Raw genomic sequence first — 56,810 nt, 5'->3', positions numbered from 1 at the left:
CGTCCGGCATGCTCGGTAAAACTGCCCCAGCCGCAGCCAACATCAAGGACGCGATCTCCCGGCTCAAGTCGGCAAGACTGGATGGCAAAATCCAGCTTGCGACGTTGGGCCGTTTCCAGAGGCTCATCATCGCACTCGAACACCGCCTGCGAATAACAGCGGCTCGGGTCGAGAAATTTGAGGTAAAAGTCATTGTCGAATTCATAGTGAGCGGCAATCGCCTGCCGGTTGGTCGTCACCCGGCCGATGAGCCATGGCGCGATGCGGCGCCAGAGATAATGCAGAGGATGGCTGTCGTTCAATGTGCCACGGAGGCTGACGAATGGCAGCATGTTTCCCACTACATCGAGGCTGCCAGTCATATAAGCCTCGCAAATGCTCAGTTCATCAAACCGGCTGAGGGCGATCAAGCCTCGACGATCGTTAACCACGATATCCACTGTCGGCTCGCCTTCTCCGAAGCGATAAACGCGACCTTCCCATAATCGAATCCCAAAGGGAATCTTGACCTGATCGGCTAGATGCTTCTGAATCCGCTGCAGTATCGGTTCGTAGAACTTTGCCAGAGCAGGTTGTGTATTGGTATTCATCAATTGCGTCACCTCCATAAAAGGATGTGTTCAATTCCGAAGTTCTACGATTTCATAACGCCATTGTTTTTACGTCTTTGGCATGGCCGCGGGAATTGAGTGCACAAGATGAATGTTCATTGTGACCGCCTTCAACGTCTGTTCGCTTCCGTACATAAAGGGCTGACACGTGGCCCCGCCGATCTTCCGGATGGTCTGGTTTTGGCCAAACTTCTGGTCAAGCCATTGGTTGCTAAATGTGCGCTGTCGAACATAATGAAATCGTCAGCCTTTATCGCATCCGGTCTGTGATTGATAGCCCATTCAACGCACGGTTGAAGTCGCATTGATAATCGGGAGAAACACATGCCAACGCTTGATTCGCCGCGCCAAAGCCACCTTCTCGCCGCCCTGCCGGCAGACGAATACGCGCGCTTGTTGCCATACCTGGAAGCGGTTCCGATGCCGCTCGGCCATGTGCTTTACGAATCCGGCGTTCAAATGCGCCACGTCTATTTTCCAACCACGGCCATCGTATCGTTGCTCTACGTCATGGAAGACGGTGCATCGACCGAGATTGCGATTGTCGGCAACGAAGGAATCGTCGGCGTATCGCTGTTCATGGGCGGTGAAACCACCCCCAGCCGGGCCGTTGTACAAAGCGCCGGGGAGGCTTACCGGTTACCTGGGCAGATGTTGAAAAATGAGTTCTATCGCGCCGGTCCGATGCAGCATCTGCTGCTGCGCTACACCCAGTCGCTGCTGACGCAAATGGCCCAGACGGCGGTATGCAACCGCCACCATTCACTGGATCAACAGTTCTGCCGCTGGCTGTTGCTGAGCCTCGACCGCTTGCCCACCAACGAACTGGTCATGACGCAGGAACTGATCGCCAATATGCTCGGCGTGCGCCGCGAAGGAGTCACGGAGGCGGCTGGTAACGTGCAGAAGGCCGGCTTGATCGAGTACCACCGTGGCCGCATCACCGTACTCGACCGGCCGGGCCTGGAAGCGCGGGTCTGCGAATGCTACGCGGTCGTCAAGAAAGAGTCAGAGCGTCTGCTGCCAGACAAAATCGCTTCGTAACCCGCATTTTCGCGGGGGGGGGGATCCTTCCGCCGATACTTGATCGTGTTATGTGCGCTAGCGCCCATACATTCTCCGGTCTTCACTCCACAATGACGAAAATTCTGTCGGGGAAACCGTTTGCCCCGAGTCCGCATCCGACATCGGGATTGCATCGCAATTTATCCATGTGCCGCTTGCCCTGTTCGTCAAAGTCAGGAGAATCGACGTGGAGCACACCCACCCTGCACCTGCCAAGAACCGTCTACTTGCCGCTCTTCCACACAAAGACCACCTGCGATTCATGGCAGGTTGCGAACCGGTCGACTTGCTGTTTGCCGAAGTTCTGAACAAGCCCGGCGAACGTATTCGTCACGTTTACTTTCCCACGGAAAGCTTCATTTCCTTGGTTGCATCGATCGATGGCCGCCCCGGCCTGGAAGTGGGGTTGGTCGGTAACGAAGGAATGCTCGGGATTTCTCTGGTACTCGGAGTGGATGTATCACCGCTGCACGCCATCGTGCAGGGAAAGGGCACCGCCTTGCGCATGGATGTGGCGCCTTTTTGCCGTGAACTCGAACTTAGTCCGGCGCTTCAAAAACTGCTGAAACGCTATCTCTATGTATTGATGGGGCAACTCGCGCAAACGGCTGTCTGCACACGTTTCCATGTCGTGGAGACTCGACCAGCCCGCTGGCTGCTGATGACACAGGATCGGGCGCAGTCGGATGAGTTTCATGTGACGCACGAATACCTGGCCTGCATGCTTGGCGTGCGCCGTGTCGGAGTCACCAAGGCCGCCTCTTCGCTACAAAATCGAAAATTGATCAGCTATCGGCGTGGCGAGGTGAAAATCCTCGACCGCAACGGTTTGGAGCGCGCCTCCTGCGGATGCTACAAAACCGATGTGGCTACCTACGATGGGACGATGAAGTAATTACGCTCGTCCTCTTTTGTCATGATTTCGCCGAGGCTGGATCAGGCATGCCCGGTATTGGGTCCCAACGCAAAGCATCAACAACCAGCTTGAACGCGGGTGACGATTGGCGACGGCTCGGATAGTAAAGGTGGTATCCCGGAAACTGCGGGCACCACTCCCCAAGCACTGACACAAGGCTACCTTCGGCTACGTGCGGCTCGACCATATCCATTGGAAGATAGGCCAGCCCACATCCCGCCAGGGCGGCCCGACGTATCGACGTGCCGGTATTGAACAACCACTGACCTTGTGCGCGCACCTTCAGTACATGGCCGTCTCGCTCGAATTCCCAAGGAAGCAGACTGTCGTATGTCGGCAGGCGCAGTCCGATGCAATCGTGCGTCGCGAGGTCCTGCGGCGTTTCAGGTATTCGCCGCTTCGAGAAATAGGCCGGCGATCCGACAACGGCCATGCGCAACTCCGGCGCGATTCGAACCGCGATCATGTCCTTCTCGACCTGGTCGCCCAAGCGCACGCCCGCATCGAACCGCTGCGCCACGATATCGGTCAAGCCGTAATTCAGGTTGATTTCGACCTTGATGTCCGGGTATTCGGCTAGAAGTTTGGATAGCTTTGGCCAGAGAATGCTGTCAGCCGCGTGCTCGGCCGTCGTGATGCGGATCGTGCCGGCAGGCTTCTCCTTGAGTTCGCTCAGGGCGGCCAGTTCCGCCTCAATCTCCTCAAATCGCGGAGCCAGGGTTTTGAGCAGGCGTTCTCCGGCTTCGGTGGGAGAAACGCTGCGAGTTGTTCGAGTCAGCAACCGAAGGCCGAGCCGCGCCTCCAATCCGCGAATGGTGTAGCTAAGCGCTGATTGGGACACGCCCAGTTGGGCCGCCGCACGGGTAAAACTTCCCTCGCGCGCCACCATGACAAAAGCCAGAAGATCATTGAAGTTTGGGTGAGGCATTGATGAACTCAGCTTATAGGTTCATGCGGATTCTACTATCTAATCGTGGTCGAGCCCCGCTGGTAAATTCCTGTTTGCCTCTGAAATCAAGCCAATGCCGAGTTGGCAGAACCGAAACCGCGCCAGGAAATACCCACTCCGGCGATTTGAAAGACATAGCCAATGAAACGAGATTCTGACAACACGCCCAGCAATTGCACATTGATCCCCGATCCGGAGAAGCCGCAAGACGAGCGCCGAAGAAAGCTACTCAAGGCCACCGCTGCCGGCCTTGTCGCAGGCGTTGCCAGCCCGATCGTTTCCTCCGCTTTTGCTGCGGAAAACACGAAGCGAAAAATTCTGATCGCCTATTACTCACGAACCGGCAACACCCGTGAATTGGCCAATCAGATCCAGCAGCGTGTTGGCGGCGAAATGTTCGAACTCCGCACTGTCCATTCCTATCCCAAGGAATACCGGGCAACCACCGATCAGGCCAAGCGCGAACTGGAGGCCAATTTCCGCCCTCAACTGACCGCCGAAGTCCAGAACATGGGGGCCTACGACACGGTTTTCGTCGGCTACCCGAACTGGTGGGGCACGTTCCCGATGGCCTTTTTCAGCTTCTTCGAGAAATACGATTTTGCCGGCAAGACGCTGATCCCGTTCTGCACGCACGAAGGCAGCCACCTCGGGCGCAGCGTGACGGACATGAAATCGCTTTGTCCGAAGGCACGTATTCTGGATGGCATCGCCCTGCGGGGCGGCAACAACAGTACCGTCAGATCGGATTCCTCCCGGCGCGAAGTGGACGAGTGGTTACGCAAACTCGGAATGACGGTCTAGGAGGTAGCAAGGCATGAAACGCAAGATGGCAAAGATGGTGTTGCTGGGCAGTGCCGCCTGCGCACTGCTGGCCGGTCCGATGACGGGATCAGCGGCCGCTGCGACGCAGATTACGATGACAGTAGGCAACACAGTCATCGCGGCCACGCTGGACGACAGCGCAACCACGCGAGACTTCATCAAGTCGCTGCCCGTCACCATGAAAATGACCCGCTGGGGCCACCGGGAATACTACGGGAAGGTGGCCAACCGCCTTTCCGAGGACGCGCCGAAACGAAACCGCTTCGCGAACGGCGACGTGGCTTACTGGGCGCCGGGCGGATCGTTCGCAGTGTTCTTCAACGATACCGGCAATACCTCGCTTTCCGACCTGATCGTGATGGGAAAGGTCACCTCCGATCTGAAGGCGTTCGATGCGCTGGATGAGTCGGTCGACATGCGGATTGAGGTTGCCAAATAAGGGCTGCCCTCCCCCACTCTCACGGACAAGGCTGAATCGTGCTGAAGAAACTCGCCATCGATCTGATCATGACGGTCTTGATCCTGCTCGCGTTTGCCTACCAATTGACCGGCAACACGGTGCATGAACTGATCGGCTTCGTCGTGCTCGGTTTTTTCCTCGTTCACAACCTTGCGCTCAACGGCCGGTGGTATGCCACCTTGTTGAATGGCAAGTACAACGGGCGCCGGATTGTCAGTATCGCCGTCAATCTGCTCGTTCTGGCGACGACGTTGACACTTGTCGTCAGCGGGTTGGTGAATTCGCGCCTGATCGGCGGGCTGCTGGGTGTCGAGGGCGATTTCCTGCCACGGGAGATTCACACCACGTCGGCCTACTGGTTTCTGGTCTTGATGTCGATCCATCTGGGCATGCACTGGCGGTTGATCATGGCCGAAATGCGCAAGAGGGGCGGCATTTCGGCGAGCAGCCGCTGGCGTACGATGCTTTCGCGCTGCGCGGCCGCGCTGATCGCTGCCTACGGCGTCCATGCGTCGCTCGAACGCAATCTCTACGCCAAGCTGATCGCCTATTTTTCGTTCGACTACTGGAATTTCGACGAGTCGGTTCTCTCTATCGTCCTCTACTTCGCGCAATACCTGGCCATCATCGGCGTCTATGTGTGCCTGACGCACTATGTCCTGAAGTGGTCGCAGAAAGAACGAAGCAGCGCCAGCGCCACCATGAAACAGCGCCCTACCCCCGCACGGCGGAAATTGACGGAAGCACTTTCAATGACTACGGGCGATGCGAAACCGTCGTGTCGTCCAGGCCGATCCGGCCAATGAACGGCAAGCGGACCCCCACGCTGTTGAAATCGAACCCGAAATTCAGCCCCAGCACGTTGAGTTCGACGCCTTCCTGAAGGCCGACGCTGGCGCCCAGCAAGCCGAGAAGGGAGAACTGCACACCGCTTCCTGAAGGTGACAACCCCACTGGATTGCCGAGCAGGCGGTAATCCTTGCCGACCGCGTTGGCGGGCAGGTCGAGCTTGAGCGCAGGCACTTCCCGTCCGATGTGGGCGAGAAACGTGTTGCTGTTCGGTCCCGGATAACTGCGATAGGTATCCGCGTAGGGGTAGCCTTTGATGGCCGCTTCGATCTCGTCGATCATGGCATCGACCCCGTCGCCGCGGTGATCGACCAGTAGCTCGGGCGTCGCCCCGTACCAGAGCCCGTCGGGCAGCGCGTAGTTGCGCTGAACCACGGCGCTGCCGCGCCAGCCGATCACGTCATAGCGGGTGAAAGCGGTTTCCCCGGTTCGCTTGAAGATGATCCAAGGGTGGTGCGCCACCAGACCGCGCCAGCCATACGTTGCGGCGGAGTAAACCTGCACGATGGCGACATCCGCCTGCCGGACTGGATCCGGAGCGATCCCCGCCGAGTGGCGCGGCGCCGTCTGCCAACTGCGGTTTTCCGGCCTGTCGCCTGACAGAGCGACGTCGGCCAGACTGAGGCCGAAAGACAGGCAAAGGATTGCGGAAAAAGCGGATGTGATGCGCTGAACTCTCTTCATGGGGTATCCGACATCTCGATCTTGATCTGAGTTCGCGTATTGTCTTACCAGAACATGCGACGTGCCGCATTCGATCAATGCGGCACGTCAAGTCATGCGGCTGGCTACGCTTGGCTACTTCTTCGGCGGCGCCTCGCGTCCCGACATCACGAGCAGTTCCTTGCGCAGCCGCTCGCCGTGAATCTCGATTTTCGCGAGCGATGCGTTGAACTCGCGCAGTTCGTCCGGCGTGAATTCCACCGTCAGTGCGCCGATATCCTCGTCGAGGTGCTGAATGCTGGTCGTTCCGGGGATCGGCACGATCCACGGGCGTTGAGCCAGCAACCAGCCCAGCGCGATCTGCGCCGGCGTGGCTTCCTTGCGCTTCGCCCATTTACGATGAAGTCCCCGGCGAGAAATACTCAAGCATCCTTGATCCGTATCGGAAAGCGGCCCGCGTCATCGAGCAGTCCGATCTCGATTACGAAACGACGCAAAAAGGCGAAGCATTCAAGAACGGCGGCGAAGTGGTATCGCGCAAGAGCGTCGCCGATCTGGTCGTCAAACTGGCATTGCAACCGGACCGGGAATTGCGCTGCAGCCTCGGGGTTAATAAGCCATGACCGTTCAGGACCGAGGCTTACCCACCCTTGGAGAAACTGACTGAAAACGATCGTATTAATGAAATTTGCTCATAACTCCATGCAGATTACCCATCTTAATCGCGTGCGGTTTTCGCTGTAACTTCCCTCCAACGGTCACGATGGCTGGCTTGTGTTCAAAGGAGTTACAGATGGAAATCAAACAATGCGGTTCGCAACCCTCGGCAAAAGGTCCGGCTGAGTATTTCACCGGCACGGTGCGGGTCGATTTCTTGTTTACGCCGAACGGACCGGACAGGACGTCCGGCGCCTACGTCACCTTCGAGCCGGGCGCCCGCACCGCCTGGCACACGCACCCGCTGGGTCAGACGCTGATCGTCACCGCCGGCTGTGGGCAAGTGCAGCTCTGGGGCGAAGCGGTTCAGACCATCCGCCCGGGCGATGTCGTCAGGATTGCGCTGGGCGAAAAACACTGGCACGGCGCGACCCCGACCACGGCCATGACGCATCTCGCGATCCAGGAACAGCTCGACGGCAGCGCGGCCGACTGGCTGGAAAAGGTCAGCGACGAGCAATACGTGTCCGGATCGGGCGTGAAATGAGCGGACAGGCATCGGCAACCGCGATGGCAGCGCAGTCGCGCCCGCAGAGGGTGCTGGCAATCGTTCTCGTCAGCTACCTGATGATCGTGCTCGACATCTCGATCGTGATCACTGGGCTTCCCAAGATGAAGGAGAGCCTTGATTTCTCGCCGACGGGACTGACCTGGGTGCAGAACGCTTACACCCTGGCATTCGGCGGCTTGCTGCTGTTGGGCGCCCGCGCGGGCGACATTCTTGGCCGGCGACGCATGTTCAACAGCGGGCTGGCGCTCTTTACCCTGGCTTCTCTCGCCATCGGCCTCGCTCAATCGCCGGTCTGGTTGATAGCAGCGAGAGCGGTGCAAGGGGTAGGCGCGGCGATCCTTGCTCCGTCAACACTGGCGCTGCTGACGACGAACTTTCCGGAAGGCCCCGCACGTACTCGTGCCGTCGGCTATTACGGCGCCACCGCAGGCATCGGTGCGAGCGTCGGGCTGGTCCTCGGCGGCATCCTGGCCGACTGGCTTTCCTGGCGAGTCGGCTTCTTCATCAACTTGCCGATCGGTGTGGCTTTGTTTCTTGGCGCGCGCCGCTACCTCAACGAAACGGAACGCCATGCCGGTCAATTCGATCTGGCCGGTGCCGTGAGCTCGACGCTGGGCATGGGCGCGTTGGTCTATGGTCTGGTCCGCGCGGCAGAAGCTGGCTGGAGTGACGCCATATCCCTTACGGCGCTTGTGGCCGGAGTCTTGCTGATCGTTTTTCTCGTCTTCAACGAATGGCGGGTGAAGCAGCCGATCATGCCGCTGCGCCTGTTCGCCGACCGCGAACGCGTCGGTGCCTATGTGGCCCGCGTCTTGTTCCTTGGGGGTATGCTGGGGTTCTGGTTTTTCACGACCCAGTTCATGCAGAGCGTGCTCGGCTTCAGCCCGTTCCAAGCCGGATTGGCTTTCCTGCCGACGACGCTGCCAAACTTCGTTGCGGCCATGGCTGTTCCGAAACTGACGCGGCGCTTCGGCAATGATTGGGTTCTGGCCGGCGGCTTGGCTGTCTCGATGATCGGCATGGCCTGGCTGAGCCGGGTTTCCGTCGAAACAACGTACATCATCGGCGTCGCCTTGCCGATGGTACTGATCGGCATCGGCCAGGGCGGGACACTCAGTCCGCTCACCATTTCAGGAATCGCCCGCGTGGCCAGGGAAGATGCGGGCGCTGCATCCGGGCTGGTCAACGTCGCCCATCAACTCGGCGGCTCGCTCGGCCTGGCCATCCTCGTCGTGGTCTTCGCCTCGGCTGACGCCGGAACGCTCGGTATCCAGCAATTGCTGGCACACCGCATCGGGATGTCGCTGACCGCGGGGGCGGTCATGCTGGCGCTCGCTCTCGTTGCCACGCTGGCCCTGATTGTCCGCAAACCTAACTCGTCACAGGCTATTCGCTGATTAAGGAGACACTGCATGAACAAACGCACATTAGGAAAAAACGGACTGGAAGTCTCAGCCATCGGATTTGGCTGCATGGGGCTGAATTTCGCGATGGGCCCGGGATTGGCTAAAGAAGAAGCGATCAAGCTGATCCGTTCAGCGGTCGACCAAGGCGTTACCTTCTTTGATACAGCCGAGGTGTACGGCCCGTTCACCAATGAGGAAATCGTCGGTGAAGCCTTGGCGCCGGTACGGGACAAGGTGGTGATCGCCACCAAATTTGGCTTCGACATGGGCAACTTCCCGAACCTCAACAGCCGCCCGGAAAGCATCAAAAAGTCGGTCGAAGGATCGCTCAAGCGGCTCAAAACGGAGGTGATCGACCTCTACTACCAGCATCGCGTCGATCCGGACGTACCGATCGAAGATGTCGCCGGGGCGGTCAAGGACCTGATTCAGGCCGGGAAAGTAAAGCATTTCGGGCTTTCGGAACCCGCTGCAGCTACGGTACGGCGCGCGCACGCCGTACAGCCGGTCACCGCCGTGCAAAGCGAGTATTCACTGTGGTGGAGGCGTCCTGAAGAGGCGCTGCTGCCGACGCTGGAAGAACTCGGTATCGGGCTGGTGCCCTATAGCCCGCTGGGCAAGGGTTTTCTGACCGGAACGATGAGCAGCGACACCGCGTTTGGAGACAACGATTTCCGTAACTGCCTGCCCCGCTTCACGCCGGAAGCGCGAGCGGCCAATCAGGGGCTTGTTTCGGTCATCGGCGAAATTGCGGCGCTCAAGAAAGTGACGTCGGCACAAATCGCACTTGCCTGGTTGCTCGCCAAGAAGCCATGGATCGTCCCGATCCCGGGAACCACGAAGGCGCACCGCCTGACGGAAAACATCGGCGCGGCGTCCGTTGAACTGACGGCGGCGGACCTGCAGCTCATCGAAGTAGCGCTCGCACGGATCGAACTGCACGGCGATCGCTATCCGGCACACCTTGAAGCACTGACCGGCCGTTGATACCAATCCATCTGAAGCCTCTCATGTACAAATCCAAAGCCTATTCCGCCGCCAGCGCCACCTCGCCGCTGGCCTCCGATACGATTCCGCGCCGCGAACCGACCGGTCGCGACGTGCAGATCGAGATTCTTTTCTGCGGCGTCTGCCACTCGGACCTGCACTATGCCCGCGACGAATGGCACAGCGTCATGCCCACGGTGTATCCGTGCGTGCCGGGACATGAAATCGTTGGCCGCGTCACCAAGGTTGGTTCGGCTGTCACGAAGCTGAAAGTCGGCGATCTCGCCGGCGTCGGCTGTCTCGTCGATGCCGACCTCTCCTGCCCGCATTGCAAGGAAGGGCACGAACAGTTCTCGCCGACCCAGGTCATGACCTACGGTTCGCTGGACAAGCACGGAACCGCGCCGGTGACCTACGGCGGGTATTCGGAAAGCATCGTCGTCGACGAGCACTTCGCCCTGCGTATCCCGGCCAACCTGAACCTCGCCGGTGTGGCACCGCTACTCTGCGCCGGCATCACCACCTATTCGCCGTTACGCCACTGGAAGGTCGGCCCCGGCCAGAAGGTGGGCATTGTCGGCCTCGGCGGACTCGGGCACATGGGCGTGAAATTCGCCCGTGCCTTTGGTGCGCACGTCGTCGTGTTCACCACCTCGCCGGGCAAGAAGGACGACGCGCTGCGTCTCGGCGCGCATGAAGTCGTCCTGTCGCGCAACGCCGACGAAATGGCCAAGCACGCCGGCACCTTCGACTTCATCCTCGATGCCGTTTCGGCGCCGCACGACATCAACGCCTACCTGCACCAGCTCAAGGCCGACGGCCACCTCGCGCTGGTCGGCGCGCCGGAAAAACCGTTCGAGATATCCTCGTTCGCCCTGCTGTTCGGGCGCAAGAGCCTCTCGGGCTCGATTATCGGCGGCCTCGCCGAAACGCAGGAGATGCTCGATTTCTGCGGCGAGCACAACATCACTTCCGATGTCGAGATCATCCCGATCCAGAAGATCAACGAAGCCTACGAGCGCCTGCTCAAGGGCGACGTGAAGTACCGCTTCTCGCTCGACATGGCCTCGCTGAAGGCGGAGTAATTGCCTTGACCATCGAGCCGTCCGCCGAAAACCGGGCGGCCCGCCTCATCCCAGCACAAGAAAAAAATGAACCGCCTCCCCTCCTCCGCAACACCTTCCGCCTCAAGCCGCCATGAGCTACGCATCCTGATCATCCTGAGTGCGCTGATGTCGTTTTCCTCCATTTCGACGGACATGTACCTGCCGGCGCTGCCGACGCTGGTGAGCGACCTGCATACCGACATCGGCCGCGTCGAACTGACGATTTCCAGTTTCCTGATCGGCTTCAGTCTCGGGCAGCTGTTCTGGGGGCCGATCAGCGACCGCATCGGGCGTCGCCTGCCGATTGCCGCCGGGCTGGTCCTGTTCATTCTCGGCTCGTTCGGTTGCGCCGGCTCGGAAACCATCGGCCAGATGCTGGGATGGCGCGTCGTGCAGGCTGTCGGCGCCTGCGCCGGGCCGGTACTGGCGCGTGCCATGGCCCGCGACCTTTATGCCCGCGAACGCTCGGCGCAGATGCTGTCGCTGCTGATCCTGATGATGGCCGTCGCGCCGCTGGTCGGCCCGCTGCTCGGCGGGCAGATTCTCGCCTTCTGGTCGTGGCGCGCCATCTTCCTCGTGCTGACGCTGTGCGGCGTCGCGGCGCTGGTCGGCGTCTGGCTGTTGCCGGAAACGCTGCCGCCGTCGCGCCGTTCCACCGTGCCGCTGCGGGAGACGCTGGTGAGCTATCTGGCGCTGGCGCGTGACCCGCGGCTGCTCATCTACGCCATCGCCGGCGGTTTCTACTACGGCGGCTGCTACGCCTTCATCGCCGGAACGCCGTTCGCCTACGTCGACTACTACCACCTGTCGCCGGAAATCTACGGTTTCCTGTTCGGCGCCAACGTCGTCGGGCTGATGGTGCTCAACTACGTCAACAGCCGCCTCGTCGTGCGTTTCGGCAGCGAACGGATTTTCCGTTTCGGTTCCTGGATCGCGGCCATTTCCGGTGTTGTGCTGGCGATCAACGCGAGGTCTGGTTTCGGCGGAATTCCGGGGTTGGCGCTCCCGATCTTCTGCTTCATGTCGGTGAGCGGCTTCATCGTCGCCAACTCGGTGGCCAGCGCGCTGGCCTCGTTCCCCAGACAGGCCGGTGCTGCCTCCTCGCTCGTTGGCGCGATGCACTACGGCAGCGGCGTTCTGAGCGCCGCGATGCTTGGCTGGTTCGCCGACGGCACCCCGTGGCCGATGGGCTGGATCGTCGGCGCGGCGGGGATCGGCTGCCTCATCACGGCACTGTTGCAGACGCGGCTTGCGCCTGCGCTCACGCTGGCTGTCGAGACGGCGTGAGCTATCTATCCATGAAAGCGCGGCGACGAGTTCCATCCGGCGTGGCCGCGTACACCGCCTTCCCACTTAGCGCGGCCGTTTCTCAAAGACATCTTTGGCAACCGGCAATGCGGAAAAGACGTTTGGCCATCCGGCATAAAAGGCCAAGTGCGTCAGTACCTCGGAGGCTTGTGCTTGGGTTAGTCCGTTGTCCATTGCCCGATTGAGGTGGTAACTGATCTGCGCAACCTGACCTGCGGCAATGAGCGCGCTGACCGTGACGAGACTACGATCGCGAGGCGCCAAGGCAGGACGTAGCCAGAGATCATGGAACAACACGTCGGTGGTGTATTTCACTACACCCGGCGCAACCGCACCAAAATTCTGCTCAACAGCTGTCGCGCGTTGCGTCTCGGCTTTCTCGTCGATAGGAAGAAGCGCTTCCGACGCTGCCGGCAGTTGGTCGATGCCGATGCCGCGCTGACCGAATGTCTCCTTGGCGACGGTGATCGCTGACATGGCGTTGGCCCAGCCGGTATAGAAAGCAAGGTGCGTAATGATTTCCGACAACTCACCCGGCTTAACCCCGTTATCAAGAGCGAGATTGAAGTGGTTCGGCATTTCAACGGCTTGATTGCGTGCGATCAGGGCCGCGACGGTCACGATGCTGCGGTCCCGTGGCGATAGATCAGCTCGCTTCCACAAATCACCGCGCAGCGTGTTTTGTGCGTAACGTTCCAAGGCGGGTGAAACTAGCCGGATATCGTTATCCGTTAGCATGGATGCGCCTTGCGTGTGTTTGGAGGGGGCGGCGTTAACCCCTGACGACGCCATCAGAAGCGCCGCCGTGAGCGTTGTAATCGTGGGCTTCATTGTTGTCTCCTGTCGATCAAATGGCTATTTGCGGTATTGCTCGTCGCTGACCTTTTCCATCCATTCCACGTTTTTGCCATCCTGAACTCCGGTGAGAGCAATGTGCGTCATGGCCGTGGTCGGCGTAGCGCCGTGCCAATGCTTGATCTTCGGTGGGCACCAGACCACATCGCCCGCATGGATTTCGACGACGGGGCCACCCCATTCCTGAGTCCAGCCAATACCGGAGGTTACGATCAGGTGCTGACCGGTGGGGTGAATGTGCCAAGCCGATCGAGCTCCCGGTTCGAACGTCACTTGCCCACCGGAAAAGTGCGCCGAGTCGTTGGACGGAAAAAGCGGGTCAATACGAACGTTGCCGGTGAAGAAATCGCCGGATCCTTTAATCGAAGGCTGTGATCCGGCCTCAAATATTTTTTGAGACGGTATGTTCGTGACAGCAGCGAAGGCGTTACCCGCGCTTGCCATTGATGCGAGCAGGGAAAGCGATATCAGCGTTGTCGTCAGTTTCATGGGATCTCCTTGAGAAGAATCGGTGGGTGCTGTGGTCAGGCTGTCTTTGTGGAAGCAAAATCGATTACGAAGCGATAGCGCACGTCCTTGTTCATGACGCGTTCGTAAGCAAGGTTGATCTGGTCCGGGCGAATGAGCTCGATATCGGCTTTGATGTTGCGCGCCGCGCAGTAGTCGACCACTTCCTGCGTTTCTGCAATGCCGCCAATCATCGAACCGGCGAGGCTCTTGCGGCCAAACCCTTGCAACATCCCATTCAAGCCTTCCAGGTTGCCTAATGCACCAACATTGACGAGCGTTGCATCGAGCTTGAGCAGGTTCATGAAAGGTTGCATCGGGTAGGCTTTGGGGACGGTGGTAATCATCAAGTCGAAATGATTCGCCAGTCGTTTCATCGCCTCTGCATCGCTCCATAGAACGGCCTCCTTGGCACCGAGCCGTTTGGCGTCCGTGACCTTGCCAGGAGTGGTCGTAAATACTGTGACTTCAGCCCGGTGAGCGACCGCAAGCTTCACTGCCATATGGCCAAGGCCACCGAGCCCGATAATGCCGACGCGCTGGCCCGGTTTGAGCTGCCAGTGCTGCATCGGCGAGAAGGTTGTCACGCCAGCGCAGAGCAAAGGGGCCGTGGCGGCGAGATCGGCGCCTGGAGGAATACGAATCACGAAGCGTTCTGTAACAACGACCTTGTCGGAGTATCCCCCAAGTATAGCCACCCGAGACGCGATCCGCCGAGTTGTACGTGAAGGTGGTGCCGTTAAGGCAGTTCTGCTCGCGATCCGACAGGCAGTTGTCGCAGGTGCCGCAGGAATCGACCATGCACCCGACGCCGCCGATGTCGCCGACCCGGAACTTGGTGACGGCGCGGCCTACGGCCAACACACGCCCCACAAACTCATGACCAGGGACAATCGGATAGTTTCCCGGCCCCCAGTCGTCATGGACGGTGTGAATGTCCGAATGGCAGATGCCGCAATAGAGCACATCGAGCAACACGTCCTGTGGGCCAAGCGCTCGGCGTGTGGTCTGCATCGGAGCGATGGGACTGTTGGCGCGGTTTGCCCCGTAGGCCTGAACCGAGAATGGCGTCGAGCCAAGGGTGGAACTCTCTGAGGCCGCCTGCGCCACCGACGAGGTTCCGAACAGGAGGGGCGCAGCCATCAGGCCGGCGCCGGCCTTCAATACGCGCCGCCGATCGATTGTATCGGGAGCATATTCGTGGTGGTGGTCGCAACACTTGTCGCACATTTAGTCTCTCCTTGCGGCGTTACCGATTACAAATACCAGTTGAATTACTTGGAAGGCTTTACTAATCGCATCAAATACTTTATCCAATGCCCCAAGCAGCAACCAGACTGAAAAATCAGAAAACACTTGTAAGGCCCGCTTATAAATGTCGCGTGAAAACTTCAACGATCTGCACGTTTTTCTGGCCGTCGCACGAGAGCGCAGTTTTACCCGCGCCGCAGCGCAGCTAGGGGTGTCCCCGTCCGCACTGAGCCAAACCATCCGCTCATTCGAAGCGCGTCTGGGAGTCAGGTTACTGGCTCGTACGACGCGCAGCGTTTCCCCTACCGAAGCGGGGGAACGCTTGCTACAGACCGTATCCCCCCGGTTCGATGAAATTGAGACCGAACTGGCGGCGATTGCCGAATTTCGGGAAAAGCCGGTAGGCACCATTCGCATCACTTGTACCGATTACGCCGCCAATACGGTTCTCCTGCCGAAACTTCCGGAATTCCTGGCCGCCTATCCAGAGGTCAAGGTTGAAGTGGTCGTTGACTACGGCCTGTCGGATATCATCGCTGATCGTTACGACGTGGGAATACGTCAGGGCGATGAGGTTGCCGAGGGGATGATCGCCGTACGCGTCGGTCCCGACATGAGATTCGTCATTGTTGGAGCTCCGTCCTATCTGGCCAAGCATCCCTCCCCCAAAAAACCGCAAGACCTGTCTGATCACAACTGCATCAATCTGCGCCTGCCGACGCATGGCGGTTTGTACGCTTGGGAGCTGAAAAAAGGGAAACGTGAAATCAAGGCTCGCGTGCCCGGACAGCTTGTTCTCAACGGGACGTATCAGATGCTCAATGCGGCGATCGGAGGTGGCGGTCTCGCTTTTGTGCCTGAGGATCTCGCGCAAGCCCACGTTGCGGAAGGACGGCTCTGTCGAGTGCTTGAAGACTGGTGCCCGACGTTCCCAGGCCTGCATTTGTATTACCCGAGCCGCAGGCAATCATCGCTGGCAATGACGTTGCTGATCGAGGCTCTGCGCTACAAAACCTAGGTCGCTCGTTCACTGCAATTAGTTAGTGCTGCTCACAACTGTATGCAGCCTACGGGTCTTTATCGACCACCGTTGTCGTACTTTAATCCCGGCTCAACGAAAAACTCTTGAGGCGGATACGGTTATGAATACCAACGGGGCAAATACGGCGAGTAAATTGTCGTTCAAGGATAAAGTTGCGCTGGTCACCGGAGCAGGCTCTGGCCTGGGCTTGGCAGCAGCACAGGCTTTCGCGGCGTCAGGCGCTTCGGTTGTGCTGGCGGACTGGAATGAAGAATCCGTGATTTCTGCCGCGGAGGAATTGACGGCGCAAGGTCACAAGGCACTGGCTATCCGTTGCGACGTTGCCGATGATGCCCAGGTAGAGGCCATGGTCGCACAAACTGTCGCCACCTTCGGACGACTCGATGCCGCCTACAACAATGCCGGGGTTCAAAATGTCCTTGCTGAAACGGCTGACTCTCCCCGCGATGATTACGACCGGGTAATGTCTATCAATCTCCGCGGTGTGTGGAGTTGCATGAAATTCGAGCTTCAGCAGATGCGCAAGCAAGGAAGTGGCGCCATCGTCAATTGCTCGTCGCTTGGCGGACTTGTAGGCGGCGCCGAGCGTGGAACCTATCACGCGGCAAAGCACGGCGTGCTGGGGCTGACCAAAAGTGCGGCACTCGAATATGCGGCACGCGGCATCCGGATTAACGCCATCTGCCCAGGGCTGTTCTGGACGCCGATGGCCGACCAGATGGTCGCCTCCGGCCAAGGCGAAGCCCTCGACGCCATGCTAAAGATGATCCCTATGGGCAGACATGGACGCGTAGAGGAGATTGCTGATGCTGTTCTGTTCCTTTGTAGCGAAGCGGCGAGCTACGTGACGGGTCAGTCGATCTCGGTGGACGGCGGGTTCGTTATGCGCTGAACCCAATCCTGCGAGCATCAGTTCGCCTTGTGCAACTTGCGTCCTTTGCGTTCCGCCGCCGCTAATTCCTTTTCGCTCAAGACGAATTCGCTGCTATCGGTCAATCGTTCCAATGCCAGATCTATGAACGCTCTGGCGCGTACCGGCTGTGCGGCGCGGCTGCCGTAGTAGAGAAAGAAACCGGCGTGGTCGGCGACGTGACGGGTCAGTAGCGGGACCAGTCGACCTGCGCGGATGTGGCGCGCGGCGATGACGCTGGCCAGTTGGCCGATGGCGACGCCGGAGAGGACAGTGGCCAGTTCGATATCTTCGTCATTGGTGCAAAACGCGGGGGCGACAGGGTGATCGACGACCGCGTCGCTGATCTTGACTTGCCAGGGAAGCACGCGGCCCTTGTTGGTGGAGCGGTAAGCGCAGCACTTGTGCGCTCCGAGCGCATCGAGGCTGTCGGGTGCGCCGCATCGCTGAAGGTATTCGGGCGACGCACAGATGATCAATTGCAAGGTAAATAGCCGGCGCGCAATGACGCCTTCGTGCGGTGACATGCCAATGCGGAAGCCGATATCCACGCGGTCTTCCACCCAGTTGCCGATGCGGTCATCGAGTTGGACGTCCGGCTGAACATCAGGATACGCCTTGCAGAATTCCTTGATGACCGGGCCAACCACGGGCACGAACATCGAGTGCGGCCCGACGATTCGCAACGGTCCCGACATTTCGTCCTTCGTAATTTTCGCCGTCTGCATCGCCCGTTGCAGACCCAGCAGGGCTGGCTGCGCCGCTTCGAGAAAGCGTTGTCCTTCCTCGGTCAGCGCCATGCTCCGCGTCGTGCGGTGAAACAGGCGAACCCCAAGATGTTGCTCGAGCTGTGCCAGCGCCTGGCTGGCGGCCTGCGGCGTGATGCTTTGTACCGCGGCGGCCTTGCGCAGGCTGCCGAGTTCGGCGGTGCGGACAAAGGTGGTGATCGAGCGCAGTTCGTTGATGGGCATGGATGGGCTCCGGTGCGTTGATTCGCAATAGTAGCTTTCTAATTTATCAACGGATAGCGGTCTAGTTGGCCACCTATCAAATCAATAAAGTGGCGAACTGCACATTCACCCCATTCCGAGGAGACACCATGAAAAGACTGGTTTTGCCCCTGATACTGATGTTGCTCTCCGCAAGTTCTTGGGGAGCGCCGCCGCAGGTGTCGGCGAGCATCTCGCAAGAAGCCTCGCGCACGATCAGCAAGGGGTCCGACGATCGTTTTACCGGCAACGTCCGCGTCGTATCCTTGTTCACGGCGAATGCACCGTCGAAAGCGACCGGCGGGCAGGTGACGTTCGATGCCGGCGCACGCACGGCCTGGCATACGCATCCTGTTGGCCAGACGCTGATTGTCACCTCCGGAACGGGGCGCATCCAGATTTGGGGTGGCCCGATTCAGGAGATCAAGCCGGGCGACGTCGTGTCGATTCCACCTGGCCAGAAGCATTGGCATGGCGCGGTCCCCGGCACACCGATGACCCACATTGCCATTCAGGAAAGCCGCGATGGAAAGACGGCCGAATGGCTCGAAAAGGTAACTGACGAACAGTACGGAATGGCCGATGCGAAAGCGGCACCCGCGCCGGCAAAGAATTCACGAGCCCAGCAGTTGCTCGGTGACGTGTCACCCAAGCTGGCGGACCTGACTGACGAAGTCCTTTTCGGTGATGTCTGGGAGCGCCCTGGGCTGTCCAAACGCGATCGCAGTCTGGCAACGGTCAGCGCACTGATTGCGCTGAATCGTGCCGATCAGCTTCGTTCCCATCTTGCGCTGGGCCGCCAGAACGGTTTGACGCGTGAAGAAATCGCCGAAGTCATTACGCACCTGGCTTTCTATGCCGGATGGCCGAGCGCTGTCACGGCCGTTTCGGTGACGAAAGAGGTTTTTCAGCCGAAGTAGTTTCGGCAACTTCCGTTTTTTGGAGCAACCAAAAATGAGTCTGAAATTTATTAATGCGGCTTTATTTGCCGCCGTTGTGGGTACTTTATCTGGAGCTTCCATGGCCGCCGACTACAAGCAGAATCCCTTCACCCTGGCCTACGAGGGCGCGATCTCCGAAAACGTCAAAGGCAAAGTCAACGTCCGACCCGTCGCTTACAAGCTGAACGGTCTCGATATTTCCGCCAACGTCTACACGCCGGCAAACTACGACCCAAGCAAGAAATACCCGACCATCGTGGTCGCCCACCCGAACGGCGGCGTCAAGGAACAGGTCGCCGGTCTGTACGCCCAGCGTCTGGCGGAACAGGGCTACATCACCATCGCTGCCGATGCGGCGTATCAGGGCGCCAGCGGGGGCCAACCGCGCAATGTGGACAAGCCTGCTCACCGCATCGAAGACATCCACGGCATGGCCGACTTCATCAGCCAGTATGCCGGCGTCGATAGCGCTCGCCTCGGCCTGCTCGGTATTTGTGGTGGCGGCGGTTATTCGCTCGCGGCGGCGCAAACCGACAAGCGCTTCAAGTCGATAGCGACGGTAAGCATGTTCAACTCCGGGCGCGTGTGCCGCAATGGCTACGTCGATTCGGCACTGAACACGATCCAGACCCGCTTGCAGCAAGCCTCAGCAGCCCGCGCCCAGGAAGCGGCTGGCGGCACGGTTCTCTATTCCGGCGATGCCAACCTGACCGACGAACAGATCGCCAAATTGCCGTTCGATCTGTACCGGCAGGGCTACGAGTACTACTGGAAGACGCACGCGCACCCCAACTCGACCTTCAAGTACACCACGAGCAGCTTGCTGGACCTGATGCGCTTCGATGCCACCAACCAGATCGAACTGATCGACAAACCGTTGTTGATGATCGCCGGCAGCAAGGCCGATAGCCTGTACATGACCGAGGACGCGTTCGCCAAGGCCACCGGCGCGAAGGACAAGGAACTGTTCCTGATCGAAGGCGCGACGCACATCGAAACCTACTGGAAACAGCCCTACGTGAATAAGGCGGTGGAGAAGCTGACCCGGTTCTACGGCAAGTCGCTCTGAGGCGATTCTTGGGGCACCCGCATAAGGCGCCCCATTGTTTGAAATCCATGAAAAAAAGGAGTGCGTCATGAGCAAAACAGCACTTGATGAGCAAAGACGTAAATTCATCGGCACCTCAATGGCGGTCGCCTCCGGCGCAGCCGTTGTCGGCTCCGGGCTGCTGGGGAGCGTAGAAGCGCAAGCTGCGGCCGGGTCGGCGAGTTCCGGTCGGTCGACCGCCACCGTGCAGATCAGCGCCCGGCGAAAACTCGGTCAACTGGAAGTCTCCAGTATCGGCCTCGGCGTCCAGAACATGGCCCGCACCTACCAGACGACGGTCCCCGCCCGGCCCGAGATGATCGATATCATCCGCACGGCCTATGAACGCGGCGTCACCTTCTTCGACACCGCCGAAGCCTACGGCCCGCATGAATGCGAGCGGATTCTCGGCGAAGCCATCGCGCCGTTCCGCGATAAGGTCGTGATCACCAGCAAGTTCGGCTGGAACATCGATCTTGAGACCGGTGCGCGAGGCCCGGGGCTGATCAGCCGTCCGGACCATATCAAGCTCGCCGTCGAGGGCATGCTCAAGCGCCTGCGCACGGACCGCATCGATCTGCTCTACCAGCACCGCGTCGATCCGCAGGTGCCGATCGAGGACGTGGCCGGCGCGATCAAGGATCTGATGGCCCAGGGCAAGGTGTTGCACTGGGGGCTGTCCGAGATGGGGCTGAAGACCTTGCGCCGTGCCCATGCCGAGCTGCCCGTGACGGCCGTCCAGAGCGAGTATTCGATGTTCTGGCGCGGCCCGGAGAAGGAAGTCCTGCCCGTGTGCGAGGAGCTGGGCATCGGTTTCGTGCCGTGGAGCCCGGTCGGGGTCGGTTTCCTTACCGGCGCCATCGACGAGGGAACGAACTTTGCCGACGGCGATTTCCGCAAGACAGAGACCCGCTTTTCGTCCGAGAATCGGGCGCACAACCTGGCGCTCGTAAGGCTTGTGAAAACCTGGGCCGAACGCAAGAACACGACCCCGGCCCGGATCGCCCTGGCCTGGCTTCTGGCGCAGAAGCCTTGGATCGTGCCCATCCCCGGCACCACCCAGATGGCGCACATGCTCGACAACATCGGCGCGTCGGCAGTCACCTTCGGCGCCGACGAGCTTGCGGCGCTGAATGCGGCATTGGCGGGGATCACGATCCATGGCGAACGGCTGCCGCCGGCCGTGCAAGCCTTCAGCGACGTCGAGGCACCGCTGAAGTAACGTCGGCGAGAGATTGCGCTCGATCGGGAAACCCGAATGAAAGGAATTGCATGAACATCAAACGCCAGAGTGTTCGACTACTCGTTACGCTGGCCTTCGCGGCGCTGTCGGTATCGCCGCTGACCCATGCCGCACCGGGCGATGCGACAAAGCCGCTGATGATTCAGGAACAGGGCAGCTTTGCGGCCGGCGGCACCGTGATCCGGAGTCCCGGCAGCTACGATCCGTTGAATGAAGCCTCCGGCGGGCAAACCCTGCACGGGGATCATGCGCGCGTGTTCTATCAGGTGCCAGTCAACGCCAGAAAGTTGCCGCTCGTCATGTGGCATGGCTTCGGGCAGTTTTCCAAGACCTGGGAGACGACCGCCGATGGCCGTGAGGGCTACCAGAACCTCTTCTTGCGCCGAGGTTTCGCCACCTACCTGATCGATCAGCCGCGTCGCGGCACGGCGGGCCGAGGCACCGTTGGCGCGTCGGTCAGCGCAACGCCCGACGATCAGCGGTGGTTCAACACGTTCCGCGTCGGCGTATGGCCCGACTATTTTCCGGGCGTGCAATTCTCGCGCGATCCCGAGGCGCTGAATCAGTACTTTCGTTCGATGACGCCGGATACCGGTCCGATCGACGCCAAGGTGACGAGCGACGCTGTCTCCGCCTTGCTCGACCGGATCGGCCCCGGAATCCTGGTCACGCACTCGCACAGCGGCGGCATGGGCTGGCTCGCGGCGATGAAGAATCCGCGCATCCGATCCATCGTCTCGTACGAACCGGGTAGCGGCTTTGTCTTCCCGGAGGGCGAAGTGCCGCCGGCGATGGCAAGTTCAGCCGGTGCGCTGGAACCCGTCGCGGTGCCTCAAGCGGACTTCGCCAAGCTCACCAAAATCCCGATCATCATCTACTACGGCGACTTCATCCCGAAAGAACCCATGGCCAATCCAGGCCAGGACGGCTGGCGCGCTCGGCTGGCCATGGCCCGACTGTGGGCGGATGCAATCAACCGCCACGGCGGCGATGCAAAGGTGGTGCATCTGCCGGAGATCGGTATCCGCGGCAACACGCACTTCCCGTTCTCGGACCTCAACAACGTGCAGATTGCCGATCTCATGTCGAAATTCCTCGCCGACAAGCATCTGGACTGAGCTTTACGGAATTCGGCGAGCGCTCCCGAACGGTTCGCTGATCCGCTTTGACGCGAATCCTGACCAGTCCTTCAAGCCGAAGCCAGGCCCCGAGACGAACCCGCGCTATCCGCTTGGCGCCGCATTCCTTCAATGTCCCGTTTGGGCGGCGCGCCGAAAAGCCGGGCGTACTCGCGACTGAATTGCGACGGACTCTCGTAGCCGACCTCGAACGCGGCGCTCGCCGCATCGAGATCCTCGTTCAGCATCAGACGGCGTGCTTCATTCAGGCGCAGCCACTTCTGGTACTGCAAAGGGCTCATGGCGGTGAGTTGGCGAAAGTGCTGATGCAGGCTCGATGGGCTCATCTGCACATGGGCGGCGAGTTCTTCAATCCGCAACGTGGCGGTGTAATGCATTTTCAGCCAGTCGATGGCCTTGGCGACGCGATGGCCCTGACTGCCCACCGAGGCGATCTGCGACAGGCGCGCGGCTTGATCGCTTTTGAGCAGACGATAGTGAATTTCCCGCTCGATCAGCGGCGCCAGCACGGGAATCGCGCCGGGATCGTCGAGCAAATCCAGCAGGCGTTTGAAGGCTTCCAGAAGAAGCGGCGTGACCGTGCCAAGCCCGATGCCAATGCCTCGATCGTGTGAACGCTCCGCCGGCAACGGTAATCCGCCTTGTGCGATCAATTCCGCCATGATGCGCAGATCGAGCTTCAGAACCAGCCCCAGGCACGGTTTCTCCGGACTGGCCGTGACTATCTGGGAATTGGCGGGAAGATCGAGCGAGGTGATGAGGAAGCGATTGACGTTGTACGGGTAGGCCTCGCCGCCCACCAGCATTTGCTTCTCGCCCTGGACGACAAGAACGATGCTCGGCTCCACCAGGCAGATACACGGCGGCATCGGCATCTCGCGCCGGAAGAAGATAAGGCTCGAAATCGGCGTCGGACAGTCCGTGTTGCCGACCGTCCTGCGCCCGAGGCTTTCAAGCATTGCCCCGCGCAGGGGGTCGATTGTTGCGGCTTCGTGTCGTTCAGCCTGTTCTTGAGTCGGCATGGCAAATCTCCAAACAAATCTTGCCCGAAGAATATCCGTTCGATGTGCCGATACCAACCGGCAATCCTCGGTCGTGGAGGATCAGGCAAGAAATGCGCTGGATTTGTATATCGATCAGAGGGCTAGATCGCAAAAAATGCGTTTTGACATTTACTGAGGACAGCACCATGGAAAACTTCACCTTCTTCAACCCCACCAAAATCGAATTCGGCACCGGCAAGGAACAGTTGATCGGCCAGCATCTGGTCGAACACGGCATCAAGAAGGTTCTGCTCTGCTACGGCAGCGAGCGCATCAAGCGCGAGGGCTTGTTCGATGTCGTCAGCAAGAGTTTGGCCGAGCAAGGCATTGCACTCGTCGAGTTCGTCGAATTCGGCGGCATCGTCAGTAACCCCGTCATCTCGAAAGTGCGCGAGGGCATCGCCTTGGCGCGGGCGCATCAGGTCGACGCCATCCTGAGCGTCGGCGGCGGTTCCGTGCTCGACAGTTCCAAGGCGATCGCCGCAGGCGTCTGCCACGATGGCGACGTGTGGGATCTGTTCGTCGGCAAGGCCGCTATCAAGTCTGCGCTACCAGTGTTCTCCATCCTGACGCTGGCCGCAACCGGCAGTGAAATGAATCCGGGAGCGGTGGTTACCAATGATGAAACCAAAGAAAAATTCTTCATCATGGCGGCGCCGCTGTTTCCCAAGGTGTCCATCGTCAATCCGGCGCTGATGCAGGGCGTGTCCCGTGACTATCTTGTTTATTCGGCTTCGGATGTTATTGCGCATCTGATCGAGGCGTATTTCACTGCAACCGTGCATCCGAAGCTGCAATCGCGCCTGGTCGAATCCCTGATCAACACGGTGATTGAGACGACTGAGACGCTGCTGGCCGACCCGGCGGACTATGACGCCCGCGCCCAGTTCGCCTGGGCCGCGACCTTGGCGCTGAACGGCCTGACGTATTCCGGTGCAGCAGGGTTCAGTTATCCCAACCACGCCATCGAGCACTCGCTCTCCGCGCTGTTCAACGTGCCGCACGGTGCCGGTCTGTCGGTCGTGGTTCCGGGCTGGATGAAGTGGTACCGCGACCGCAACCCGGCCCAGTTCGAGCGCTTCGCCAGGAACGTGTTTGGCGTTGATGGCGGCGAGCATGGCATTGCCGCGTTGGAAGCTTGGTTCGACAAGATCGGCACGCCGACGCGCCTGCCGCAACTGGGCATCAAGGAAGCGGACCTGCCGGCCATCGTCGAGAACGTGCAGCGCAATGTGCGCATCTTCGGCATCGCCGAGACCTACCCCCCGGAAGTGGTGACGGCCATTCTGAAGAACGCGCTGTAGCCGCTCGTTTTAATAGCCACACCCAGGAGTAAACCTCAATGAGCACTCTGCTTTCCCGCAAGAAATTCATCCAAAGCGCCATCGTCGCCTGTGCCGCCATGTGCGCCGGCGCCCCCGCTGTTCTGGCGCAGAGCAATTCGGTTTCAATCGGGGGCCATGCCCTCAACCTGACTCAGGAATGGGACAAGACCTTCCCGAAGAGCAACAAGGTCGACCATCAGAAAGTGACGTTCAAGAACCGCTATGGCGTTACCCTGTCCGGCGATTTGTACCTGCCGAAAAACCGTGGCAACCAGCAGCTGGCAGCGCTTGCCGTTACCGGTCCGTTCGGCGCGGTGAAGGAGCAATCGTCCGGACTGTATGCGCAGACCATGGCCGAGCGCGGCTATGTCACGCTGGCGTTCGATCCGTCGTATACCGGTGAGAGCGGCGGCGAGCCGCGCAATGTGGCCTCTCCCGACATCAATACCGAGGACTTCAGCGCGGCCGTGGATTTTCTCGGCCTGCATGCTTCGGTCGATCGCAACCGCATCGGCATCATCGGCATCTGCGGTTTTGGCGGCATGGGCCTGAATGCCACGGCGGTGGACAAGCGCATCAAGGCAGTGGTCACCACGAGCATGTACGACATGTCGCGCGTGATGGCAAAGGGCTATTACGACAAGATGACTCCGGAGCAGCGCGGCCAGGCGCTGGAGAAAATGAGCCAGCAGCGCTGGGCCGACGCGGAGAAAGGCGGCCCGACAGCCGGACCGCGCATTCTGCCCGAGACGCTGGCAGGCATCACCGATCCCGTCGTCCGGATGTACTTCGACTACTACCGCACGCCGCGCGGCTTCCACACGCGCTCGCCGAACTCGAATGGTGCCTGGACGGCCACCACGCCGATCTCGTTCATGAACATGCCGTTGCTGACCTACATCAAGGAAATCTCGCCGCGTCCGATGCTGCTGATTGCGGGAGAAAACGCGCATTCGCGCTACTTCAGTGAAGATGCATACAAGGCCGCAGCGCAGCCGAAGGAACTCCTGATCCTCAAGGACACCGACCACGTCGATCTGTACGATCGCGTGGATAAAATCCCGTTCGACAAGATCGCGGATTTCTTCGGCAAAAACTTGAAATAAGCAATGCGGAGGCCACCGGGCGATTGTGGAGTCGCTTTCAGGTGGCCTCTTTCGGCTCGATCGGGAACCCGATTATTTGGATTCGGTCGGCTGTCAAAATGCAACAGTGCGCCGATTCGATTGTTCAACTCCGTTCATAAGCCCATGCGGACCACGATTCAAAATCGTGTTGGCGCTTCTTGGTAAAGTCCGGCATGTTCGGAATCGTTTCTACGCGTATCCTGAATTTCGGACATCGATTGCTGCTCGCGCGGCCGCCCAATTGTTTGGTTTTATAAGCAGAGGATTCATGTTCCATTTTCTTACCGGCCTCATCGGACTCTATGTCATCTGGCGGTTTATCCCGCGTTTCGCCCTGAAACCCGGCCACAAGGCGTTGCTGGCGTTGGCGATCGTGCTGATTTCCCAGCATCACCTGATCAGCCGCACCTTCTTCGGCACCCTTGCGTCGCCCGAGTTGCCGTTTGGCGTGCTGGTGCTCCATGGGTGGCTGTTCGGCGCGCTCATCCTGTTGGCGGCGTTCCTGTTCCTGAAGGATATCGGCGCGCTGGTGTTGCCGAAGCGCGTCGCCGTTGCGTCCTTCGTGCCCTTGCACAAGCCGCGTTCGCGGATTTTTTCCACTCGACTGAACTACGCGCTCTGCCTCGCGCCGCTCGCGCTTTCGGGTGCCGGCGTGTGGGAGTCGGTCCGCGTGCCCGACGTCCGCACGGTGGAAATCACACTGCCGCGCCTGCCCGCCGAACTGGACGGGCTGCGCGTGGTGCAGTTGAGTGATCTGCACGCCAGCCGCTTGTTGCAGGCACCGTGGGTCAGTGCCGTCGTGGAGAAAACCAATGCGCTGAATCCCGACCTGATCCTGATCACGGGCGACCTCATCGACGGCACGCCCGAGCTGCGCGCTCCCGACGTGTCGCCCCTGCGGAATCTCAAGGCGCGTCAGGGCGTGTTCGCCATCCCGGGAAATCACGAGTACTACGCCAGCCATCCGCAATGGCTGGCGACCTTTGGCGATCTGGGCCTGCGAATGCTGCTCAACGAGCATGTCGTCATCAATGAAAAGGGCAAGAACCTGGTCGTTGCCGGAATCACCGACCGGGCGGCCGAGCGAATCGCGGGGCCGATGCCTGATCTCCCGGCCGCGCTGGCGGGGGCGCCCAAGGGCGCAGTGACCATCCTGATGGCGCATCGCCCGGACGGCGCCCGGAAGAACGCTGAGGCCGGTGTCGACCTCCAGCTCTCCGGCCACACCCACGGCGGCCAGGTTCTCGGCTTGCACTACGTCACCCAGTACGCCAACGACGGACTGGTGTCCGGCCTGTACCGGATTGGCGACATGCAGCTTTACGTCAGCAACGGCACCGGGCTGTGGAACGGTTTTCCGATTCGTCTTGGCCGTCCTGCCGAAATAACGCAGATCGTGCTGCGCGCCGGATCGGATGCGCAACCGGCCGGGATCAATGGATAAGCGCCGTATTCGCTCCCTCTTCGGCCTGCCGATCATGGGGCTCGCCTTGCTGCACCCATTGGCCGGCCATGCCGCTGAACGGCCGCTGAAGAACTCGGTCGGCATGGAGTTCGTGCTGATTCCCGCGGGTTCCTTCCTGATGGGCTCGCCCGACGACGACAAGGACGCGAATCGCGACGAGAAGCCGCAGCATCGCGTGACGATCAGCCGGCCGTTTCATCTCGGTCGATACGAAGTCACTCAGGCCCAGTGGGAAGCGGTGATGAGCTCCAATCCCTTCACCCTCCCCCGCTCGAACAGTTTTTACCATTTACCCGGCATGGCCGAACGGCTGCGGAAGCCGGACAACCCCGCCACGGTCTCGTGGAACGACGCGCAGGAGTTCATCACGCGCCTGAACCAGAAAGAAGGCCACGCCAGGTATCGGCTGCCGACGGAAGCAGAATGGGAATACGCGGCGAGAGCCGGAACGACGACGCCCTACTCATTCGGCCCGGATGCGCGCAACCTGTCGCGCTACGCCTGGTTCGATGAAGATTTCGAAACCGGCTCGACCCATGCGGTCGGGCAAAAGGAACCGAACGCCTGGGGCCTGTACGACATGCACGGCAATGTCTGGGAGTGGACGCAGGATGGGTATGGCGAGCGTTATTACGCGGAAAGCCCGGCCGCCGATCCAACCGGACCGACGACGAGAAGCGGAAATTGGGGCTGCGTTGTGCGCGGCGGAAGCTGGCATGTCTCGGGGAACGGCTGGCGCTCGGCGTCTCGCCGTCACTATGCGCCCGACTATAGAGGAATCAGCGTCGGCTTCCGTCTTGCGCGCACGTCGGAGTAACCGGATAAGCTGGCGCGGAAGACGTTGCTCGGGATGGTGATTCCCACAGAGTTTCTCTAGTCGTTTCCGGATAGAAAAAGGCCGCCGAGTCCAAGGGCGAACAGGGCGGCCAAACAGGGGAAAAGTGGCAATAAGGCCTGAAAATCAGCTGTTTATCACCGTGAAAATGTGTCTGCTGCTTGTCGTACCGTCCTGCGCAACGATATCCACGTGATGTTTTCGACATTGCCTCAGAAAATTTGTTTTTTTGTTTTCATGTTCATGTTCCATCTTGGCCCCGTTGTTGTTATGCAAATGTTTTTTGTCACCTCTGGCTGTGCCAGAGGTTTCTTGTAATGCTGCATCCTGTCCCGGCCCCTATGAACGGTCCGGGACTTCCGAAATAATCAATAGTTGTTCAGCCAGGTAGTTGCAAAGAAGTCCAAGCCGTTGTCCCAGTCGGCCATGGAACTTGCATTGCCGAAATTCATTCGTTTGCGAAGAACGGTGTTGTACTGCGGCCAGTAGAGGGCCGAGGTGGATGGATTTCCCGTTTTTGCAAACGCCACGAGGGAATCCGTCATCTGGTTGGCCAGTTCGGTGTCCCTGGCGTCACGGATGTAGGTAGACCCATCGGCATTCGGCGCGTCGAGTTCTCCGTGCCAGAACTGGTTGTCCGAACCGTGTGGAGCGGCTACGGCAACACCGGTCGCGGCAGGGATCTGTGGTCTGGAAAAGATATAGACCCAAGCTGGCGAATTGCCATTAACAACAACGTTGGTTGCGTGATAGACCGACGCACGCCCCGAGGATGCCGCATTCTTGAGTGTGGAGAGCGTGGCCGAAATGGCGGTTGGCGTATCCGATGCCGGCGTGAAGAGGTTATATACGGTTTCCCAGTACCCGCCAAAAATTGACTGGAGGTTTGCTTGGTAGGCCGGGATCGTCGTCGATGCCGTCAGAAGGCTTGTCACCGTGGTCGGCGCGTTCTCTCCGGATGTGTAGCCGGCAATGAGTGGAACATCGTTGTGTTTCCTCTCCGCGAAGAGCGTGTCGGGCTTGTCGGGAATTGCGTAACCGTCGATGCACGGTTCGGCGACCATGGGCCTGATCGATGCAAGCGCCGAGCTGGACGCGGCTGTCAGTACCTCGTCCATGGTTTTGCCCCTGAGAGCGGCCAGATTGCTGGCACCGGTGGCCTGCATCAGCTTGAGACCGTTCTGTTCCTGGGTTGCTAGATTGGGTGGATTGCCAAGCGGGCCAGGCCAGCCGCTCTGGGCGACGATCTTGTGGAAGAGTCCCTTGGCTAGGGGACTCACGTTGAGAAGCCCCATCTCGATGCCGCCCGAAGACTGCCCGCTGATGGTCACGTTGTTCGGGTCACCGCCAAACTTGGCGATATTGCGCTGTATCCACTTGAGCGCATGAATGATGTCAAGAAGCTGATAATTCCCGGACGCCTTGTTGGGCGATTCGCCCGTTAGTTCAGGCAGGGCCAAGTTGCCGAAGACGCCAAGACGATAGTTGAAATTGACGTAAACGACGCCTTTCTTGGCCAGTTGTTCGCCGCCAAAACGCCTCGGCGACGAACTGCTTTTTGTGAATGCACCACCGTGGACATAGACGACAACGGGGGCCTTTGCATTTTCCTTGAGTTCGGGCGGAACCCAGACGTTCATGTACAGGCAATCTTCGCTGATCGTGTCGCCATTGGCCGCCGTTCCGGCAGCCTGGGCACAGGCGTTGCCCATCTTCACGGTTGCTTTTGTTCCGGTCCAAGTGATCGGTTGCGGATCCTTCCAGCGCAGTTCGCCGACAGGCGGCGCGGCATAGGGAATGCCGTAAAAGGCTGTGACCTGAGATGCGAGTTTCTGCCCCTCGATGGTTCCGCTATCGACCGCTACCGTCGTAGCTACCGTCTGCGCCGGCGGGGTGATTCCGGCACTGCTATCGGTGTCATCGCCGTCACCGCCGCAGCCATACGCTGTCGCCAGCGCAGCGACCATCAGTCCCGCCGTGATCTGGCGTATTCCCTTTTTGATTTCAAACATTTCTTATGCTCCCCCACATGTAGAATTGACGCATTTCATCTTTTTTCGCATTGATCATCCCTTGACGTCACTTTCGTGACCAATCAGTTTTTTCTATTTATTTCAATGGGTTGAACGCGACTATTTCGACAGGATGACCGTTAGCGATTCTAAAGAGCTATTTCTCCCGAGAGGGGAATAAACGGTAAAAATAGGGTAAAGAATCGGTAAAGCACAATGTCATTAATGCGTATGCACCCCAGGATTTTCGCTCCTCTCAGATTCACCCTCACGACGCGTTTCTGGCTTGCTCTTTTTGCCGTTTCGCTGATCGCGCTCATTGGTGCAGCAGTGATTGCGCACTGGAGTTTCAGGCAGGGCCTTGACGGTTATCTGTACGAGAGCGAATCGAAGCGCATGCGAAGTTACGCCGAGACACTCGGCGATATCCGGTCCGTCAATGGCGACTGGGCTTTCCTCAGGAATCTCGAATGCGGGCTACTCGAATCGAGCATTGCCCCCGGGTTTGAGCAGCCAGCGAGTACGAGCGGTGGTTTGCCACGCGGCCTGGCGCTTTATGACTCGGAAGGAAAACACCTCGCGGGAAGCCGGGAGATTCCCACTGATGTGCTTCGGGAGCCGGTCGTTGCCAATGGAAAGCCCGTTGGCTTTCTGGTTGGCGAACCGCGCCGCCGTCTGTCTATCGAGGTTGACAAGCGTTTCGTGCAACACCAGTTGCAATCGATCTGGATCATCGCCGCCGCATCGCTTGGTGTCATTTCCCTGCTTAATTATCTGCTCGCGCGCAATTTCCTCTCGCCGATCAGGAGTCTCATCGACGGTACGCGCAAGCTCGCTCAGGGGGACTACACGGTTCAGGTTCCAGAGAATCGAAATGACGAGCTTGGCGAACTGTCCGCCAACTTCAATTCCATGTCCGTCATCCTGCAGAACAATGCTTTGATGCGCCGGCAGTTGATGGCGGACGTTGCCCACGAACTGCGGACTCCGCTGGCCGTCATGAGCAGCCAGCTGGAAAATCTCGAGGATGGCGTTTTCCCGCTTACGGCTGACAACCTGCGCCCGCTACGGGAAGAAATCGATACGCTGACAAGGCGGATTAACGATATTCGCCTGCTCTCGCTGGCCGAGGTGGGCGAACTTCCTTACAGCTGGCGAACTGTCGATCTGGCAATGTGGCTTGAAAAGGAAGCCGGGCGATGGAGAAAACTGCTTGTGGCACAAGGCATCCGTCTGGAAATGCGGGGCGCAGCGCCGCTTCTGGTCCGCGCCGACCCTGATCGTCTGGGCCAGCTGTTCCGGAATCTGGCCGAAAACGTTCTCCATCATGGCGAACAGACGGATCTATTGCGCGTCTGTTTCCGCGGCGAGGGCGGGTACGCCGTGGTCGAGTGCCATGACAACGGCGCTGGCGTTGAGGATGAATCCGTGGCGAAAATATTCGAACGTTTCTGGCGGGAAGATCGCTCGCGCAACCGGGACAACGGCGGATCCGGACTGGGGCTTGCCATCTGCAAAAGCATCGTTACCGCCCATGCAGGGCGGATCCTGGCCGAGCGTTCGGAGCTCGGCGGGCTGTGCGTACGTGTCGATCTTCCCCTGATTGAGGCCCAATCATGAATGCGCATATCCTGATCGTTGAGGACGAAAGAAAACTGGCCAGTAACATCGCGAGCTATCTTGAAGCATTCGGTTTTCGCACGACGATGCTGCACGATGGGCAGGGTGTGGTCGCTGCCGTCTCAGGCGGAGGATTTGATGCCGTTCTTCTTGACTGGCTGCTTCCTGACGTTGATGGACTCACTCTGTGTCAGGCGCTCCGCAGACAATGCGCCGTGCCGATCATCATGATGACCGCGAGGGTTGAGGAATCCGACCGGATCGACGGACTGGATGCCGGTGCCGACGACTACCTTTGCAAGCCGTTCAGTCTGCGCGAGATGACGGCGCGTCTTCGCGCACTGCTCCGTCGGGCGCAGATGAGGCAAGGCAAACCATCAACCGGTCTTCATATCGATGACGCGGCGCATCGGGTTTTCGTGGACTCGGACGAAGTAACCCTGACGCCGGTTGAATACCGGCTGCTGAAGATATTTCATGCCAATCCCGGGCGTGCCTTTACGCGTTATGAATTGCAGCATCGAATCTACACGGATTGCCGGATCGTCAATGATCGGACAATCAACGTCCATGTGAAGAACCTTCGCCAGAAATTGGTGGCGTGCGGATTTGATGATCCGATAGCGACAATTCACGGCATCGGCTATCGCTGGAGCTGAATTTTGTCATTGGTCGTGGCGTTGCGTACTCGCTTCAGTCCCTGCCGGATCGAGCAGTTGCGAGTGTTCATGCGGGTCGAATCTCTGATTAGGACATGCTCGAAGACGAAGGCGTTCGTCTGCACCATGCCGTCAACTGTGCTGAAATCTCTGTTCTTTGTTTGCCCAGCTACATCAACTTACAGAGTGACCATTGCGTAGCCGTGATGACCCATCCGCGGACTTCCCCCGCGTAAAACACAAAAGTTTCTCTATAATTCGCGACCTTCTTCGCTAGGCCAGAAAAACAAGGCCGTGTGGACTAGCGGTTTACGGCCATGACGACAACGCAAGAAAGAACGAAATGCGGATGAACCTGAAGGTTCCCTTCGCTGAAAAAGATCAGGCGAAGAAGCTGGGGGCCCGTTGGGATGCCGCCCGCAAAATCTGGTACGTCGAGGCCATGGCGGATATGAGCCCGTTCGCAAAATGGTCTCCGTCACCCCATGATGGATCTAACGCCTCGCCACCCCAAGCCGGAAGTGGCGCGAAAAAACAACCGGTCTCCAGTGCCGTCATTGCAGGAAGCGCTTTTGTCGAGCAGGAATGCTTGTGCGACTGCTTGCCTTGGGATGTGTGTGACAAATGCGGGCCAACGGCCTTGCGAAACAATTCTTGAATTCAATGCCAAAGAAACTCAGAAATACACAGCTGCAACTTGCGTTTCCCGAAGGGGAATTGCCCCCTACTCCGTCCAGCGCATCTGAGGCAAAAGCATCCGCGGCCGAGGGAATCAAGGCAACTCCCGAAGCAACCCCTCGCAAGCGGGGAATTCCACCCAAAATGGTGTTGGTAACGGAGGCGCCGAAAGCGCCAGTGAGCAACGCTGAACGTCCGTTGATTGATGCGCTCCCCGCCGGGGAAGAGGCGGTCACTTCAAGAGAAGAAGCCACCCTCCCCGTCACCGTTTCACCGACCGCCAATCGTGCCGAAAATTCGGCAACGATTCGGGAGCCAGTCGTGCCTTCTGCCTCGTTGGAGCTTTCAGAGACTCCCTGCGAGGAAAAGCCAGCGCCGATCGTCGCGAACTCATCCTCCGGGATGGCGACCCGATTCCAACTCGGCGCTTACGTCGCGACCATCCTGGCATCGGTGACCGTTGTCGTCGCACTATCCGTTGGCACCGACCAGTTCATCGAGACGCAAAAGAGCCAGCGCGCTTTGCTTGCGATCCAGAAAAGCGCTCTTAATCAGGAGCGGAACGCAAAAGCGGCCGAGCTCAATTCCAGGGCCGTCGAACTGTTTTTGAAATACAACGAGCTGATGCTTCAGGTTAATGCCTCCGCCTCCAAAAATGCGAAGAAGGAGACGCGCTACTGGAAAGAACATTTGGCCGTCAATCTGCTCGAATCGTTGTTTAACCTGACCCGCGGCAACAGGGAATGGGAAAACACAATCAGCTGGACGCTGGAAAGGCATGGGCGCTTCATTCAAAGCCAGCGACTTTCATGTGCCACCTATTCGAATGATTTCGTCGCCTATCTGGAAAAATCTTTCGGCGCCAACTCGGTTGCACTCTGCAAGAACGCCCTTGGTTCAGAGTAGCAAAGCACAAAGTGAGCGCATTCGCGGGGCTGGCAGTATCGCGGGTATCCATCTGATTGCATTACCGAATCGCTCACGGTTAAAATAGCACCCTTCCCGAAATGCCCAGGTGGCGAAATTGGTAGACGCGCCAGGTTCAGGTCCTGGTGGTGGCAACACTGTGGAGGTTCGAGTCCTCTCCTGGGCACCAAATCCAAACATCGACGATGCACTCGAAAGGGCCCGCGCGATGCGCGCCGCAAGAGTAATGGCATGACACGATCCGAACTTATTCAAGCCTTGGCTGGCCGCTTCCCCCAACTTGCGTTGAAAGATGCCGAACTGGCGGTCAAAGAAATCATCGATGCCATCAATCAAACGCTGGTTCAGGGGCGCCGCGTTGAAATTCGCGGTTTTGGCAGCTTCGGATTGAAGTATCGTGCGCCGCGGATAGGGCGCAATCCAAGGACGGGCGAGCAGGTCTCGGTCGTCGGGAAATATGTCCCGCATTTCAAGGCGGGCAAGGAATTGCGAGAGCGCATCGATGCCCCGCTGGAAGTTACGGAGCCTTTAAGAAAGGCAGCTTGACCGGGGCGGCGCCTCCCTGATCCGTCGCGTTTAGAACGGCAATTCGGCCTGAACACCGCGGATGACACGGTCCGCCTCGCCCAAGGGGCTCAATCCACATACCCGTACGCCAAGCAGACGGATTCTTTGGTTCAATGGGACGCGTTTCAAACATTCCCCGGCCGCCCTGCGAATTTGACTACCGTCACTCACGCTGGTCGGCAAGGTGATGTCGCGCGTTACCGAGCGGAAATCTGCGTAGCGCAGTTTGATGCCGATTGTTCGGCAGACATATCCCTTCCGTTTCAAATCGCTGGCCACCCGCTGGCACAACGATGTGAAAATTTCGGAAAGCTCCGGTTTGTCGTGCCGGGCGTGCAAATCTCGCTCGAAGGTGCTCTCCCGGCTGATCGACTTGGGTTCCGACGCCGTCGAAATCGGGCGATTGTCGATACCGTGAGCAACCTGATGCATCCAGTTGCCCGTAGCTTGTCCGAAGTGATGAGTTAAAAACCCGACGGGTGTTGCGGCCACTTCGCCAATGGTCTGTATGCCCAGTCGGGCCAGCTTGTCCGCCGCCTTCGGCCCGATTCCATTGATCTTTCTGGCTGGCAGCGGCCAAATCCTGGCCGGAATATCTTCCATCGCAAGTACGGTGGTGCCATTCGGCTTTTCCAGGTCCGAACAGATTTTCGACAGCAGCTTGTTCGGCGTAATACCGATCGAACAGGTCAGCCCCGTGGCCTCCAGAACGGCTTGTTTGAGGCGTCGTGCAAGTGATGCTGAGTTTTCTGGAATTTCGGTAAGGTCGATATAGATTTCATCGATGCCGCGATCTTCGATCCTGGGTGCGATGCGGGCGACCGCCGCCTTGAACCGGCGCGAGTAGTGGCGGTAGGCGTCAAAGTTGGCCGGCAGCAGGATGGCCTCTGGAGCCAACTGCGCCGACTTCATCAGCCCCATGCCTGAAAACACGCCCAAGGCACGTGCCTCGTACGTCGAAGTCGTGACAACGCCGCGCCCGACATATTCGCGCAAACGCGAAAAACGCCAGCTTCCGTCGGCTTGTTTCACCGGTTCATAGTTACCGCGTCCGCCGACGACGACGGCTTGCCCGCGCAGCTCCGGATAGCGGAGCAATTCAACGGAGGCAAAAAACGCGTCCATGTCGAGGTGCGCAATACGGCGAGAACTGTCCATTTCCGAGTGGTTCTGATTGAAGCGAGGTCGATATTCTTTGGAATTTCTTTGGGATTCGGCTTGGTCGCACGAACCTTTCTAGCGCGAGCCTCCCCGTGCCATCACCTTCCGAACGTCTTGAACAAAACCCCGGTTCGCCTTTCTCCGCCAGCACGCTGGTGTTTCAAAGGCCGCAACGTTAAATTGCCGTTTGGCGAAAATTTCCTGAGCAAGCTCGGTACGCGTTCTTTCGTCCTGCGTGATGCCGGCAATTCTCTCGAACCATTCCTGAAGGAAATCCATAATCCGTCTCTCCGCTGAAAGAGTGCATCGAATCAAGTAACAGTCCGGCAAAGAATAACCGAATGCTGTACAAACGTACAGTATTCGTTGTTTTGGAAGAGACGAGCCGGCTATCGACTTTCGTCCTTGCCGTGACCAACGAATTTGCCGTTAGCCGCTTTACCATTGCTTGTTATAACCACATCGATACAAGAACCCACTGGCGCACATGAATAAACTGACCGAAGAGCTGACCCGGCTCTATTTCCTTCCTGAGCAACAAGGCCTCTGCCTCAAGCAGAGTATTGAAGAGTCGCCCATCGCCGCCCTGACGGTTCCAATTTCCCCGAGCATCGTTGCTGAGAACATGGCGGGAGAAAAAGCCGTCGTACTTGACCTGGTCAGTGCGCGTGGCACGGTAAAAACCATGGTCGTGAGTTTTGAGAAGGCGACCGATTGGAAGCATGTGGCGAGGTTTTATCAAGCGATACAGGAGAATCTGGAGCTTCCAGCCCCTGCCGTCTCGGTTTCCTGCGGGAAGGGATATCAAGTCTGGTTGTCGCTTGCGGAACCCATAGCTGTGGCGGAAGCATGGAGTTTTCAGGAGTCGCTGCGGCGCCACTATTTTGCCGATCTTCCAGAGGCCAATCTCAAGTTCTATCCCGGCGTCGAGGCGTCCTCGCGCCTGTTGCAACTGGCCCCCGCCCGTCATCCGGAAAACGGCAAATGGTCTGCCTTCATCGACCCGACCCTGGGAGATATGTTTATCGACGAGCCATGGCTGGAAATGGCTCCGAATTTCGACAAGCAGGCCGCCATTTTGGCCGACCTGGAAAGCATCAGAAGCGATGATTTCCGACGGGCGCTGGATTTTCTCCAACCGGTGGCAGAAGCAGGGAGTTCGCTCTCGGAGGAAACGGCAATATCGCACGGCGGGGAGCTCACACGGCCAGCGGTCACCGCCAGTGCCTCCTGCTCGACGCTGAATGTAGGGAGCAATTTTAGTGATCCGAAGAGCTTCCTGATGGCCGTCATGAATGATCCATCCGCTGACGCCGATAACCGAATCAAGGCCGCAAAAGCCCTGTTGCCCTACTTCGAAGCCAAACCAGAACCCAGCAGGTGATCGCCGTTGATCAACCCGGCGATGGGTCGTCAACAAGACATTAAAATTCCCTCTTTGGATTTACGGAGAAATCGAATGGCCTCAACGCCAAATCCTGCCGTCTGGGAAACGGTCAGCCAAAACATTACCGCGCGTCATTCGGTACGCGGATATTTGCCAACGCCGGTTGAAAATAGCGTCCTCGAAGAGATTCTGCGCATTGCCTCCCGTTCGCCGTCGGGAACCAACACCCAGCCGTGGCACGTGCACATCGTCACGGGAGCCAGCCGCGACAGAGTCATTCGCAACGTTTGCGCCGCCTTCGACAGCACCCCCCATCGCTGTGATGAAACAATTTACCGTCATCTCGACGAAGAGCCGTACCGCTCTCGCAAGCGCAGTCTCGGCAAAGCCTTGTATGGTCTGATGGGTATTCACAAGGGAGAAACAGAGAAGATGCTGGCACAGCAACGGCGCAACTTTGAATTCTTCGGTGCGCCGGTGGGGCTCTTTGTCACCATAGATAAAGCACTGGGCTACGGGAGCTGGCTCGATACCGGCATGTTCATGCAATCCTTGATGCTTGCCGCCAAAGCGCGCGGATTGGACACCTGTTCCCAAGGCTTCTGGGTCAATTTCGAGTCGGTGGTAGCCAGGGTTGTTGGCTGGCCCGAGAGCGAGCGATTGGTCAGCGGCATTGCGCTCGGTTATGCCGACGACTCGTTCCCCGAGAACGCGCTGTCCAGCGAGCGCGTGGTACTCGAAGAATTTGCGATTTTCCACGAATAAACGGTGTCTGGAAATTGAAGCTACTCGTCTAAACGGCCATTAAAGCGAGAACAAAAGACTTGCTTTTTCATTGAGGTGCCCCAAAACACGTGGTTTGACATTGAAGCCTCGGATCGAAAGAAAACCTGCGCCGTCAACCACAAAAATCAGTCATGAGTAGTTGACTTATGCACAAAAATTATCAGTAGCCATTTGATGGTGTTTTTTTTGGAAAAAGCTTCGGCATCTTTCCTTTTGAGTCATTGATTCTTATAAATCAATGAGTTAGATCGTCGCTCAATTTGTGGGCAGAGTAAGGAGAATCCTTGGCTGGCTTGAACTTAGCCCGCTTCTTTACACATTACCCACAAAGTTATCCACAGCTTTTGTGGGTAACCGAAAAAGCCTATTGCCGGCATAGGTTTACGTTGAAATCTTCAGATTGAATGCCGGTTTGTCGATCCCGCGCTAAACTCTTCTTTTGATGTTCCCTGCCCCATTGCACGCTTTGTGATGAACACCCCCAATCCGCTTCCACGTCGTCCGCGCGGGCGCCCGGCCAATAACGGTCAAAACTACGCGGACACCCGTCTACTCCTGATCCGGCGGGGAATCGAAGTGCTGACCGAACGCGGCGTCAATGCAACCACGCTTGATGAAATCCTGAAGTCGGTCGGGGTGCCGAAGGGGTCGTTCTATCACTACTTTCCGAGCAAGGACGCTTTCATCTTCGAGACACTCGACGCCTACGCCGCTTATATGCGGAACAAGCTCGACCGGCATTTTCGCAACGAAGCGTTGCGGCCGCTTGATCGCATCCGGTCGTTTGTCGATAACGCCTGCGAAGGCGTGGAACGCTTCAATTTCGCCCGCGGCTGCCTCGTTGGCAACCTCGGGCAAGAGGTCAGCTCGCTCAATCTGGGCATTCGGCAGCGGCTCGAAGAAATCCTTCGAACGTGGGAAGCGAGTCTCTCGGATTGTCTTCAATCCGCGGTGGATGCGGGCGAATTGCCGGAAGAAACCGACTGTCCGGCGATGGCGCATGCGTTCTGGATCGGCTGGGAGGGTTCTGTCCTGCGCGCCCGGCTGATGGGGGCGACAGAGCCAATGCAGGCGTTCCTGGGGCTTTTCATGGCGGCGATTCGCTGATATTTTTCGTTATTTCTAGACGACCGGTCTAAATAATCACAACGAGAGGAAGAAAAAGATGTTTCGAGGAATTCTGATCAACAAAGACGAGTCGGGCTACCGCGCCAATCTGCAGTCGATTGACGAGACCGTATTGCCGGAAGGCGATGTCACCGTGCAGGTGGCGTGGTCGACGCTCAACTACAAGGATGCGTTGGCGATCACCGGAAAATCGCCGGTGGTTCGGCGTTTTCCGATGATTCCCGGCATCGACCTCGTCGGAACCGTGACCGAATCGCGCCATCCGCGCTGGCAAGCAGGTGATCAAGTCGTGCTGAATGGCTGGGGTGTCGGGGAAACACACTGTGGCGGGCTGGCCGAACTGGCGCGGCTGAACGGCGACTGGCTGGTGCGGCTGCCCGCTGGATTTACGCCACGCCAGTCGATGGCCATCGGCACGGCCGGCTATACCGCCATGCTGTGCGTGCTGGCGCTGGAAAAGCACGGCGTGAAGCCGGGCGATGGCGAAATTCTCGTCACCGGCGCGGCTGGCGGCGTTGGCAGTGTGGCGGTCGCCCTCCTCGCCAAGCTCGGCTATACCGTTGTGGCCTCAACCGGAAGGCCGACCGAATCGACTTATCTGACCAACCTTGGCGCGCACGCAATCATCGATCGCGCCGAGCTGGCTACTCCGGGGCGTGCCCTTGGCAAGGAACGCTGGGCCGGCGTCATCGACACCGTCGGCAGTCATACGCTGGCCAACGCCTGCGCGACGACGCGCTACAGCGGCGTGGTAGCCGCGTGTGGATTGGCTGGCGGCATGGATTTTCCGTCCACCGTCGCCCCGTTCATCCTGCGTGGCGTGACGCTGTGCGGCATCGACAGCGTGATGGCTCCGCTCGCCGTGCGCGAGGAAGCCTGGAAACGCCTTGAGCGCGATCTCGATCCGGCCAAACTCGACGTCATGACTACGGAAATCGGTCTGGCCGATGCGCTCGATCAGGCGCAAAAATTCCTCGACGGCCAGGTGCGTGGGCGCCTGGTCGTTCGCGTCGGCGCGGCCTGAATTTGACAGAAATCAGCGCCATAGGGAAAATCCGCGCTCCATTTGGTTCGAAAACGGAACACGGTGCAAATCCGTGGCGGGCCCGCCGCTGTATCCGGGGACGAACGCTGCAAGGTTGAGACAACCAGCCACTGACGGAGCCCACTCCGTTGGGAAGGCGCGGCGGTTCGGCTGATCCGGTAGCCAGAAGACGTGTCGAACCGAAGCGGAGCTTTGGCAAGGGCTCCGGCTGACCGCATGCGCAAGCGTGCCGTCAGCCGGAGCCCTTTTTGTTTTTTCTGTTTCCCGAGGAAAGGATTCCACCATGTTCCGAGCCACGCTTGCCCAGACCGCCCCCGACAATTTGCTGATCGCCGGAGATATTGGCCAACCATCGACTGGCTACGCCGCCGCCCCGAAATTTTCCATCAAAGCCGTCAGCGACTCGCTCGACGGCGCGCTTCAGGACAAGATCGACAACAAGACAAAGCCGCTCGGTTCGCTCGGGCTTCTGGAGAAAATTGCGTTCAAGGTCGGGCGAATCCAGAACACGCTCTCCCCGATCTTCACCAATCCCCACATGCTGATCTTCGCCGGCGACCATGGCGCGGCCAAGGCGGGGATTTCGGCTTACCCGCAGGACGTCAGCTGGCAGATGGTGGAAAACTATCTGCAAGGCGGCGCGGGCGCCAATGTTTTCTCGCGCCTGAACGGTTTGAAGATGGTCGTTGTCGATGCCGGCGTTGCGCACGATTTCGGCGAACGCGAAGGGCTGATCAACGCCAAGATTTCGCCGACCGGTACGCGCAACTATCTCGTCGAACCCGCCATGACGCGGGCGCAGTGCGAACTGGCATTGGCGCATGGCGCCGACTTTGCCCGCGACGCCATCGCCCAAGGCTGCAACATTCTCGGACTCGGCGAAAAAGGTATCGGCAACACGGGATCGGCATCGCTGATTACGCATCTGCTGACCGGCGCGCCGCTCGTCGAATGCGTCGGGCGCGGCACGGGCATCGACGACGCCGGCCTGGCCCACAAGCGTGCCCTGATGCAGCAGGCGATCGATCGCGCCAACTTGCCCGCCAACGCCGATGTGATGACCGTCCTGACCGAATTCGGCGGTTTCGAGATCGTCATGATGACCGGCGCCTATCTGGCGGCGGCCGAGGCCGGTATCACCATCATGGCCGATGGCGTGATCGCTACCTCGGCTCTGCTGGCCGCTGCGCGCATCGAACCGAACGTGCTCGACTACGTGATCTTCTGCCACAAGTCGGCCGAGGCCGGGCATATCGTGCAATTGAAGGCGCTCAACGCCGATCCGATTCTCGATATCGGCATGCGGCTTGGCGAAGGCACCGGCGCCATGGTCGCCTATCCGCTGCTCTGCGCGGCGATGGCCTTCATGAACGAAATGGCCAGCTTTGAATCGGCGGGGGTCAGCAAGAAGATCCGGTGACGGTATTGTGGTCAGGAAGGCGTTGATTACGGTAGATTTCGACTCTTCCGGCGTGCTGATTGACGCCTTCCAACCTTCTGGCAACACCGAAACTGGCAAAGGAATTCCGATTGAAAGTAGTGGTTCCCGTAAAGCGAGTGGTGGATTACCACATTCGCGTGCATGTAAAGAGCGACGGCAGCGGCGTGGAAACGGCTGGCCTCAAGATGTCGATGAACCCGTTCGATGAAATCGCCGTCGAAGCCGCCGTGAGCCTCAAGGAAGCCGGAATCGTCAGCGAAGTCGTGGTCGTTTCGGCCGGGGTCGCCGCCTGTCAGGACACGCTGCGTACCGCGCTCGCCATGGGGGGCGACCGGGCGATCCTGATCGAAATCTCCGCGGATGCCGAGAAGAATCTGCAACCGCTCGCCGTCGCCAAGCTCCTGCGCGCCGTCTGTGACCGCGAAGCGCCGCAACTCGTCCTGTGCGGCAAGCAAGCCATCGACGACGATGCCCACCAGACCGGCCAGATGCTCGCCGCCCGCCTCGACTGGCCGCAGGCGACGGCCGTCTCGGCGATCGAAGCGGCACCGGGGCTGCTTACCCTTACCCGCGAAATCGACGGCGGCCTCGAACGTCTGCGGGTCGATCTGCCGGCCGTCGTCACCGTCGACCTGCGGCTCAACGAACCGCGCTACGTCACGCTGCCCAACCTGATGAAAGCTCGGAAGAAACCCATTGAGACGCTGACGCCGGAATCACTCGGCGTCGATATCGCGCCGCGCCTGCACATCCTCAAGGTCAGCGAGCCAGCGCCACGCGCGCGGGGAGAAATTCTCGCCAGCGTCGGCGAACTGGTCGCCCGCTTGAAGGAAAAAGGAGTTTTCGCATGAACCTGCTCGTTCTGGCCGAACATCACGCGGACGCACTGACACCGGCCACCCTCAGCGCGCTGGCCGCCGCTCGCCGACTGGGCGGCGATATTCATCTCCTGATTGTCGGCACGGACTGCCGACGCATCGCCGAATCAGCCACGCGTCTCGCCGGCGTTTCTCGCGTTCTCGTCGGCGATGCCACGCATCTCGCCACGCCGACGGCCGAAGACCTGACGGCGGTTATCCTCTCCGTGCTCGCCCGCAACGCCTATAGCCATGTGCTGGCGCCGGCTACGTCGACCGGAAAAAGCGCCCTCCCCCGCGTCGCCGCCAAACTCGATGTCGCGCCGGTATCGGACGTCGTCGAAATCGTTGATGCGGAGACTTTCGTGCACCCGATCTACGCCGGCAATGCGTTGGCGACGGTGCGCTCGACCGACCCGATCAAGGTCATCACCGTGCGGCCGACGGCATTTGCCGGAACGCTCAGTGAAACCAGCGCTGCTCCAGCGAGTCTTGAGACGATTTCCGTTCCTCCGGCCGATACGCGCAGCCGTGTCACTGGACGCGACCTTACCGCTTCGGCCCGGCCGGAACTGGCGTCCGCGAAGACGGTAGTCGCCGGCGGGCGCGGTCTGGGCAGCAAGGAGAATTTCGAGCGCTTGCTCGTTCCCCTCGCCGACAAGCTTGGCGCAGCAATTGGCGCGAGCCGTGCCGCTGTCGATGGCGGTTTTGTCCCGAACGACTTGCAGATCGGCCAGACGGGCCAGATCGTCGCGCCGCAGTTGTATATCGCCGCCGGCATTTCCGGCGCCATTCAGCACGTCGCCGGCATGAAGGACAGTCGCGTCATCGTCGCCATCAACAAGGATCCCGAAGCGCCGATCTTTCAGGTCGCGGATTTCGGGCTCGTGGGCGACGTGTCGCAGCTACTGCCGGAGTTGACGGAAAAAGCAGGTTGAACGGCCCGATTGGTGCAAGGCTGCCTGTTTTTTCAGCAGTCTTGCAAAAGCCTTTTCGTAGAGTGGGTTAGCCCACCTTTCCAGCGTTTATCCACAGACTTGCTGGCAGATATTGTGTGTAGTCCACCGGGGTTGTTCACATTGTCGCGTAATTAGGCCCCTCGCCGCCCTGCGGCGGTACCCAGACGATGTTCTGCGTCGGGTCCTTGATGTCGCAGGTCTTGCAGTGGACGCAGTTGGCGGCGTTGATCTGTAATCTGGGCTCGTCGTTCTCATCGCGCACGATCTCATACACGCCGGCCGGGCAGTAGCGCTGCTCGGGGGCATCGTATCGCGCCAGATTAACCGTGATCGGCACCGAAGCATCTTTCAGCTTCAAGTGACACGGCTGGTTTTCCTCGTGGTGGGTGTTCGAGAGATAGACCGACGAGAGGCGGTCGAAGGTGATGGCGCCATCCGGTTTCGGATAATCGATCGGCTGGCAAGCGGCGGCCGGCTTCAGTTTCAGGTGATCCGGCACCGCATGGCGCAGCGTCCACGGTGCCTTGCCGTTGAATAGCCACTGCTCGATACCGAACATCAGGCCGCCTAGTCGTAACCCTCTGCTCAGCCACGGCTTGAAGTTGCGCGCGCGGTAGAGCTCGTCGTAAAGCGCGCTTTGCCGGAATGCGGCCGGGTAAGCTGCTAACTCGTCGCGTTGCCGGCCGGCTTCGAGCGCCGCAAAGCACGCGTCGGCGGCCAGTTTCCCGGACTCGATGGCACCGTGCGAGCCCTTGGTGCGGGCGGCGTTGAGGAAACCGGCGTCGTCACCGACCAACGTGCCGCCAGGGAATGTCAGCCTGGGCAGGGATTGCAGGCCGCCCGCCGTGATCGAGCGCGCGCCGTAGGCGATCCGCAGGCCGCCTTCGAGGAAGCCCCGGATAGCTGGATGCGTCTTGAAGCGCTGGAATTCTTCGAAGGGCGAAAGATACGGATCGCTGTAGCCAAGCCCGGTGACGAAGCCAACGGCGATCTGATTGTCCGCCATGTGGTAGAGGAAGCCGCCGCCGTAGGTGGCGTTGTCGAGCGGCCAGCCGGCGGTGTGAAGGACGAGCCCCGGTTGGTGCTTTTCCGGGGAAATTTCCCAGATTTCCTTGATGCCAAGGCCGTAGACTTGCGGATCGGCGTTTTCACGGAGTCCGAAACGTTCTTCGATTTGCTTGCCGAGATGGCCGCGCGAGCCTTCGGCAAACAGGGTGTAACGGGCGTGCAATTCCATTCCCGCCTGGAAGGCCGGCCCCGGCTGGCCGGCCTTGTCCAGTCCCATGTCGCCGGTCACGACGCCCTTGACTGCGCCATCCTCGTCATAGAGCACGTCGGCTCCGGCGAATCCCGGGTAAATCTCGACGCCAAGCGCTTCGGCCTGTGACTCGAGCCAGCGGCAGAGATTGGCGAGGCTCAGGACGACATTGCCCTCGTTATGGAAACAACCGGGCAACAACGCATGGGGAATTTCGAAACTCTGCCGTTCGCCAAGGATCAGGAAGCGTTCGTTGGAGACCGGAACAATGCCTGGCGCCGCTTGGCGCCAATCGGGCAGTAACGCATCGAGTGCACGCGGGTCCATCACCGTGCCGGAGAGAATGTGACCGCCGATTTCCGCGCTTTTTTCAATCAGGCAGACGCTGATTTCCTTGCCTGCCAAGCCGGCCAGTTGTTTTAGCCGGATCGCCGCCGACAGCCCGGCCGGGCCGCCGCCAACAATCACCACGTCGTAGTCCATCGATTCGCGTTCTGTCGTCATTTGAGGTGCGGAAAGTAGTGGGTCAAATAGCCGCACGGGCATGATTTGGGGAAACTATTGTAAGCCGCTGCGGAATCTCTTTTCAGTTGACCGGCCAATTGCATCGGGCCTGCCTAGTCATTCTTATCGAACCAGACCATATCAATCGGACGCTTTGATCAACCTGTCGGCATAAAGCATGGTTGGGCTGTTGTCGGCCAGAAGCGGCCGGTCGCCTCGCCATAGCGCAAGTCATTCGTACGACCGCTCTGCCCAAAATCCTGCCGGATGCCTTATGCGAACTGTTCGGCCAAAGCCGACCTTGGGTCTCGTGCCAAACTCGGGCAGCAACGCCCCGGTTAACCTCGGTTCTTTCACGCTAAAGTCTTTGGCCATCCTTACAATTTCAGGTACCTGTATTTCTGTCTGCATGAAAGATCTAGGTGGTTGAGATTTATTTAGAAGGGGTGTCAGCTGCCCTTTCAAACGTCCTGCTAAAATTATCTCTTCATCTAGAGGAAAATTACTACGCGCGGTGTTAGGCCGAAGCGATCAGCAATGGTGGCTCCGAGTGTTCTGCCATCGGCCGGATTGATCCAAAGCCCACATTTCAAGGCGTCAGCGTCATGTCGGTTTGGTGGTCAGAACTGCCGTTATGGTCGAAAGGTTCACCCCTCCCCGAACAGTTGACCGCCGCCAGCCCTGTCTGAAGGCGCAACGTCTTCAAAAATTACATAGATGTGTTTCGGGTCGGTTCCAGTGTTGCGAACGATGCTATCGGTAATTTCGGCTGCAACGACTTCCAACGCCCTTTAGAACCAAGGAGAACTTTTTTGTCATCTGTGATCAAGGGCCCGAAGGATTTCTGGAAGGGCGTCGCTTATCTTAGCTTTGGTGCGATCGCGTACTGGATAGCCCGTGATTATTCGTTCGGGTCGGCGAGTCGCATGGGCGCCGGTTATTTTCCGACCATGTTGTCGGGACTGCTAATGCTTCTCGGCTTGCTCGCAGTACTTCGCGGCGTGACTCGGCCAGGCGTGCCGCTCGGTGCCTTTGCCTGGAAGCCGGCGCTGGTCATCACCGCATCGACGCTGGCGTTCGGCGTACTGCTCACGCGCGCCGGGCTGATCGTCGCGCTGCTCGTGCTGATCATGGGCAGCGCGCCGGCGAGTTCGAGGTTCCGTTTCGAATGGCAGGTCGTGTTCATGGCGCTCGGATTGATCGTCTTCTGCGTCCTTGTCTTCGTCACGGGGCTGGGGCTGCCGATGCCCCTACTCGGTTCGTGGTTCGGCGGCTAATGATAAAACGACATGGACGCCAACCTCTTTGCCAACCTTTGGCTGGGACTGCAAACCGCCGGCAGCTTCATCAACCTCTTCTATTGCCTTACCGGCGTCATTCTCGGCACGGCGATTGGCGTCCTGCCTGGCCTCGGCCCCGTCGCGACGATCGCCATGTTGCTGCCGATCACCTTTGGCCTGCCGCCGGTGTCATCCCTGATCATGCTCGCTGGCATTTTCTACGGCGCGCAGTACGGCGGATCGACGACGGCGATCCTGATCAATCTGCCCGGTGAATCGTCGTCGGTCGTGACTGCGCTCGACGGCCACGAAATGGCCAAGAACGGCCGCGCTGGCAAGGCTCTAGTGACGGCTGCGCTGGCGTCGTTTTTTGCCGGCACGGTGACGACTATCATGATCGCGTTGTTCTCGCCTCCGCTCGCAGAAATCGCGCTCAAATTCGGATCCGCCGAGTATTTCTCGCTGATGGTCCTCGGCCTCGTAGCTTCGATGGCTCTGGCCCGCGGCTCGCTAATTCACGCGCTCGGCATGATTGTCCTCGGCCTGCTGCTCGGCATTGTCGGCACCGACGTCAATTCCGGCGTCGCTCGCTACAGCTTCGATATTCCCGAATTAATCGACGGCATCAACTTCGTTGTCGTCGCGATGGGTGTCTTTGGTCTTGGCGAAATCATCAGCAACCTGCAGAACGAAACCGAGCGCAGCCTGCTGGTCAAGAAGGTCACCGGCTTAATGCTCAACAAGGAGGATTTCAAAGCGATCGCCGCGCCGGTGTTGCGCGGGACGATGCTCGGGTCGATTCTGGGCATTCTGCCCGGCGGCGGTGCCATGCTCTCGTCGTTTGCCGCCTACGCCCTGGAAAAAAAGGTATCGAAAAACTCGGCCAATTTCGGCAAGGGTGCGATCGAAGGCGTCGCCGCGCCGGAGGCGGCCAACAACGCCGGTGCGCAAGCGTCGTTCATTCCGATGCTGACACTCGGCATTCCGTCGAACCCGGTCATGGCCTTGATGATCGGTGCGATGATCATCCAGGGAATCCAGCCCGGCCCGTCGGTGATGGTCGAGCAACCTGCGCTGTTCTGGGGACTCGTGGCGTCGATGTGGATTGGCAACGTGATGCTGGTGATTCTCAACCTGCCGCTGATCGGGCTCTGGGTGAAGATGATTTCAGTGCCCTACCACCTGCTTTTCCCGGTGATCCTGGTGTTCTGCTGCATCGGCGCTTTCAGTCTGGCCAACACGTCGTTCGACGTTTACTTCATGGCGCTCTTCGGACTCGCCGGCTACCTCTTCCGCAAGCTCGAATGCGAGCCGGCGCCGATGCTGCTAGGCTTCATTCTTGGCCCGATGATGGAAGAATTCCTGCGCCGCGCGCTGCTGTTATCGAAGGGAAACCCGATGGTGCTGATCGCACGGCCGATCAGCGCCACGATGCTGACGCTTGCCGCGCTGATCATGGTGACGCTGATGCTGCCGGCGCTGCGCAAGAAACGCGAAGAGGTCTTCGTCGAGGACGATTGACTTTCCGCCGCAAGGACATTTATAAACCTTAAGACCTCGCAACTCGTTTCCTCCTTCGTGAGGTTTCGGCCCGCTGATTGGCGATCAGCCAGATGACCGCCGTTGAGTGCGAAGTTCATTTTCTCGGATGCGCTCAACTTGGAAAGCCGCTAATTTCGCGTGGAGTCCAGCGGCTTTTTCAGTCCACCCGACGCCATCTCTCCGGACGGCGCTCGAGTCTTCTGGGGGCCAGTTGGCCGACCAGCTCCTGCCGCCGCCGCGAACCAGACTCGCACGTGCCAGTGTCGCCAACCACTGGGCGTCGCCTACGTCCATCTTGCGCCCCGGCACATTCTTGACGTATCAGGCGTTGGCTACTTTCGCACGAACATCCACCGTCTCAAGCGCTGCATACGGACTCTTCCAGTAAATGCCAGTGCTTTCCATCACGACTTCGTCCGGATGAAGCGATGCAACCCATACCGCCAGTTCCCGACGATCTCGCTCGAACGCACCGAGCTGCCGTTGCTCGATACGCATGCTGCTATCAGGCTCCTCGATTAGCGCACAAGCCGTGATCTTCGCCTGATGACTGTCGTGCCCAATAACACGCTTATACAACGCCACCAGTTCCATACCGCCTCCTGTCGATTTACACTCAAAGGTGGAATATGGCAGGTGCCGAAACTGAATGTGGCTGAAGGCGACAAGTCGCCTTCAGCCTATTTAGCGTGCGCTTTCTATGGAAGCAATCCCGGATGGGAGTCAGTCCGGCGGATCACGTTAGGTGCAGGATCAAGCCGACAAAAAATATCACGACCGCTACTCGATCCCTGCCACCCCGAAGTCTTTTTCATCTTCAGGGGTGGCGCCAAGTACGATGATCGTTAGGGAAGCTGCTGGAACCCCGTTTGTTTCACTTGCATCTGCGCGCGATTTCGGTACTCGGCGGGGTCGTCTACGCCGCCGACTCCTGGCTTAAGGATGAAGCCTTCGGCAACAAGCTGATCGACGGCGCGATTCACCGCATCAACGTATGCGGCCTTGCTCCCATACAGTTCCAGCAAGCTCTTGCGGGGATCGCCCACCTTCCGCGTCGCAGGCGTAGTCGGAAAAGCGAGTTGCGAGCTGTTCAGCCCGTTCTGTTGCCCCTCGACGAAGCCCTTCTTGCGTAGGTTGTACCCGGTGAACGTCGCCAGGGGTGCCGCGATATCCGGCATCTTGACTCCCGCCCGCTCGTTCCCCTGTGCGTCGGTCGTCGGTTGGGGCACCACGTAGTACCGGTCTCCTGGTACCGGCGGACTCACCGACTCGTCGTTGACACTCAGGGTGTTATACCCGCCGTTGTAGGGAAGCCCCGCTGCTGCCAGATCCGGTCGCCCAGTGCTCGCGGGATTCGGCGTAGCGACAGCCAGCGTTCCATCACTCACTGACGGATAGCGACTATCAAGAGGCTTCGCCGTTCCCTTAACCCAACCTTCGAGGTTCATGAACAGAGCGCGGTACATCGCAGTGCTAGACACCAGTGCCCAAGGGTTTGCAGACGGGTCGTCCTTTCCAACCGAACGGTCGACCGTATAGTCTGGCTGCAGGTCGGCCGCCTCAGTGGCGGGCAAAGGCGTGTGCTGGGTGCCTGGTGCATAGAAGAGCCGCACATTGTCGGGAACGGGGATCGCCTTACCGGCGCCGTCGGTTACCAGAAGGGATGTGCGCCCGCCGTTCGCCTCGATGGGGCTGTCGTACTGATAGACCTTCGGGCACGTACGCGTCTGTGTGCACTTCTTCAACAATCCATCAGATTTTCCTGTCAGTGGGTCCGTAATGGTGGCGTATGCGAATGGGAACTGGTCGCCAGGTGCGTAGTGCGTTTCTTGCTGCCGCGAGTAGTCGCCCGGTTTTGCCCAGCGATAGTTCGTGTACGTCTTGCGCGATCCGCCCACCAAGGTCAGCATCCCGTCAAACACGCTGCGTCCCTTCGCATCCTCGTTGAATCCTTGCCAGAGGAAGTCGCGCAGGTAACGCCCCGATTGCGAGATTCCGGTGGCTACGGCAATGGCCGGCCGGGTCACCAATGGGTTAACGTTCCCGCTAGCATCCTTCGTCTCGTAGCGGAGAAACGAAATGAGGTCACGGGTGGCGAGGAATCCGAGTCCTAGCACTTTCGGATCGACCGCGGTGTAGTCGAATAAGTAAATCGATCCGTTGTCGCTGCCGTCGTCGAGAGCTGCCGCGTACCGGGCATCGGCGCGCAGGCTCGCGCGGTCAATCTCCACATGCCCTAAACCGTTGGGGCCGGTATTACCCGCCTCGGCGGTGCCGGCACCCGGCACGTATTTCCACAGCTTTTCGTCCACCACGATGGGGGATGAGTTTGGCGTCTTACGGATGGTGAGCGTCGCGGGAGTGCCCGGCACGCGCTTGTAGTAGGTGCCGAGCAGGTTGGCCGTCGGACTGTCGGCGATGAACTCGTCCCGCACCTCGCCGGTGATCAGTGCATTGCCGTTCGCCACATCGCGCGCGACGGGCACGGTCATGCCGATAACCGGCCATTTGTTCTTATCCGTAATAGCGGCAGGCCTGTCGATCGAGAACTGCTGCGGACGGTCACCCTGCCAACCGGACAAGACGATGGTGTAGCCCTGATTCAGCAAGAAGGCGTTGCCCGCCCCCTTGCCCCGGACAACGCCCTTCGCCTCGCTCGGCATGACCGGCTTGACGGCGTTATAGATGTCCATCGTGTTGCTGTCCTGCAGCGCCGCCAGCGCAATGGTGCGCCCTCGATTGACGACCTCGTAGAGCAATGTGCCGTTGGCCTTGGCCGGATCGGTCGGCGTCAGAATCACAACATCAAACGAGTACTTTACCGTTCCCGTGCCGTCCGCCGCATTTCTCAGATCAACAATGGTGCGAGCGCAGGGGTCGTCCGCCTTCACGGTGCCCTTTGCCTCCGCAAGCATATAGGTGTAGGTGCCGACGTTGCCGAACTGGGTCCCGTTGTACGCAAGCCCGGTCGTCTTGACCACCAGCGAGTCAATTGCAGACTGCTTAATCGGGCAGGCCGCCGCTAATTCGGGAGGCGCGACCACGCTGTCAGTCTTGGATGTCGAGTCACGATCGGAATCGGAATCGGAACCGGAACCGCAGCCCGCCATTATGAGGACTGCCCCACACGCGAACGCCACCCGATATATCTGGGTTGCTCTCATACCGAACAAAATCTGCATCGCATCTCCTTGGTTTCACATGATTGACGCCAACCGGCACCCGAGACAGTAGGTTTCCGTTGAGTTGCAGTCAAACGTATCATTTTGGTGCAGGCATGAATATAATTAATGCATGAATCACCTCCCCTCCATTACGGCTTTGCGCTGCCTAGACGCCAGTGCGCGTCTAGGCAGTTTCACGCTTGCCGGGAAGGAGATGCACCTCACGCAGAGCGCAGTCAGTCATCATATTCTTACGCTCGAACGGGATCTCGGCATCGCGTTGTTCATCCGACGACGCGGCGGGCTGGAACTCACGCCACCCGGGCGGATGTACTGGGAAGAGACGCTTCACGCTCTGCTCCTCCTGCAGCGCGCGGGGCATCGGGTCAAGGGCGCCAGCCGCCAACACAGCACGGTTACGATCTCCGTGCCGCCATCGTTCGCCAATCTCTGGCTAATGCCAAAGATAGGCCTGTTCGTCCGTGACAACTGCGACATCACCCTCAATCTCATCAATCGTCAGGACTCGGGGGTGACGCGTTACGGGGAAGAGGACGCCAGCATTGAGCTGTCCGAAGGCAACGCTGCGGGATTCGTTTCCGTCCGACTGCTGTCGCTGGTCTATCATCTCTATGGATCGTCAGAATTGCTCGCGCGCCTTGGGGTGCCGCGGCCCTCGGCCGCGCGGGGCGAGCTCAAAGACGGCACGCTGATCGAACTGCTCCGATCGGCGCCGCTTATCCGCACGAGCATGAATGACGCGTGGCCGGAATGGCTGCGATTGTCCAAACTTGATGAATTCGTGCCGCCGGCGCGACTGACCGACGGTCCAGTGTACGCGCAGGCGTCTTTAGCCTTGCTTGCCGTGATTAATGGCACCGGCGTCGCCCTCTTGCCCCGGCATGCGGTGGAAAACCATCTTCACGGACGCACCGTCGTGAAACTAAGCCGGCTCGGTTGGCCTGCTACAAAGGCTTATTACCTGCAGTGGTCGGATAACATTCCGGTCACCCCAGCGCTTCGCCGCTTTGCCGAGTGGGCCGAGACAGTGGCCGAGTCGGAGGCGGAGCCGAGTGCGTGATGTGCGTCGCTTTCATTGCCCACTGGCCGTGGCCGCGTTCCATGGCGGGGCGTCCACCGCCGCGCCTGGACTGTGGGTGCTCGTGGCGACCGTGGCGGCCGGATCTCTCCTCGGCCCCGCCTGCACGCAAGCTGGAGCGGCTTACCCCGAACGACCGGTGCAACTCATCGCCCAGCAGCCGCCGGGAAGCCAGTCTGAGGCTATCAGTCGGATTTGGGCCGAATGCGCTACCCGAGAGCTAGGCAAGCCGGTGGTCGTGATCAGCAAGCCGGGAGCAAATGGGGTCGTGGCCGCGAATTACCTCAAAACACGACCAGCGGACGGATATACCCTTATGACTGCGGGCATGTCGCAGCTCACGATTACGCCCCACGTCTACCGGCATAAGACCTACGATCCGGTGAAGGATTTTGACGGAATCGCAGTACTGACTACTTCTCCGCTCCTTTTGGTGGCCGGCGTTTCGAGCGGCATCCGCGAGCTGCCTGGCATCATAGCCGTCGCTCGCAGAACGGCAGGCGGTGTCAACTATGGATCGCCCGGCATAGGAAGCCCCGCCCACCTGCTTACGGCGGCTGTTCTGCGGCAATTGCGCTCTGAAGGAATGCATGTACCGTACATCGGTGAGGCTGCAGGTGTCAGGGCGCTACTCGCCGGTGAGATCAGCATCATGACGCTCACGGCCGGCACCGCCGGCCCTCTAATCAAAGATGGTCGCGTGGTTCCGTTAGCCACCTACGCCGCGTCAAGGGACGAGGCAGCTGCAGACGTTCCAACCATCGTCGAAATGACGAGAAACAACGCGTTGGCGCTACCAGGTTGGTTGGCATTGGTCGCGAAGGCTGGTACGCCAGGGATGGTGACTGAGCGGCTTCGGGAAGTTACTGCGAAGTGCGCACGATCCGATCCACAATACCGAAGGCGGCTCGCACTGGTGAATGCCTCACCCGTCGACTCGGCATTGAGCGGGGTGTCGACGTGGCTGAACCGTTACACTAACCAATTCAAGCCACTGATCGAGCAACTTGAGATCACCGAGTAACAATTGATCCGGCCCAAATAAGTTTCTACGCGGCAAGGGCAGACGACTTGAGGCCGTATGTCCGCTGTACTTTGCTACCTGCCGCCCAATAGCAATTCCAGCGAAGGGCGGCAATGGGTCGCTCGGGCTGTAGCGGATAAAGAGAAGCAGACGTAGAGACCAACTTGCCGGGCTACGGCCGTTGACCGTCGGGTTACTGCCGTTGGCAGCGACCTACCCCAACGGCAGCAGTGGCCGACGACTTGCCGGTGATCAGTCATCACGAACGGCGGCTCTACTCAGACTCCGGCCATAGACGCTCCGTTATCGCATCCGGCAGCTGAGGGTCGGGAACAGCCGGTCAGACGGCCGCCATTGAGCGGTAAAGTCCCACAGGAATAGATGGTCAGGATGGTGCGATTTTGTAATCCGCCGTTGCTAATGGAAATCCCGGCTGCTCGTCGGCAATTGCCCGAGCAACGGCGTATGGTCGACCAGCCGCTTGGCAAGCAGGTGGACAACGCCGCCTTCGCGCTGCACGACGCCGAGGACGCCAAGCAGGCGGGCGCTGAGGAGTTCGCGCCGCTGCCGTTCGGCGAGCGCGGGTTGGACGATGACGTTGAGCAGCCCCGATTCGTCCTCCAGCGTCAGGAAGACCACCTGGGCGGTGCCCGGCCGCTGGCGGCAGGTGACGATGCCGGCGCAACGGGCCGGACGCTTGTCGGTATATTCGCCTAGCGCGGCAGTGGGCACGTAGCGCCGCTGTTCGAGCAGCGCCCGCAGCAGGCTCAAGGGGTGGCGGCCGAGCGTCAGGCCGAGCGTGGCGTAGTCGGCAACGAGATCGGCATCTTCGCTCGGTGCCGGTAACGGCAATTCCTCTTCGCGCACCGGCGCTTCGAGCAGCAGATCGCGCTGCACCGGCGCCCCGGCCACTGCCCACGCAGCCTGGCGGCGATGACCGGCAAGCGACTTCAGGGCGCCGCCGGCCGCCAGCGCGGCAAGATCGTCGCGGCCAACGTCGGCGCGCCGCGCCAGATCGGCCACATCGCGGAACGGCCGGGCGACGGCGATGCGCTTTCCAGCCCCCTCGCCCAGACCGGCGATCCGGTGCAGGCCGAGGCGCACGGTCGAGAGCCCATCGCCGGCGAGCGTTGTCTCCCAGTCACTGTGCTGCACGTCGGGCGGCCACACGTCGACGCCGTGCCGGCGCGCGTCCTGCACGAGTTGCGAGGCGGAATAGAAACCCATCGGCTGCGCGTTGAGCAAACCGGTAAGGAAAGCCGCCGGCTCGTGCCGCTTGAGCCACGAGGAAACATAGGTGAGCAGCGCGAAGCTGGCCGCATGCGATTCCGGAAAACCGTACTCGCCGAAGCCTTCGATCTGGCGGAAGATGGCTTCGGCGAACTCGCGTTCGTAACCGCGTTCGAGCATGCCGCCGATCAGCTTGTCGCGCAGATGGCCGACGCCGCCCTTGCGCTTCCACGCCGCCATCGAACGGCGCAGCTGGTCGGCTTCACCCGGCGTGAAACCGGCGGCGACGATCGCCAGCTGCATCACCTGTTCCTGAAAAATCGGCACACCGAGCGTGCGCTCGAGCACCGATTCGACGGCTGCCGACGGATAGCTAACCGGCTCGACGCCCTGCCGCCGGCGCAAGTAGGGATGCACCATGTCGCCCTGAATCGGCCCCGGCCGCACGATGGCCACTTCGATCACGAGGTCGTAAAAGCACTTCGGTTTCAGGCGCGGCAACATCGCCATCTGCGCGCGCGACTCGATCTGGAAGACACCGATGGTGTCGGCGCGGCCGATCATTTCGTACACCGCCGCGTCCTCGCGCGGGATGTCCTGCAGGCGGAACGGACGAGCGAGGCGCCGGGAAATGCCGTCGAACGCACGGCGGATCGCTGTCAGCATGCCGAGCGCGAGCACGTCGACCTTCATCAGACCGAGTGCGTCGATGTCGTCCTTGTCCCACTGGATGATGCTGCGCTCGGCCATCGCAGCGTTCTCGATCGGCACCAGACGATCAAGGCGGCCGCGGCTAATGACGAAGCCGCCGACGTGCTGCGACAGATGGCGCGGAAAACCGCGCAGTTGCTCGGCAAGAATCAGCCATTTCTCGACGCGCGGGCTGTGCGGATCGAGGCCGACTTCGGCGAAGCGCTCCGCCAGGTGTTCTCGCCGCTTTTCTCTCATTTCCCACCACGCCAGCGAGGACGTTAGCGCGTTGATGCGGTCGATGTCGATACCGAGCGCGCGGCCGGCATCGCGCAGCGCCGAGCGCGTGCGGTAGCTGATCACCGTCGCCGTCAGCGCGGCGCGGTCGCGGCCGTATTTCGCGTAGATGTACTGGATGACCTCCTCGCGCCGCTGGTGTTCGAAATCGACGTCGATGTCGGGCGGCTCGTTGCGCTCCTTCGAGATGAAGCGCTCGAACAGCAGATTCGATTGCGCCGGGTCGACCTCGGTCACGCCGAGCGCGTAGCACACCGCCGAGTTCGCCGCCGAGCCGCGCCCTTGGCAAAGAATGCTCCGCGAGCGCGCGAACTTGACGATGTCGTAGACGGTCAGGAAGTACGCTTCGTAGCGCATCTCGGCGATCAGTGCGAGTTCATAGTCGATCTGTTGCGCCACCTTGCCCGGGACGCCATGCGGGTAGCGCACGGCAAGGCCCTGCGTCACCTCGGCGCGCAGATAACCGGCCGGCGTCTGGCCCGGCGGCACGACTTCCTCGGGGTATTCGTAGCGCAGCTCATCGAGCGAAAACCGGCAGCGGTCGGCGATGCGCAGCGTCTCGGCGAGCAGTTCCGGCGGGTAGAGCTGCGCGAGACGCAGGCGCGGGCGCAAGTGTCGCTCGCCGTTGGCGAACAGCGTGTGGCCGGCCTCATCAACCGGCACGTTCAGGCGCAACGCGGTGAGCACGTCCTGCAACGGCCGCCGGCTGCGCACGTGCATGTTCACGTCGCCGGCCGCCACCAGCGGCAGCCCGGTCGCTGCCGACAGTACGCGCAAGGCGGCCAGCCGTTCGGCGTCATCCGGCGCCAGATGGCGCTCGAAGGCGATCCAGCCGCGCCCTGGAAACGTCTCCGCCAGCCAGCGGCCATCGTCGTTCGACGCTTCCGGCGGCGCGATCCACAGCGCCAGGCAGTCGGGAACGCCGCGCGCAAGATCGCCGCGCGTCAGCTGGTAACTGCCCTTCTCCGCGTGCCGCCGGCCGAGGCTGACGATTGCCGAGAGATTGCCGTAGCCGGCGCGGTTCTGCGCCAGCAGCACCAGTTTCAGTCCGTCGGCGAACACCAGTTCGGTACCGACGATCAGCTTCAGGCCAATGGCTTTGGCCGCCACATGCGCGCGCACGATGCCGGCGAACGAGCATTCGTCGGTGACTGCCAGCGCCGCGTAGCCAAGCGCCTGCGCTCGCTCGGCCAGTTCTTCCGCATGCGAAGCGCCGCGCAGGAAGCTGAAGTTCGAGAGGCAGTGCAGCTCGGCGTAGGAAGGGTGTCACCAGCGGTTGTAAATTGACACAGGCCAGCGATTGAAAGTTGATACACCGAACTGAGAAGATCGGCGGTTTTTGAGGCGCCGGTGATCACGAACG

52 protein-coding genes, 1 tRNA gene, 2 pseudogenes and 1 riboswitch (1 of these 56 running past the window's edge) are annotated in these 56,810 nt (G+C 59.7%); of the genes and pseudogenes, 37 read left to right on the top strand and 18 right to left on the bottom strand.

Annotated features, from left to right (window positions below; genetic code table 11):
* Nucleotides 1–590, bottom strand: the 5' portion of a protein-coding gene (locus GH659_RS08805) for a class I SAM-dependent methyltransferase (protein WP_153111031.1). The gene continues 577 nt to the left of window position 1, outside the view; only the first 590 of its 1,167 coding nucleotides appear in the window; its start codon is at nt 588–590; its stop codon lies beyond the left edge, outside the window.
* A gap of 345 nt (nt 591–935) precedes the next feature.
* On the opposite strand from GH659_RS08805, the gene GH659_RS08800 reads away from it, so the two are divergent.
* Nucleotides 936–1,655: a Crp/Fnr family transcriptional regulator gene (locus GH659_RS08800; protein WP_153111030.1), complete on the top strand. Its 720-nt coding sequence runs from the start codon at nt 936–938 to the stop codon at nt 1,653–1,655.
* Nucleotides 1,656–1,863: 208 nt separating this feature from the next.
* Nucleotides 1,864–2,571: a Crp/Fnr family transcriptional regulator gene (locus GH659_RS08795; RefSeq protein WP_246167786.1), complete on the top strand. Its 708-nt coding sequence runs from the start codon at nt 1,864–1,866 to the stop codon at nt 2,569–2,571.
* 19 nt (nt 2,572–2,590) lie between these two features.
* Here GH659_RS08795 and GH659_RS08790 read toward each other — a convergent pair whose 3' ends face one another.
* Nucleotides 2,591–3,520, bottom strand: coding sequence for a LysR family transcriptional regulator (locus GH659_RS08790; protein ID WP_153111029.1), 930 nt, complete (start codon nt 3,518–3,520; stop codon nt 2,591–2,593).
* A gap of 162 nt (nt 3,521–3,682) precedes the next feature.
* On the opposite strand from GH659_RS08790, the gene GH659_RS08785 reads away from it, so the two are divergent.
* From GH659_RS08785 to GH659_RS08775, 3 genes are read left to right on the top strand one after another with little or no spacing between them, the layout of a single operon-like run.
* Complete coding sequence (locus tag GH659_RS08785; protein WP_153111028.1) at nt 3,683–4,345, top strand: flavodoxin; 663 nt, start codon at nt 3,683–3,685, stop codon at nt 4,343–4,345.
* Nucleotides 4,346–4,358: 13 nt separating this feature from the next.
* Nucleotides 4,359–4,805 carry a cyclophilin-like fold protein gene (locus tag GH659_RS08780; protein WP_153111027.1) on the top strand — a complete coding sequence of 149 codons (447 nt, stop codon included), beginning with the start codon at nt 4,359–4,361 and terminating at the stop codon, nt 4,803–4,805.
* 38 nt (nt 4,806–4,843) lie between these two features.
* The gene (locus GH659_RS08775) at nt 4,844–5,632 is read left to right on the top strand and encodes a DUF4405 domain-containing protein (protein ID WP_153111026.1); all 789 of its coding nucleotides are present in this window, start codon (nt 4,844–4,846) and stop codon (nt 5,630–5,632) included.
* Here the strand turns inward: GH659_RS08775 and GH659_RS08770 are convergent.
* Complete coding sequence (locus GH659_RS08770; protein WP_153111025.1) at nt 5,583–6,359, bottom strand: DUF3750 domain-containing protein; 777 nt, start codon at nt 6,357–6,359, stop codon at nt 5,583–5,585. The genes GH659_RS08775 and GH659_RS08770 overlap by 50 nt on opposite strands.
* A gap of 114 nt (nt 6,360–6,473) precedes the next feature.
* The gene (locus tag GH659_RS08765) at nt 6,474–6,764 is read right to left on the bottom strand and encodes an aldo/keto reductase (protein WP_153111024.1); all 291 of its coding nucleotides are present in this window, start codon (nt 6,762–6,764) and stop codon (nt 6,474–6,476) included.
* Between the two features lie 367 nt (nt 6,765–7,131).
* Between GH659_RS08765 and GH659_RS08760 the strand changes: the two genes are divergently transcribed.
* The 5 genes from GH659_RS08760 to GH659_RS08740 all read left to right on the top strand — a co-directional run bounded on the left by GH659_RS08760 (nt 7,132) and on the right by GH659_RS08740 (nt 12,352).
* The gene (locus tag GH659_RS08760) at nt 7,132–7,542 is read left to right on the top strand and encodes a (R)-mandelonitrile lyase (RefSeq protein ID WP_153111023.1); all 411 of its coding nucleotides are present in this window, start codon (nt 7,132–7,134) and stop codon (nt 7,540–7,542) included.
* Entirely contained in the window at nt 7,539–8,963 is a 1,425-nt protein-coding gene (locus GH659_RS08755) for an MFS transporter (RefSeq protein ID WP_211364171.1), read from the top strand. The genes GH659_RS08760 and GH659_RS08755 overlap by 4 nt, the downstream gene beginning before the upstream one ends.
* A 15-nt stretch (nt 8,964–8,978) precedes the next feature.
* Entirely contained in the window at nt 8,979–9,959 is a 981-nt protein-coding gene (locus GH659_RS08750) for an aldo/keto reductase (protein ID WP_153111022.1), read from the top strand.
* Nucleotides 9,960–9,982: 23 nt separating this feature from the next.
* Entirely contained in the window at nt 9,983–11,044 is a 1,062-nt protein-coding gene (locus GH659_RS08745) for an NAD(P)-dependent alcohol dehydrogenase (RefSeq protein ID WP_153111021.1), read from the top strand.
* Nucleotides 11,045–11,110: 66 nt separating this feature from the next.
* Entirely contained in the window at nt 11,111–12,352 is a 1,242-nt protein-coding gene (locus GH659_RS08740) for a Bcr/CflA family multidrug efflux MFS transporter (protein WP_153111020.1), read from the top strand.
* A 66-nt stretch (nt 12,353–12,418) separates the two neighbouring features.
* Here the strand turns inward: GH659_RS08740 and GH659_RS08735 are convergent, their stop codons facing one another.
* From GH659_RS08735 to GH659_RS15095, 4 genes are read right to left on the bottom strand one after another with little or no spacing between them, the layout of a single operon-like run.
* Nucleotides 12,419–13,204: a carboxymuconolactone decarboxylase family protein gene (locus GH659_RS08735; protein ID WP_153111019.1), complete on the bottom strand. Its 786-nt coding sequence runs from the start codon at nt 13,202–13,204 to the stop codon at nt 12,419–12,421.
* A gap of 24 nt (nt 13,205–13,228) precedes the next feature.
* Nucleotides 13,229–13,717: a (R)-mandelonitrile lyase gene (locus GH659_RS08730; RefSeq protein WP_153111018.1), complete on the bottom strand. Its 489-nt coding sequence runs from the start codon at nt 13,715–13,717 to the stop codon at nt 13,229–13,231.
* 35 nt (nt 13,718–13,752) lie between these two features.
* Nucleotides 13,753–14,322 (bottom strand): zinc-binding dehydrogenase, encoded by a 570-nt coding sequence (locus GH659_RS15100; protein ID WP_281349724.1) that lies wholly within the window; start codon nt 14,320–14,322, stop codon nt 13,753–13,755.
* On the bottom strand, nt 14,204–14,749 hold the full coding sequence (locus tag GH659_RS15095) for an alcohol dehydrogenase catalytic domain-containing protein (protein ID WP_281349726.1): 546 nt from the start codon (nt 14,747–14,749) through the stop codon (nt 14,204–14,206). The genes GH659_RS15100 and GH659_RS15095 overlap by 119 nt, the downstream gene beginning before the upstream one ends.
* Before the next feature lie 361 nt (nt 14,750–15,110).
* Here GH659_RS15095 and GH659_RS08720 point away from each other — a divergent pair, with 361 nt between their 5' ends.
* Both GH659_RS08720 and GH659_RS08715 read left to right on the top strand, forming a co-directional pair.
* Nucleotides 15,111–16,004, top strand: coding sequence for a LysR family transcriptional regulator (locus GH659_RS08720; protein ID WP_153111017.1), 894 nt, complete (start codon nt 15,111–15,113; stop codon nt 16,002–16,004).
* A gap of 124 nt (nt 16,005–16,128) precedes the next feature.
* A complete protein-coding gene (locus GH659_RS08715) occupies nt 16,129–16,920 on the top strand; it encodes an SDR family NAD(P)-dependent oxidoreductase (RefSeq protein ID WP_153111016.1) in 792 nt (263 codons plus the stop codon).
* A 17-nt stretch (nt 16,921–16,937) separates the two neighbouring features.
* Here GH659_RS08715 and GH659_RS08710 read toward each other — a convergent pair whose 3' ends face one another.
* A complete protein-coding gene (locus tag GH659_RS08710) occupies nt 16,938–17,909 on the bottom strand; it encodes a LysR family transcriptional regulator (RefSeq protein ID WP_153111015.1) in 972 nt (323 codons plus the stop codon).
* A 128-nt stretch (nt 17,910–18,037) separates the two neighbouring features.
* On the opposite strand from GH659_RS08710, the gene GH659_RS15040 reads away from it, so the two are divergent.
* The 4 genes from GH659_RS15040 (at nt 18,038) to GH659_RS08690 (ending at nt 22,316) form a co-directional block, all read left to right on the top strand.
* Entirely contained in the window at nt 18,038–18,847 is an 810-nt protein-coding gene (locus GH659_RS15040) for a (R)-mandelonitrile lyase (protein WP_153111014.1), read from the top strand.
* A gap of 100 nt (nt 18,848–18,947) precedes the next feature.
* Nucleotides 18,948–19,937, top strand: coding sequence for an alpha/beta hydrolase (locus tag GH659_RS08700; RefSeq protein ID WP_211364170.1), 990 nt, complete (start codon nt 18,948–18,950; stop codon nt 19,935–19,937).
* 67 nt (nt 19,938–20,004) lie between these two features.
* Nucleotides 20,005–21,177, top strand: a complete 1,173-nt coding sequence (locus tag GH659_RS08695) for an aldo/keto reductase (RefSeq protein ID WP_211364169.1) — start codon at nt 20,005–20,007, stop codon at nt 21,175–21,177.
* A 50-nt stretch (nt 21,178–21,227) separates the two neighbouring features.
* Nucleotides 21,228–22,316: an alpha/beta hydrolase gene (locus GH659_RS08690; protein ID WP_153111012.1), complete on the top strand. Its 1,089-nt coding sequence runs from the start codon at nt 21,228–21,230 to the stop codon at nt 22,314–22,316.
* A gap of 71 nt (nt 22,317–22,387) precedes the next feature.
* Here GH659_RS08690 and GH659_RS08685 read toward each other — a convergent pair whose 3' ends face one another.
* Nucleotides 22,388–23,359, bottom strand: coding sequence for an AraC family transcriptional regulator (locus tag GH659_RS08685; protein ID WP_153111011.1), 972 nt, complete (start codon nt 23,357–23,359; stop codon nt 22,388–22,390).
* Between the two features lie 167 nt (nt 23,360–23,526).
* Between GH659_RS08685 and GH659_RS08680 the strand changes: the two genes are divergently transcribed.
* The 4 genes from GH659_RS08680 (at nt 23,527) to GH659_RS08665 (ending at nt 28,114) form a co-directional block, all read left to right on the top strand.
* Nucleotides 23,527–24,684, top strand: coding sequence for an iron-containing alcohol dehydrogenase (locus GH659_RS08680; RefSeq protein WP_153111010.1), 1,158 nt, complete (start codon nt 23,527–23,529; stop codon nt 24,682–24,684).
* 38 nt (nt 24,685–24,722) lie between these two features.
* Entirely contained in the window at nt 24,723–25,811 is a 1,089-nt protein-coding gene (locus GH659_RS08675; RefSeq protein WP_153111009.1) for an alpha/beta hydrolase, read from the top strand.
* A 289-nt stretch (nt 25,812–26,100) separates the two neighbouring features.
* Nucleotides 26,101–27,276, top strand: a complete 1,176-nt coding sequence (locus GH659_RS08670) for a metallophosphoesterase (RefSeq protein WP_153111008.1) — start codon at nt 26,101–26,103, stop codon at nt 27,274–27,276.
* Nucleotides 27,269–28,114: a formylglycine-generating enzyme family protein gene (locus GH659_RS08665; protein ID WP_211364168.1), complete on the top strand. Its 846-nt coding sequence runs from the start codon at nt 27,269–27,271 to the stop codon at nt 28,112–28,114. The genes GH659_RS08670 and GH659_RS08665 overlap by 8 nt, the downstream gene beginning before the upstream one ends.
* A gap of 386 nt (nt 28,115–28,500) precedes the next feature.
* Here the strand turns inward: GH659_RS08665 and GH659_RS08660 are convergent, their stop codons facing one another.
* Entirely contained in the window at nt 28,501–30,144 is a 1,644-nt protein-coding gene (locus tag GH659_RS08660) for a carboxylesterase/lipase family protein (protein ID WP_153111006.1), read from the bottom strand.
* A gap of 225 nt (nt 30,145–30,369) precedes the next feature.
* On the opposite strand from GH659_RS08660, the gene GH659_RS08655 reads away from it, so the two are divergent.
* The 6 genes from GH659_RS08655 to GH659_RS08630 all read left to right on the top strand — a co-directional run bounded on the left by GH659_RS08655 (nt 30,370) and on the right by GH659_RS08630 (nt 34,574).
* The gene (locus GH659_RS08655; protein WP_170285852.1) at nt 30,370–31,764 is read left to right on the top strand and encodes an ATP-binding protein; all 1,395 of its coding nucleotides are present in this window, start codon (nt 30,370–30,372) and stop codon (nt 31,762–31,764) included.
* Nucleotides 31,761–32,423: a response regulator gene (locus GH659_RS08650; protein WP_153111004.1), complete on the top strand. Its 663-nt coding sequence runs from the start codon at nt 31,761–31,763 to the stop codon at nt 32,421–32,423. Before GH659_RS08655 ends, GH659_RS08650 begins: the two co-directional genes overlap by 4 nt.
* 349 nt (nt 32,424–32,772) lie before the next feature.
* A complete protein-coding gene (locus GH659_RS08645) occupies nt 32,773–33,081 on the top strand; it encodes a DUF5710 domain-containing protein (RefSeq protein ID WP_425499989.1) in 309 nt (102 codons plus the stop codon).
* Between the two features lie 5 nt (nt 33,082–33,086).
* A complete protein-coding gene (locus tag GH659_RS08640) occupies nt 33,087–34,007 on the top strand; it encodes a hypothetical protein (protein WP_153111002.1) in 921 nt (306 codons plus the stop codon).
* Between the two features lie 103 nt (nt 34,008–34,110).
* Nucleotides 34,111–34,197: transfer RNA gene (locus GH659_RS08635), tRNA-Leu, on the top strand.
* A 62-nt stretch (nt 34,198–34,259) separates the two neighbouring features.
* A complete protein-coding gene (locus tag GH659_RS08630; protein WP_153111001.1) occupies nt 34,260–34,574 on the top strand; it encodes an integration host factor subunit beta in 315 nt (104 codons plus the stop codon).
* Between the two features lie 30 nt (nt 34,575–34,604).
* Here GH659_RS08630 and dinB read toward each other — a convergent pair whose 3' ends face one another.
* Both dinB and GH659_RS08620 read right to left on the bottom strand, forming a co-directional pair.
* On the bottom strand, nt 34,605–35,753 hold the full coding sequence (gene dinB, locus GH659_RS08625) for a DNA polymerase IV (protein ID WP_153111000.1): 1,149 nt from the start codon (nt 35,751–35,753) through the stop codon (nt 34,605–34,607).
* 78 nt (nt 35,754–35,831) lie between these two features.
* Nucleotides 35,832–36,035 carry a hypothetical protein gene (locus GH659_RS08620; protein WP_153110999.1) on the bottom strand — a complete coding sequence of 68 codons (204 nt, stop codon included), beginning with the start codon at nt 36,033–36,035 and terminating at the stop codon, nt 35,832–35,834.
* A 208-nt stretch (nt 36,036–36,243) separates the two neighbouring features.
* Between GH659_RS08620 and GH659_RS08615 the strand changes: the two genes are divergently transcribed.
* The 7 genes from GH659_RS08615 to GH659_RS08585 all read left to right on the top strand — a co-directional run bounded on the left by GH659_RS08615 (nt 36,244) and on the right by GH659_RS08585 (nt 43,338).
* Complete coding sequence (locus tag GH659_RS08615; RefSeq protein WP_153110998.1) at nt 36,244–37,140, top strand: TOTE conflict system archaeo-eukaryotic primase domain-containing protein; 897 nt, start codon at nt 36,244–36,246, stop codon at nt 37,138–37,140.
* A 6-nt stretch (nt 37,141–37,146) separates the two neighbouring features.
* Nucleotides 37,147–37,908 carry a nitroreductase gene (locus GH659_RS08610; RefSeq protein WP_211364167.1) on the top strand — a complete coding sequence of 254 codons (762 nt, stop codon included), beginning with the start codon at nt 37,147–37,149 and terminating at the stop codon, nt 37,906–37,908.
* A 492-nt stretch (nt 37,909–38,400) separates the two neighbouring features.
* A complete protein-coding gene (gene acuR, locus GH659_RS08605) occupies nt 38,401–39,036 on the top strand; it encodes an acrylate utilization transcriptional regulator AcuR (RefSeq protein ID WP_153110997.1) in 636 nt (211 codons plus the stop codon).
* Between the two features lie 58 nt (nt 39,037–39,094).
* Nucleotides 39,095–40,081: an acrylyl-CoA reductase (NADPH) gene (gene acuI / locus GH659_RS08600; RefSeq protein ID WP_153110996.1), complete on the top strand. Its 987-nt coding sequence runs from the start codon at nt 39,095–39,097 to the stop codon at nt 40,079–40,081.
* Between the two features lie 26 nt (nt 40,082–40,107).
* Nucleotides 40,108–40,296, top strand: a riboswitch (cobalamin riboswitch).
* A gap of 89 nt (nt 40,297–40,385) precedes the next feature.
* Entirely contained in the window at nt 40,386–41,522 is a 1,137-nt protein-coding gene (gene cobT, locus GH659_RS08595; RefSeq protein WP_153110995.1) for a nicotinate-nucleotide--dimethylbenzimidazole phosphoribosyltransferase, read from the top strand.
* 110 nt (nt 41,523–41,632) lie between these two features.
* Complete coding sequence (locus GH659_RS08590; RefSeq protein WP_153110994.1) at nt 41,633–42,394, top strand: electron transfer flavoprotein subunit beta/FixA family protein; 762 nt, start codon at nt 41,633–41,635, stop codon at nt 42,392–42,394.
* A complete protein-coding gene (locus tag GH659_RS08585; protein ID WP_153110993.1) occupies nt 42,391–43,338 on the top strand; it encodes an electron transfer flavoprotein subunit alpha/FixB family protein in 948 nt (315 codons plus the stop codon). The genes GH659_RS08590 and GH659_RS08585 overlap by 4 nt, the downstream gene beginning before the upstream one ends.
* A gap of 136 nt (nt 43,339–43,474) precedes the next feature.
* On the opposite strand, the gene GH659_RS08580 is transcribed toward GH659_RS08585, so the two are convergent.
* Both GH659_RS08580 and GH659_RS15145 read right to left on the bottom strand, forming a co-directional pair.
* Nucleotides 43,475–45,121: an electron transfer flavoprotein-ubiquinone oxidoreductase gene (locus tag GH659_RS08580; RefSeq protein ID WP_246167785.1), complete on the bottom strand. Its 1,647-nt coding sequence runs from the start codon at nt 45,119–45,121 to the stop codon at nt 43,475–43,477.
* A 647-nt stretch (nt 45,122–45,768) separates the two neighbouring features.
* Nucleotides 45,769–45,906 (bottom strand): tautomerase family protein, encoded by a 138-nt coding sequence (locus GH659_RS15145; protein ID WP_153110992.1) that lies wholly within the window; start codon nt 45,904–45,906, stop codon nt 45,769–45,771.
* 36 nt (nt 45,907–45,942) lie between these two features.
* Here GH659_RS15145 and GH659_RS08570 point away from each other — a divergent pair, with 36 nt between their 5' ends.
* On the top strand, nt 45,943–46,398 hold the full coding sequence (locus tag GH659_RS08570; protein ID WP_246167787.1) for a tripartite tricarboxylate transporter TctB family protein: 456 nt from the start codon (nt 45,943–45,945) through the stop codon (nt 46,396–46,398).
* A 12-nt stretch (nt 46,399–46,410) separates the two neighbouring features.
* Nucleotides 46,411–47,922, top strand: a complete 1,512-nt coding sequence (locus GH659_RS08565) for a tripartite tricarboxylate transporter permease (RefSeq protein ID WP_153110990.1) — start codon at nt 46,411–46,413, stop codon at nt 47,920–47,922.
* Nucleotides 47,923–48,177: 255 nt separating this feature from the next.
* Here the strand turns inward: GH659_RS08565 and GH659_RS08560 are convergent.
* Nucleotides 48,178–48,537, bottom strand: a pseudogene (locus tag GH659_RS08560) (IS110 family transposase); the annotation flags it as partial.
* A 251-nt stretch (nt 48,538–48,788) separates the two neighbouring features.
* On the bottom strand, nt 48,789–51,125 hold the full coding sequence (locus GH659_RS08555) for an alpha/beta hydrolase domain-containing protein (RefSeq protein WP_153110989.1): 2,337 nt from the start codon (nt 51,123–51,125) through the stop codon (nt 48,789–48,791).
* A gap of 112 nt (nt 51,126–51,237) precedes the next feature.
* Between GH659_RS08555 and GH659_RS08550 the strand changes: the two genes are divergently transcribed.
* Together GH659_RS08550 and GH659_RS08545 are read left to right on the top strand one after the other, a co-directional pair.
* A complete protein-coding gene (locus GH659_RS08550; RefSeq protein ID WP_153110988.1) occupies nt 51,238–52,188 on the top strand; it encodes a LysR family transcriptional regulator in 951 nt (316 codons plus the stop codon).
* Nucleotides 52,181–53,230 (top strand): Bug family tripartite tricarboxylate transporter substrate binding protein, encoded by a 1,050-nt coding sequence (locus GH659_RS08545; protein WP_170285851.1) that lies wholly within the window; start codon nt 52,181–52,183, stop codon nt 53,228–53,230. Before GH659_RS08550 ends, GH659_RS08545 begins: the two co-directional genes overlap by 8 nt.
* Nucleotides 53,231–53,647: 417 nt before the next feature.
* On the opposite strand, the pseudogene GH659_RS08540 reads toward GH659_RS08545, so the two are convergent.
* Nucleotides 53,648–56,710 (bottom strand): annotated as a pseudogene (locus tag GH659_RS08540) (error-prone DNA polymerase); the annotation flags it as partial.
* Between the last annotated feature and the right edge of the window lie 100 nt (nt 56,711–56,810).

The organism is Propionivibrio limicola (genome assembly GCF_009469695.1).
Lineage (GTDB): Bacteria > Pseudomonadota > Gammaproteobacteria > Burkholderiales > Rhodocyclaceae > Propionivibrio > Propionivibrio limicola.
Note: the sequence above shows the minus strand (reverse complement) of the source record. Positions and strands in the feature narration are given on the sequence as shown.

What these genes read in the sequence shown, in the direction of transcription:
- GH659_RS08730 (WP_153111018.1), bottom strand. Translation starts at nt 13,717, where the DNA reads ATGAAACTGACGACAACGCTGATATCGCTTTCCCTGCTCGCATCAATG.
- GH659_RS08640 (WP_153111002.1), top strand. Translation starts at nt 33,087, where the DNA reads ATGCCAAAGAAACTCAGAAATACACAGCTGCAACTTGCGTTTCCCGAA.
- GH659_RS08740 (WP_153111020.1), top strand. Translation starts at nt 11,111, where the DNA reads ATGAACCGCCTCCCCTCCTCCGCAACACCTTCCGCCTCAAGCCGCCAT.
- GH659_RS08615 (WP_153110998.1), top strand. Translation starts at nt 36,244, where the DNA reads ATGAATAAACTGACCGAAGAGCTGACCCGGCTCTATTTCCTTCCTGAG.
- GH659_RS08670 (WP_153111008.1), top strand. Translation starts at nt 26,101, where the DNA reads ATGTTCCATTTTCTTACCGGCCTCATCGGACTCTATGTCATCTGGCGG.
- cobT (WP_153110995.1), top strand. Translation starts at nt 40,386, where the DNA reads ATGTTCCGAGCCACGCTTGCCCAGACCGCCCCCGACAATTTGCTGATC.
- GH659_RS08580 (WP_246167785.1), bottom strand. Translation starts at nt 45,121, where the DNA reads ATGACGACAGAACGCGAATCGATGGACTACGACGTGGTGATTGTTGGC.
- GH659_RS08720 (WP_153111017.1), top strand. Translation starts at nt 15,111, where the DNA reads ATGTCGCGTGAAAACTTCAACGATCTGCACGTTTTTCTGGCCGTCGCA.
- GH659_RS08565 (WP_153110990.1), top strand. Translation starts at nt 46,411, where the DNA reads ATGGACGCCAACCTCTTTGCCAACCTTTGGCTGGGACTGCAAACCGCC.
- GH659_RS08555 (WP_153110989.1), bottom strand. Translation starts at nt 51,125, where the DNA reads ATGCAGATTTTGTTCGGTATGAGAGCAACCCAGATATATCGGGTGGCG.
- GH659_RS08665 (WP_211364168.1), top strand. Translation starts at nt 27,269, where the DNA reads ATGGATAAGCGCCGTATTCGCTCCCTCTTCGGCCTGCCGATCATGGGG.
- GH659_RS08550 (WP_153110988.1), top strand. Translation starts at nt 51,238, where the DNA reads ATGAATCACCTCCCCTCCATTACGGCTTTGCGCTGCCTAGACGCCAGT.
- GH659_RS15040 (WP_153111014.1), top strand. Translation starts at nt 18,038, where the DNA reads ATGAAAAGACTGGTTTTGCCCCTGATACTGATGTTGCTCTCCGCAAGT.
- GH659_RS08655 (WP_170285852.1), top strand. Translation starts at nt 30,370, where the DNA reads ATGCGTATGCACCCCAGGATTTTCGCTCCTCTCAGATTCACCCTCACG.
- GH659_RS08645 (WP_425499989.1), top strand. Translation starts at nt 32,773, where the DNA reads ATGAACCTGAAGGTTCCCTTCGCTGAAAAAGATCAGGCGAAGAAGCTG.
- GH659_RS08620 (WP_153110999.1), bottom strand. Translation starts at nt 36,035, where the DNA reads ATGGATTTCCTTCAGGAATGGTTCGAGAGAATTGCCGGCATCACGCAG.
- GH659_RS08695 (WP_211364169.1), top strand. Translation starts at nt 20,005, where the DNA reads ATGAGCAAAACAGCACTTGATGAGCAAAGACGTAAATTCATCGGCACC.
- GH659_RS08650 (WP_153111004.1), top strand. Translation starts at nt 31,761, where the DNA reads ATGAATGCGCATATCCTGATCGTTGAGGACGAAAGAAAACTGGCCAGT.
- GH659_RS08630 (WP_153111001.1), top strand. Translation starts at nt 34,260, where the DNA reads ATGACACGATCCGAACTTATTCAAGCCTTGGCTGGCCGCTTCCCCCAA.
- GH659_RS08700 (WP_211364170.1), top strand. Translation starts at nt 18,948, where the DNA reads ATGGCCGCCGACTACAAGCAGAATCCCTTCACCCTGGCCTACGAGGGC.
- GH659_RS08685 (WP_153111011.1), bottom strand. Translation starts at nt 23,359, where the DNA reads ATGCCGACTCAAGAACAGGCTGAACGACACGAAGCCGCAACAATCGAC.
- acuI (WP_153110996.1), top strand. Translation starts at nt 39,095, where the DNA reads ATGTTTCGAGGAATTCTGATCAACAAAGACGAGTCGGGCTACCGCGCC.
- dinB (WP_153111000.1), bottom strand. Translation starts at nt 35,753, where the DNA reads ATGGACAGTTCTCGCCGTATTGCGCACCTCGACATGGACGCGTTTTTT.
- GH659_RS08735 (WP_153111019.1), bottom strand. Translation starts at nt 13,204, where the DNA reads ATGAAGCCCACGATTACAACGCTCACGGCGGCGCTTCTGATGGCGTCG.
- GH659_RS08800 (WP_153111030.1), top strand. Translation starts at nt 936, where the DNA reads ATGCCAACGCTTGATTCGCCGCGCCAAAGCCACCTTCTCGCCGCCCTG.
- GH659_RS08780 (WP_153111027.1), top strand. Translation starts at nt 4,359, where the DNA reads ATGAAACGCAAGATGGCAAAGATGGTGTTGCTGGGCAGTGCCGCCTGC.
- GH659_RS08710 (WP_153111015.1), bottom strand. Translation starts at nt 17,909, where the DNA reads ATGCCCATCAACGAACTGCGCTCGATCACCACCTTTGTCCGCACCGCC.
- GH659_RS08755 (WP_211364171.1), top strand. Translation starts at nt 7,539, where the DNA reads ATGAGCGGACAGGCATCGGCAACCGCGATGGCAGCGCAGTCGCGCCCG.
- GH659_RS08770 (WP_153111025.1), bottom strand. Translation starts at nt 6,359, where the DNA reads ATGAAGAGAGTTCAGCGCATCACATCCGCTTTTTCCGCAATCCTTTGC.
- acuR (WP_153110997.1), top strand. Translation starts at nt 38,401, where the DNA reads ATGAACACCCCCAATCCGCTTCCACGTCGTCCGCGCGGGCGCCCGGCC.
- GH659_RS15095 (WP_281349726.1), bottom strand. Translation starts at nt 14,749, where the DNA reads ATGCAGACCACACGCCGAGCGCTTGGCCCACAGGACGTGTTGCTCGAT.
- GH659_RS08660 (WP_153111006.1), bottom strand. Translation starts at nt 30,144, where the DNA reads ATGTTTGAAATCAAAAAGGGAATACGCCAGATCACGGCGGGACTGATG.
- GH659_RS08690 (WP_153111012.1), top strand. Translation starts at nt 21,228, where the DNA reads ATGAACATCAAACGCCAGAGTGTTCGACTACTCGTTACGCTGGCCTTC.
- GH659_RS08785 (WP_153111028.1), top strand. Translation starts at nt 3,683, where the DNA reads ATGAAACGAGATTCTGACAACACGCCCAGCAATTGCACATTGATCCCC.
- GH659_RS08750 (WP_153111022.1), top strand. Translation starts at nt 8,979, where the DNA reads ATGAACAAACGCACATTAGGAAAAAACGGACTGGAAGTCTCAGCCATC.
- GH659_RS08680 (WP_153111010.1), top strand. Translation starts at nt 23,527, where the DNA reads ATGGAAAACTTCACCTTCTTCAACCCCACCAAAATCGAATTCGGCACC.
- GH659_RS08760 (WP_153111023.1), top strand. Translation starts at nt 7,132, where the DNA reads ATGGAAATCAAACAATGCGGTTCGCAACCCTCGGCAAAAGGTCCGGCT.
- GH659_RS08715 (WP_153111016.1), top strand. Translation starts at nt 16,129, where the DNA reads ATGAATACCAACGGGGCAAATACGGCGAGTAAATTGTCGTTCAAGGAT.
- GH659_RS08745 (WP_153111021.1), top strand. Translation starts at nt 9,983, where the DNA reads ATGTACAAATCCAAAGCCTATTCCGCCGCCAGCGCCACCTCGCCGCTG.
- GH659_RS08675 (WP_153111009.1), top strand. Translation starts at nt 24,723, where the DNA reads ATGAGCACTCTGCTTTCCCGCAAGAAATTCATCCAAAGCGCCATCGTC.
- GH659_RS08790 (WP_153111029.1), bottom strand. Translation starts at nt 3,520, where the DNA reads ATGCCTCACCCAAACTTCAATGATCTTCTGGCTTTTGTCATGGTGGCG.
- GH659_RS08585 (WP_153110993.1), top strand. Translation starts at nt 42,391, where the DNA reads ATGAACCTGCTCGTTCTGGCCGAACATCACGCGGACGCACTGACACCG.